60 protein-coding genes and 2 pseudogenes (1 of these 62 running past the window's edge) are annotated in these 56,863 nt (G+C 57.9%); 43 read left to right on the forward strand and 19 right to left on the reverse strand.

Features of this window, described 5'->3' with window-relative positions; genetic code table 11:
• Positions 1-164: 164 nt before the first annotated feature.
• The 6 genes and pseudogenes from rpmE (at position 165) to CAP31_RS00365 (ending at position 6,083) form a co-directional block, all read left to right on the forward strand.
• Positions 165-368: a 50S ribosomal protein L31 gene (rpmE, locus tag CAP31_RS00340; RefSeq protein WP_087445706.1), complete on the forward strand. Its 204-nt coding sequence runs from the start codon at positions 165-167 to the stop codon at positions 366-368.
• A gap of 100 nt (positions 369-468) precedes the next feature.
• Complete coding sequence (locus CAP31_RS00345; RefSeq protein WP_087445707.1) at positions 469-693, forward strand: hypothetical protein; 225 nt, start codon at positions 469-471, stop codon at positions 691-693.
• Positions 694-713: 20 nt separating this feature from the next.
• The gene (locus CAP31_RS00350; RefSeq protein WP_087445708.1) at positions 714-2,111 is read left to right on the forward strand and encodes a glycosyltransferase family 39 protein; all 1,398 of its coding nucleotides are present in this window, start codon (positions 714-716) and stop codon (positions 2,109-2,111) included.
• Positions 2,104-2,682 carry a molybdenum cofactor guanylyltransferase MobA gene (mobA, locus tag CAP31_RS00355; RefSeq protein WP_087445709.1) on the forward strand — a complete coding sequence of 193 codons (579 nt, stop codon included), beginning with the start codon at positions 2,104-2,106 and terminating at the stop codon, positions 2,680-2,682. The genes CAP31_RS00350 and mobA overlap by 8 nt, the downstream gene beginning before the upstream one ends.
• Positions 2,683-2,704: 22 nt before the next feature.
• Positions 2,705-5,049, forward strand: a pseudogene (locus CAP31_RS00360) (heavy metal translocating P-type ATPase).
• Positions 5,050-5,123: 74 nt separating this feature from the next.
• Complete coding sequence (locus CAP31_RS00365) at positions 5,124-6,083, forward strand: TonB-dependent receptor (RefSeq protein WP_087445710.1); 960 nt, start codon at positions 5,124-5,126, stop codon at positions 6,081-6,083.
• Between the two features lie 56 nt (positions 6,084-6,139).
• Here CAP31_RS00365 and CAP31_RS00370 read toward each other — a convergent pair whose 3' ends face one another.
• On the reverse strand, positions 6,140-8,446 hold the full coding sequence (locus tag CAP31_RS00370; protein WP_087445711.1) for an RND family transporter: 2,307 nt from the start codon (positions 8,444-8,446) through the stop codon (positions 6,140-6,142).
• A gap of 147 nt (positions 8,447-8,593) precedes the next feature.
• The gene (gene nhaR, locus CAP31_RS00375; RefSeq protein ID WP_087445712.1) at positions 8,594-9,505 is read right to left on the reverse strand and encodes a transcriptional activator NhaR; all 912 of its coding nucleotides are present in this window, start codon (positions 9,503-9,505) and stop codon (positions 8,594-8,596) included.
• A gap of 110 nt (positions 9,506-9,615) precedes the next feature.
• On the opposite strand from nhaR, the gene htpX (CAP31_RS00380) reads away from it, so the two are divergent.
• The 6 genes from htpX (CAP31_RS00380) to trxA all read left to right on the forward strand — a co-directional run bounded on the left by htpX (CAP31_RS00380) (position 9,616) and on the right by trxA (position 16,898).
• Positions 9,616-10,497 carry a protease HtpX gene (htpX, locus tag CAP31_RS00380; protein WP_087445713.1) on the forward strand — a complete coding sequence of 294 codons (882 nt, stop codon included), beginning with the start codon at positions 9,616-9,618 and terminating at the stop codon, positions 10,495-10,497.
• Positions 10,478-11,737, forward strand: coding sequence for a TolC family protein (locus tag CAP31_RS00385; RefSeq protein WP_087445714.1), 1,260 nt, complete (start codon positions 10,478-10,480; stop codon positions 11,735-11,737). Before htpX (CAP31_RS00380) ends, CAP31_RS00385 begins: the two co-directional genes overlap by 20 nt.
• Positions 11,734-12,909: an efflux RND transporter periplasmic adaptor subunit gene (locus CAP31_RS00390; RefSeq protein WP_087445715.1), complete on the forward strand. Its 1,176-nt coding sequence runs from the start codon at positions 11,734-11,736 to the stop codon at positions 12,907-12,909. The genes CAP31_RS00385 and CAP31_RS00390 overlap by 4 nt, the downstream gene beginning before the upstream one ends.
• 2 nt (positions 12,910-12,911) lie before the next feature.
• Positions 12,912-16,010, forward strand: a complete 3,099-nt coding sequence (locus tag CAP31_RS00395; protein WP_087445716.1) for an efflux RND transporter permease subunit — start codon at positions 12,912-12,914, stop codon at positions 16,008-16,010.
• Between the two features lie 85 nt (positions 16,011-16,095).
• A complete protein-coding gene (locus CAP31_RS00400) occupies positions 16,096-16,473 on the forward strand; it encodes a P-II family nitrogen regulator (RefSeq protein WP_087445717.1) in 378 nt (125 codons plus the stop codon).
• A 44-nt stretch (positions 16,474-16,517) separates the two neighbouring features.
• Complete coding sequence (trxA, locus tag CAP31_RS00405; RefSeq protein WP_087445718.1) at positions 16,518-16,898, forward strand: thioredoxin; 381 nt, start codon at positions 16,518-16,520, stop codon at positions 16,896-16,898.
• Between the two features lie 66 nt (positions 16,899-16,964).
• On the opposite strand, the gene CAP31_RS00410 is transcribed toward trxA, so the two are convergent.
• The 5 genes and pseudogenes from CAP31_RS00410 to lgt form a co-directional block, all read right to left on the reverse strand.
• Positions 16,965-18,116, reverse strand: coding sequence for an FAD-dependent oxidoreductase (locus tag CAP31_RS00410; protein ID WP_087445719.1), 1,152 nt, complete (start codon positions 18,114-18,116; stop codon positions 16,965-16,967).
• A gap of 107 nt (positions 18,117-18,223) precedes the next feature.
• Positions 18,224-18,388, reverse strand: coding sequence for a rubredoxin (locus CAP31_RS00415; RefSeq protein WP_087445720.1), 165 nt, complete (start codon positions 18,386-18,388; stop codon positions 18,224-18,226).
• Between the two features lie 25 nt (positions 18,389-18,413).
• Complete coding sequence (locus CAP31_RS00420) at positions 18,414-18,890, reverse strand: rubrerythrin family protein (protein WP_087445721.1); 477 nt, start codon at positions 18,888-18,890, stop codon at positions 18,414-18,416.
• A 153-nt stretch (positions 18,891-19,043) separates the two neighbouring features.
• Complete coding sequence (locus tag CAP31_RS00425; RefSeq protein ID WP_087445722.1) at positions 19,044-19,985, reverse strand: hydrogen peroxide-inducible genes activator; 942 nt, start codon at positions 19,983-19,985, stop codon at positions 19,044-19,046.
• Between the two features lie 21 nt (positions 19,986-20,006).
• Positions 20,007-20,800, reverse strand: a pseudogene (gene lgt / locus CAP31_RS00430) (prolipoprotein diacylglyceryl transferase).
• 57 nt (positions 20,801-20,857) lie between these two features.
• Between lgt and ilvD the strand changes: the two are divergent.
• The 12 genes from ilvD to CAP31_RS00490 all read left to right on the forward strand — a co-directional run bounded on the left by ilvD (position 20,858) and on the right by CAP31_RS00490 (position 31,413).
• Entirely contained in the window at positions 20,858-22,714 is a 1,857-nt protein-coding gene (ilvD, locus tag CAP31_RS00435) for a dihydroxy-acid dehydratase (RefSeq protein WP_087445723.1), read from the forward strand.
• Between the two features lie 9 nt (positions 22,715-22,723).
• Complete coding sequence (locus CAP31_RS00440; protein WP_369802418.1) at positions 22,724-23,356, forward strand: AAA family ATPase; 633 nt, start codon at positions 22,724-22,726, stop codon at positions 23,354-23,356.
• Between the two features lie 95 nt (positions 23,357-23,451).
• The gene (locus CAP31_RS00445; protein ID WP_087445725.1) at positions 23,452-23,772 is read left to right on the forward strand and encodes a c-type cytochrome; all 321 of its coding nucleotides are present in this window, start codon (positions 23,452-23,454) and stop codon (positions 23,770-23,772) included.
• Between the two features lie 133 nt (positions 23,773-23,905).
• Positions 23,906-25,072: a branched-chain amino acid ABC transporter substrate-binding protein gene (locus CAP31_RS00450; RefSeq protein ID WP_189836624.1), complete on the forward strand. Its 1,167-nt coding sequence runs from the start codon at positions 23,906-23,908 to the stop codon at positions 25,070-25,072.
• Between the two features lie 8 nt (positions 25,073-25,080).
• Entirely contained in the window at positions 25,081-26,010 is a 930-nt protein-coding gene (locus CAP31_RS00455; RefSeq protein WP_087445727.1) for a branched-chain amino acid ABC transporter permease, read from the forward strand.
• Positions 26,010-27,059, forward strand: coding sequence for an ABC transporter ATP-binding protein (locus CAP31_RS00460; protein WP_087445728.1), 1,050 nt, complete (start codon positions 26,010-26,012; stop codon positions 27,057-27,059). Before CAP31_RS00455 ends, CAP31_RS00460 begins: the two co-directional genes overlap by 1 nt.
• Positions 27,052-27,825, forward strand: coding sequence for an ABC transporter ATP-binding protein (locus CAP31_RS00465; protein ID WP_087445729.1), 774 nt, complete (start codon positions 27,052-27,054; stop codon positions 27,823-27,825). Before CAP31_RS00460 ends, CAP31_RS00465 begins: the two co-directional genes overlap by 8 nt.
• The gene (locus CAP31_RS00470) at positions 27,822-28,535 is read left to right on the forward strand and encodes an ABC transporter ATP-binding protein (RefSeq protein WP_087445730.1); all 714 of its coding nucleotides are present in this window, start codon (positions 27,822-27,824) and stop codon (positions 28,533-28,535) included. Before CAP31_RS00465 ends, CAP31_RS00470 begins: the two co-directional genes overlap by 4 nt.
• 121 nt (positions 28,536-28,656) lie before the next feature.
• The gene (locus CAP31_RS00475) at positions 28,657-28,803 is read left to right on the forward strand and encodes a DUF3096 domain-containing protein (protein ID WP_087445731.1); all 147 of its coding nucleotides are present in this window, start codon (positions 28,657-28,659) and stop codon (positions 28,801-28,803) included.
• Between the two features lie 45 nt (positions 28,804-28,848).
• Positions 28,849-29,502, forward strand: a complete 654-nt coding sequence (locus CAP31_RS00480) for an OmpA family protein (protein WP_087445732.1) — start codon at positions 28,849-28,851, stop codon at positions 29,500-29,502.
• A gap of 19 nt (positions 29,503-29,521) precedes the next feature.
• The gene (locus CAP31_RS00485; RefSeq protein ID WP_087445733.1) at positions 29,522-30,139 is read left to right on the forward strand and encodes a hemolysin III family protein; all 618 of its coding nucleotides are present in this window, start codon (positions 29,522-29,524) and stop codon (positions 30,137-30,139) included.
• Between the two features lie 98 nt (positions 30,140-30,237).
• Complete coding sequence (locus tag CAP31_RS00490) at positions 30,238-31,413, forward strand: hypothetical protein (protein ID WP_223247309.1); 1,176 nt, start codon at positions 30,238-30,240, stop codon at positions 31,411-31,413.
• Here the strand turns inward: CAP31_RS00490 and CAP31_RS00495 are convergent.
• From CAP31_RS00495 to CAP31_RS15255, 5 genes are all read right to left on the reverse strand, one after another.
• Positions 31,410-32,852 (reverse strand): deoxyribodipyrimidine photo-lyase, encoded by a 1,443-nt coding sequence (locus CAP31_RS00495; RefSeq protein WP_087445734.1) that lies wholly within the window; start codon positions 32,850-32,852, stop codon positions 31,410-31,412. The genes CAP31_RS00490 and CAP31_RS00495 overlap by 4 nt on opposite strands.
• Positions 32,845-33,447, reverse strand: a complete 603-nt coding sequence (locus CAP31_RS00500; protein WP_087445735.1) for a sulfite oxidase heme-binding subunit YedZ — start codon at positions 33,445-33,447, stop codon at positions 32,845-32,847. The genes CAP31_RS00495 and CAP31_RS00500 overlap by 8 nt, the downstream gene beginning before the upstream one ends.
• Positions 33,447-34,379, reverse strand: a complete 933-nt coding sequence (gene msrP / locus CAP31_RS00505; RefSeq protein WP_087445736.1) for a protein-methionine-sulfoxide reductase catalytic subunit MsrP — start codon at positions 34,377-34,379, stop codon at positions 33,447-33,449. The genes CAP31_RS00500 and msrP overlap by 1 nt, the downstream gene beginning before the upstream one ends.
• A 202-nt stretch (positions 34,380-34,581) precedes the next feature.
• Positions 34,582-35,814, reverse strand: a complete 1,233-nt coding sequence (gene lysA, locus CAP31_RS00510) for a diaminopimelate decarboxylase (protein WP_087445737.1) — start codon at positions 35,812-35,814, stop codon at positions 34,582-34,584.
• On the reverse strand, positions 35,811-35,945 hold the full coding sequence (locus tag CAP31_RS15255; RefSeq protein ID WP_124949766.1) for a lipoprotein: 135 nt from the start codon (positions 35,943-35,945) through the stop codon (positions 35,811-35,813). The genes lysA and CAP31_RS15255 overlap by 4 nt, the downstream gene beginning before the upstream one ends.
• 39 nt (positions 35,946-35,984) lie before the next feature.
• Here CAP31_RS15255 and cyaY point away from each other — a divergent pair, with 39 nt between their 5' ends.
• Together cyaY and CAP31_RS00520 are read left to right on the forward strand one after the other, a co-directional pair.
• On the forward strand, positions 35,985-36,302 hold the full coding sequence (cyaY, locus tag CAP31_RS00515; protein WP_087445738.1) for an iron donor protein CyaY: 318 nt from the start codon (positions 35,985-35,987) through the stop codon (positions 36,300-36,302).
• 69 nt (positions 36,303-36,371) lie between these two features.
• Complete coding sequence (locus CAP31_RS00520) at positions 36,372-36,902, forward strand: DUF6680 family protein (RefSeq protein ID WP_087445739.1); 531 nt, start codon at positions 36,372-36,374, stop codon at positions 36,900-36,902.
• A gap of 82 nt (positions 36,903-36,984) precedes the next feature.
• Here CAP31_RS00520 and CAP31_RS00525 read toward each other — a convergent pair whose 3' ends face one another.
• The 3 genes from CAP31_RS00525 to CAP31_RS00535 all read right to left on the reverse strand — a co-directional run bounded on the left by CAP31_RS00525 (position 36,985) and on the right by CAP31_RS00535 (position 38,588).
• Positions 36,985-37,335 (reverse strand): transcriptional regulator, encoded by a 351-nt coding sequence (locus CAP31_RS00525; protein ID WP_087445740.1) that lies wholly within the window; start codon positions 37,333-37,335, stop codon positions 36,985-36,987.
• A 77-nt stretch (positions 37,336-37,412) separates the two neighbouring features.
• Entirely contained in the window at positions 37,413-38,039 is a 627-nt protein-coding gene (locus CAP31_RS00530; RefSeq protein WP_223247310.1) for a DUF1109 domain-containing protein, read from the reverse strand.
• Between the two features lie 9 nt (positions 38,040-38,048).
• Entirely contained in the window at positions 38,049-38,588 is a 540-nt protein-coding gene (locus CAP31_RS00535; RefSeq protein WP_087448189.1) for a sigma-70 family RNA polymerase sigma factor, read from the reverse strand.
• A gap of 432 nt (positions 38,589-39,020) precedes the next feature.
• Here CAP31_RS00535 and msrA point away from each other — a divergent pair, with 432 nt between their 5' ends.
• The 9 genes from msrA (at position 39,021) to CAP31_RS00580 (ending at position 46,922) form a co-directional block, all read left to right on the forward strand.
• Positions 39,021-39,503 (forward strand): peptide-methionine (S)-S-oxide reductase MsrA, encoded by a 483-nt coding sequence (msrA, locus tag CAP31_RS00540; protein ID WP_255377119.1) that lies wholly within the window; start codon positions 39,021-39,023, stop codon positions 39,501-39,503.
• Positions 39,500-40,093, forward strand: a complete 594-nt coding sequence (locus tag CAP31_RS00545) for a cytochrome b/b6 domain-containing protein (protein WP_087445742.1) — start codon at positions 39,500-39,502, stop codon at positions 40,091-40,093. The genes msrA and CAP31_RS00545 overlap by 4 nt, the downstream gene beginning before the upstream one ends.
• Positions 40,094-40,103: 10 nt before the next feature.
• Positions 40,104-40,877, forward strand: a complete 774-nt coding sequence (locus CAP31_RS00550; RefSeq protein WP_087445743.1) for a molybdopterin-dependent oxidoreductase — start codon at positions 40,104-40,106, stop codon at positions 40,875-40,877.
• Positions 40,878-40,935: 58 nt separating this feature from the next.
• Positions 40,936-41,175 (forward strand): pentapeptide MXKDX repeat protein, encoded by a 240-nt coding sequence (locus CAP31_RS00555; protein ID WP_087445744.1) that lies wholly within the window; start codon positions 40,936-40,938, stop codon positions 41,173-41,175.
• Between the two features lie 99 nt (positions 41,176-41,274).
• Complete coding sequence (locus tag CAP31_RS00560) at positions 41,275-41,574, forward strand: hypothetical protein (RefSeq protein ID WP_087445745.1); 300 nt, start codon at positions 41,275-41,277, stop codon at positions 41,572-41,574.
• Positions 41,575-41,581: 7 nt separating this feature from the next.
• Positions 41,582-42,427, forward strand: coding sequence for a DUF692 domain-containing protein (locus CAP31_RS00565; protein ID WP_087445746.1), 846 nt, complete (start codon positions 41,582-41,584; stop codon positions 42,425-42,427).
• Positions 42,399-43,187 (forward strand): DUF2063 domain-containing protein, encoded by a 789-nt coding sequence (locus CAP31_RS00570; RefSeq protein WP_087445747.1) that lies wholly within the window; start codon positions 42,399-42,401, stop codon positions 43,185-43,187. Before CAP31_RS00565 ends, CAP31_RS00570 begins: the two co-directional genes overlap by 29 nt.
• Positions 43,188-43,317: 130 nt before the next feature.
• Positions 43,318-44,637, forward strand: a complete 1,320-nt coding sequence (locus CAP31_RS00575; RefSeq protein ID WP_189836625.1) for an EAL and HDOD domain-containing protein — start codon at positions 43,318-43,320, stop codon at positions 44,635-44,637.
• 185 nt (positions 44,638-44,822) lie between these two features.
• Complete coding sequence (locus CAP31_RS00580) at positions 44,823-46,922, forward strand: bifunctional diguanylate cyclase/phosphodiesterase (protein WP_087445749.1); 2,100 nt, start codon at positions 44,823-44,825, stop codon at positions 46,920-46,922.
• Here the strand turns inward: CAP31_RS00580 and CAP31_RS00585 are convergent.
• Positions 46,919-47,395: a hypothetical protein gene (locus CAP31_RS00585; protein WP_087445750.1), complete on the reverse strand. Its 477-nt coding sequence runs from the start codon at positions 47,393-47,395 to the stop codon at positions 46,919-46,921. The two genes, CAP31_RS00580 and CAP31_RS00585, sit on opposite strands and share 4 nt — an antisense overlap.
• Before the next feature lie 17 nt (positions 47,396-47,412).
• On the opposite strand from CAP31_RS00585, the gene CAP31_RS00590 reads away from it, so the two are divergent.
• The 6 genes from CAP31_RS00590 to CAP31_RS00615 are packed head-to-tail and all read left to right on the forward strand — an operon-like array spanning position 47,413 to position 52,584.
• A complete protein-coding gene (locus CAP31_RS00590; protein WP_087445751.1) occupies positions 47,413-48,555 on the forward strand; it encodes a homoserine O-acetyltransferase in 1,143 nt (380 codons plus the stop codon).
• Complete coding sequence (metW, locus tag CAP31_RS00595; protein ID WP_087445752.1) at positions 48,552-49,136, forward strand: methionine biosynthesis protein MetW; 585 nt, start codon at positions 48,552-48,554, stop codon at positions 49,134-49,136. The genes CAP31_RS00590 and metW overlap by 4 nt, the downstream gene beginning before the upstream one ends.
• Positions 49,137-49,148: 12 nt before the next feature.
• A complete protein-coding gene (locus tag CAP31_RS00600; RefSeq protein WP_087445753.1) occupies positions 49,149-50,264 on the forward strand; it encodes an ABC transporter permease in 1,116 nt (371 codons plus the stop codon).
• A 1-nt stretch (position 50,265) separates the two neighbouring features.
• The gene (locus CAP31_RS00605) at positions 50,266-51,030 is read left to right on the forward strand and encodes an ABC transporter ATP-binding protein (RefSeq protein ID WP_087445754.1); all 765 of its coding nucleotides are present in this window, start codon (positions 50,266-50,268) and stop codon (positions 51,028-51,030) included.
• Positions 51,020-51,958, forward strand: a complete 939-nt coding sequence (locus CAP31_RS00610; protein WP_087445755.1) for an MlaD family protein — start codon at positions 51,020-51,022, stop codon at positions 51,956-51,958. Before CAP31_RS00605 ends, CAP31_RS00610 begins: the two co-directional genes overlap by 11 nt.
• Before the next feature lie 2 nt (positions 51,959-51,960).
• Positions 51,961-52,584, forward strand: a complete 624-nt coding sequence (locus CAP31_RS00615) for an ABC-type transport auxiliary lipoprotein family protein (protein WP_157662614.1) — start codon at positions 51,961-51,963, stop codon at positions 52,582-52,584.
• Here CAP31_RS00615 and htpX (CAP31_RS00620) read toward each other — a convergent pair.
• From htpX (CAP31_RS00620) to def, 3 genes are all read right to left on the reverse strand, one after another.
• Positions 52,564-53,412, reverse strand: coding sequence for a zinc metalloprotease HtpX (gene htpX / locus CAP31_RS00620; RefSeq protein ID WP_087445757.1), 849 nt, complete (start codon positions 53,410-53,412; stop codon positions 52,564-52,566). The genes CAP31_RS00615 and htpX (CAP31_RS00620) overlap by 21 nt on opposite strands.
• 28 nt (positions 53,413-53,440) lie before the next feature.
• Complete coding sequence (gene fmt, locus CAP31_RS00625) at positions 53,441-54,382, reverse strand: methionyl-tRNA formyltransferase (RefSeq protein ID WP_087445758.1); 942 nt, start codon at positions 54,380-54,382, stop codon at positions 53,441-53,443.
• A gap of 79 nt (positions 54,383-54,461) precedes the next feature.
• Positions 54,462-54,965, reverse strand: coding sequence for a peptide deformylase (gene def, locus CAP31_RS00630; protein ID WP_087445759.1), 504 nt, complete (start codon positions 54,963-54,965; stop codon positions 54,462-54,464).
• Positions 54,966-55,075: 110 nt separating this feature from the next.
• Here def and CAP31_RS00635 point away from each other — a divergent pair, with 110 nt between their 5' ends.
• Both CAP31_RS00635 and dprA read left to right on the forward strand, forming a co-directional pair.
• A complete protein-coding gene (locus CAP31_RS00635) occupies positions 55,076-56,083 on the forward strand; it encodes a LysM peptidoglycan-binding domain-containing protein (RefSeq protein WP_087445760.1) in 1,008 nt (335 codons plus the stop codon).
• 15 nt (positions 56,084-56,098) lie between these two features.
• Positions 56,099-56,863: the 5' portion of a DNA-processing protein DprA gene (gene dprA, locus CAP31_RS00640; RefSeq protein WP_223247311.1), read on the forward strand. Its footprint extends 306 nt past the window's final position; only the first 765 of its 1,071 coding nucleotides appear in the window; its start codon is at positions 56,099-56,101; its stop codon lies beyond the right edge, outside the window.

Genomic DNA, 56,863 nt, shown 5'->3' on the forward strand with positions numbered 1-56,863 from the left:
AACATGATACGAAGCCCGGTATTATCCTGGTTAAGCATACGAACTGTCAAGATAACAATTATCGTCCCGCCAACAATATTGAGCCAACACCTTGCGCAGACAGATATTTTACTGGATAATAATGTCCTTTCTGCGTACACGCCGCAGCACCTTAGGAAAAAATCATGAAAACTGATATTCACCCAAAATATGAAGACATCAATGTCACTTGCAGCTGTGGCAATAAATTTGTCACCCGCTCAACCATGATCAAAGATCTGCACGTTGAAGTTTGCTCGGAATGCCACCCATTCTATACCGGCAAGCAGAAGATCGTTGATACCGCTGGTCGCGTTGAGAAATTCCGTCAGAAATACGGCATGAAATAATATTTCATCCGAATTGAGACAGCGAAAAGGCAGCCATGGCTGCCTTTTTTATTTTTTGGAGTAAAATCGGCTGTCACGTTTTAATTATACTAGGCGCTTCGTGTCCAATTTATTCGCAATTCGTCCCTATCGCTTCGTTCCCAGCCTGCTGACAGTGGTGCTGTGTCTGGCCTGGCTGCTGCCGGGCCTCATCGGGCATGAACCATGGAAAGGCGATGAAGCGGAAACCATGGGATTGATACACAGCGTATTATCCGGCGCACCGACTGCAATCCCTACCTTGGCCGGCGAACCCTGGCTGGGGCACCGCCATTATACAGCCTGATCGGGGCAGCATTTGCCGAGATGTTTTCTACCTGGCTGCCTGCGCACGATGGCGCACGCCTGGCTGGCGGCTTCTTTATCCTGATCACATTATTTTTTACCGGTTTTGCCGGGCGCGAATTATACGGCAGCGAGCATGGTCGTTTGACGGCGCTTGTGCTCATAGGCAGCGTCGGATTATGGGTGCGCGCGCATGAGTCCATTCCGCAGACAGCATTATTAGCTGGCGTAGCCATGGTAGGTTATGGTGCCGCCCTAGCGGTGCGGCGCGCTTATGTCGGCGGTGCGCTCGCCGGTACCGGACTCGGCATCAGCTTCATGAGCATAGGTGTCGCCGAAACGCTCGCATTGGGCATGACCTTGCTTGCGTTACCGATATTCAGCCCCTCCTGGCGACAAAGAAGCACGCTTAAAGCTGCGGCCATGACTGTGCTGTTTGCCGCGCCCTGGCTGCTGATCTGGCCGCTGGCGTTATATCAGTCGGCCCCGGGCTTGCTGGCCGATTGGTGGCACAGCCAGATACAGGCGCGTTTCGTATTCTGGTCAACACCCCCGGGCATGGGCACGCTGTATTACTTCAAATTCTTGCCCTGGTTCGCGTGGCCGGCATGGCCGCTGGCATTATGGACCGTATGGCGCGCACGACGCGGACAGCTGACCTCGCCCGGCATCGTATTGCCGATGGCAATGTGGCTGAGCCTGACTGCCGTGTTAAGTTTCACTACCGAATCCAGTCCCGACCAGGGCTTGCCACTATTGCTCCCGCTTGCCTGGCTGGCTGCGGGTAGTACCTACACCCTGCGCCGGGGAGCTGCCAACGCGCTGTACTGGTTTGCGATCATGACCTTCGCCGTAGTCGCAGCGACGGCATGGGTGTACTGGAGCGCGCTGGATCTGGGCATACCGACGAAACTAGCGCATCATCTGGACGATATCCAGCCTGGTTATCAAGGTGAATTTCATCCTTTCATGGTCAGCATGGCGGTATTGTATTGTGTGGGCTGGGCGCTATTGGTGCTGCGCCTGCAGCGCTCGCCGCAACGCCCGCTGATTGTATGGGCGGCCGGCATGACGCTGGCGTGGGGGCTGGCAGCCAGCCTGTTCGAGCGCCCCATGGACGAACGCATGAGTTACGAGGCCGTGATGAAATCGATGCGACCACATTTGCCGGCAACCGCCTGCATTGCCAGTCGCGGCGTATCGGATGGCGCGCGGGCGATGCTCGATTACTATCTGGGCGTACAGACTCTGCGTGAGGAAAACACGACCGCCACCACTTGCCCCTTCCTGCTGGTGGAAGACCATAGCGAAACCGCCACTTTGCCCAAGCTGCACGGCTGGCGCATCAAATGGAGCGGCAATCGCCCCGGCAACCGTACGGAACGCTATATCCTGTACCGCCGGCTAAAGCATGGTTAGCGGCGTCATTCTGGCTGGTGGCGAATCGCGCCGTATGGGCGGGCTCGACAAAGGCCTGCTCATGTTCGACGGCCAGCCGCTAATACAACACGTGATCCAGCGTATTGCCTCGCAAGTGAATGAATTGCTCATTAACGCCAATCGGCATCCGGCCGCTTATGCCGCATTCGGCTATCCGGTCGTGCGCGATGACGGCACCGATTTTCTGGGGCCGTTAGCGGGCATGCTGGCCGGATTAAAAGCAGCGCAGCATGAATGGGTGCTCACCGTACCGTGCGACACTCCATTCCTGCCCGCGGATCTTGTCAGCCGGCTGTCTCTGGCAGCGACTGCCGAGGTCGACATAGTAGTCGCCAGCGCAGCACGGATACACGCAACCGTCATGCTGTGCCGCCGCAGTCTGGCGCCGAATCTGGCCAACGCGCTGGCTCAGGATGAACGCAAAGTACAGCACTGGCAGGCATTGCAACGACGTGCATTCGTTGAATTTGCCGACGAATCGGCCTTTGCCAATCTCAACACGCCGCAACAACTGGCAGGAGCAGGACACGATGGACAGCACCCCGACTGAGCACAAACTCAAAATCGAAGGCATGACCTGCGCCTCGTGCGTAGCCCGTCTGGAAAAGGCGCTGCATAAGGTCGAAGGCGTCAAGGACGCCAGCGTCAATCTGGCGACCGAGTTTGCTACCCTGCACACCCGTCCCGAAGTCAAGGTCGAAACGCTGATCAATGCGGTAAAATTGGCCGGGTTCGATGTCGCGCAGCAACCGATCGATGTCGGCATCGAAGGCATGACCTGCGCCTCATGCGTGACGCGGGTGGAAAAAGCCCTGAGCAAAGTACCGGGGGTGAGTGCAGTCTCGGTGAATCTGGCCACGGAGCACGCTCATATCGAAACCGCATCTCCTGTCAGCATCGGCGACCTGCAAAAAGCGGTCGCTGCAGCCGGATATACCCTGACTCCGTTAACCGACATACCCGCCTCCGCAACAAACAAGCCAAAACGGCCGGACTGGCTGCCAGTCGCCCTCGCGACTGCATTCAGTTTGCCGTTGGCGATACCCATGCTAACGATGCTATTCGGTCTGGATATCAGCCTGCCCGGTTGGCTGCAATGGCTGCTGGCAACACCGGTGCAATTCTGGCTGGGGGCGCGTTTTTATCGTGCCGGCTGGAGCGCCGTAAAAGCGGGCACAGGGAATATGGACCTGCTGGTCGCACTGGGGACTTCCGCCGCCTACGGCCTGTCCCTGTATTTGCTGGTACATGGTAATACCCATCATTTGTATTTTGAAGCATCCACCGCCGTCATCACCCTGATATTGCTTGGCAAATGGCTGGAAACTCGCGCCAAACGCGAAACCACTGCCGCCATTCGCGCACTCGGCGCGCTGCGGCCTGATGTCGCCAGAATCAGGCGCAATGGTGAAGACAGCGAAGTAGCACTGGCGGAAGTCCGCATCGGTGATATCGTGATCGTGCGTCCGGGGGAGCGGATCGCCGTCGATGGCAGCGTGCGCGAAGGGCAAAGTCAGGTCGACGAATCCATGCTTACCGGAGAAAGCGTACCAGTGCACAAAACCGTCGGCGACCGCGTCATCGGTGGTGCGGTCAATTACGACGGCCTGCTCGTCGTCGAAACCACAGCCATCGGCAGCGAAACCATGCTCGCCCGCATCATCCATCTGGTGGAAAGCGCCCAGGCCGCCAAAGCCCCGATCCAGCACCTGGTGGACAAGGTCAGCGCGGTGTTCGTGCCCGTGGTGCTGGTCATTGCATTGATAACCTTATTGGGATGGGGGCTGGGGGCGGCGACTGGCAAGTCGCCATCCTCAATGCGGTCGCAGTGCTGGTGATCGCCTGTCCGTGCGCGCTCGGCCTTGCTACGCCCACCGCGATCATGGCGGGTACCGGCGTCGCCGCGCGCTTCGGCATACTGATCAAGGATGCCGAAGCGCTGGAAATCGCCCACAGCGTCAATTGCGTCGCCTTCGACAAGACCGGCACGCTTACCGCCGGCCATCCCGTTCTCCTTGCCAGCGTACCGCAACAAATATCCGAAGCAGCATTATTGCAGCTCGCCGCCGGCGTGCAGCAAGGCAGCGAGCACCCGCTGGCGCGCGCCGTGATGCAGGCCGCGACAGCACGAAACATTGCGCCTGCCGCCGTCAGCAACATCCAGGCCCGGCCCGGACTGGGTATCTCGGCACAGCAGGAAAATACGACCCTGTATCTGGGTAATAACGCCCTAATGCAAAGCCTGACGGTGTCTACGGCAGCGCTGTTACCCGCAGCCACGCCGTTTATGCAGCAGGGCCGCACCATCTCCTGGCTGGCTCAGGAGCAAAACGGCCGGCATGAGTTGCTCGGCATGCTGGTGTTCGGCGACGATATCAAACCCGCTGCGGCTGCCGCAATCGCCCAGTTGCGTAATCAGGGCGTGCGCACGGTGATGCTCACCGGCGACAATCCGACCAGTGCTGCCGCAGTGGCCGGAACACTCGGCATAGACGAGTATTACGCCGAAATCCTGCCCGCCGACAAAACCGCCAAGGTGCTCGAACTCAAACAGAACGGCGCGATCGTCGCCATGGTCGGCGACGGTATCAACGATGCGCCGGCACTGGCGGCGGCAGATGTCGGCATCGCCATGGCCACCGGCACCGATGTCGCGATGCATGCCGCCGGCGTCACGCTGATGCGCGGCGACCCGATGCTGGTTGCCGATGCCATCAGCATCTCGCGCCGCACCTATAACAAGATACGCCAGAACCTGTTCTGGGCGTTTATCTATAACCTCATCGGTATCCCGCTCGCCGCCGCTGGTTTGCTCAATCCGGTGATAGCAGGCGCTGCGATGGCGTTCAGCAGCGTGAGCGTCGTCAGCAATGCACTGCTGCTGAAACGTTGGCGTCCCAAACAAGCGGCCGATTGACTGCGGCGTTATGCCGCACGGCAACTGCGCAATGTTTGGGTAAAATTTCGCCACTTTCATAAAGAGGCGATACCATGACGGCAACACGTTTACTGATAGCAGCGACTTTACTGATTCCTGCGCAGGTACTGGCCTGCTCCAGCTGCGGCTGCACCCTGAGCCCGGTCTGGGAGAATCAGGGTATGTCCACGCAAGCGGGATTGCGAATGGATCTGCGCTACGATTACGTCAACCAGGATCAGCTGCGCCACGGCAGCGGCGTTGCCAGCAGTGCGGATATCGCCACTGCGCTGGCTAACGGCACAGCAGGGGAAACCGAGCAATACACTGAAAACCATTATTACACCCTGGGGGCCGATTACATGCTCAATCGCTACTGGGGAGTCAATCTCCAGCTGCCTTACATCGACCGCGACCACAGCACTCTCGGTGCCGGCGATACCGACGCCAGCTCTTCGCATACTCAAAGTCCGGGCGACATCAAGCTGATCGGGCGTTACCAGGGATTTTTCCCCGATGCCAAAACCGGCATGATGCTGGGATTGAAACTGGCTATAGGCAAACAGGATTACAATTTCAGCAGCGGGCCGATGGCGGGCATGCCGCTGGATCGCAGCCTGCAGCCGGGCAGCGGCAGCACCGACCTGATCGTGGGCGCCTATCATTTCGATACGCTCACGCCCGTAGTGGACTGGTTCGCACAAGGCCTGTACCAGAGTGCGATGAGCACGCAAAACGGCTATCGGCCCGGCGATGCGCTGAACCTGAATTTGGGCGTGCGCTATACGGCTTTCGGCAATATCATGCCGCAGCTGCAAATTAACGCGCAAACGCGCAACAGCGACAGCGGCATCAATGCCGACCCCACCAATACCGGCGGCAAGCTGGTTTATCTTAGTCCCGGCGTCACCGCCATCATCAGCGACAATGTAAAGATCTACAGCTTTATTCAGTTGCCGGTGTATCAATACGTAGAAGGCCTGCAACTGGCTCCGCGCTGGAATGCATCGTTCGGTATCAACTTCGGGTTATGACAAAAAACGGGCAGCGCATGAACTTCCACACGCTACCCGGTCGCTCCAGCGGGGCTTCAGATTTTCTGTTTACGGTCTACCAGCAAGATCAATCCCGGCAACATGAAGGCCTCGGTCAAAGCGGCAAAGGTAATGGTGATCGCGGTGACGAGTCCGGTATCGGAATTCATCGCGAAATGCGATGAAGCCAGCACCAGGAAGCCGCATACCAGCGTCAGCGTCGAAATCCACGTGGGTATGCCCGCCATGTCGAAGGCGTAGCGCAATGCATCTTCCGGAGTCTGACCCATCTCGCGCCGTGCGGTCAGGTATTTGCTGAGGAAGTGCATGGTGTCGTCGACCACGATGCCCAGCGAAATGATGCCGACCATGGCCACGCCCATATTGATCTGACCCACCGCCATACCCCACACGCCATAAGCGAGCAAGGCGGGGGTGATATTGGGGATCATGCTGACTATGCCCAATTTCAGCGAACGGATGGCAAGCATGATCAGTACCGAAATCTGCAATATCTGCACCACTTCGCCTTCCAGCATGCTCTTGCCATTCTCCTGCCCGACATGGGCGAACATCAGGCCCGCACCGGTACCGCCGCTGGATTTGATAATGCCATTACCATGCGTCTTGAGCCAGGCATTGGCGCGATCTTCCAGGGCGATCATCTGCGTCGAATGCACGGCATGCAGCGTAGCGGTAAGCTTGGTCGCCGATTTGTCGATGTTGATCTGGTTGGTGAGATCCAGACCGTAAGGCAGCGACAGTTCGTACATCAGCAGATACTGCGCCGCCAGATCGCGCGATTCCGGTAGTTTGTACTGCGCCGGGTCATCCGCATGCATGTTCTTGTTCAGCCGTTTCATGATATCGGTGAACGTATTGACGTGCAGCACTTCCGGCTGCTGGCGCAGCCAGTTGGAGAACTCGTCGGTCTTCTGCAGAAATGCGGGTTCGTTGATGCCGCCGGGCTTGCTCGCTTCGATGGAGAAATCCATCAGATACACGCCAGTGAGATGCTGCAATGTGAAATCGGTGGCCTGGCGGAATTCGGTGGTCTGATCGAAATACTCGTGGAACGAGTCGTCGAACTTGTTATGCGTCACAAACGAGCCTGCCACTGCGGTAAACAGCAGGCTGCCAAACAGCATTTTGTAACGGTGGTTGAGGAAAAACGTCTGATAGCGTTCCATCAGCTTGAATTTGCTTTCTTCCTGGGAATGCACCTTGCCGCCCGGCAATATCAGCATCAGCGCCGGCACCAGTCCCACCGTAATGAAAAACGCCACCATGATGCCGAAAGCCACGACATTGCCCAGCGTCTGAAACGGCGGCACATCCGACATGTTCATGGTCAGATAACCCAGTGCGGAAGTGACATTGGTAAATAGCATCGGTGCGAAATTGGACTGGATGCTCTCCTTCATCGCCTCCACCCGCGGCACGCCGTGGCGCACATTGTGACCATAATGCGACAGCATGTGTACGCCATCGGCAATCGCCATGATCAGGATGGTCAGCGGCGCGGTGGCGACGGGTGCGGACAGAATCACGTCAGTCCAGCCCGCCGCGCCCATCGCGGCGGCAATCGACAGCACGATGCTGAGGAAAATCAGGCCGGTGGCCTGGAAACTGCGCAACGACAGCAACAACAGCAACGCCAGTATCCCCATCATGTAAGGCACCAGATGTTTCATGTCGTTGCGGGTCGCTTCGAGGAAAGCGTAATTCATCATCACCACGCCGGTCATGTATACCTTCATGCCCGGATGCCTGGCTTCGAATTTGGCTTTCAGCGCATTCGCAAATTTGACCGCTGTCTGTATTTCCCTGACCTTGTTTTTACCCGGCATTTGCAACGTGATGTTAATGCCGGTCACTTCGCCATTTTCCGCAATCAGGCGCTTGGCCAGCAACGGGTCATGTACCGCAATATTACGGATTCTGGCCAGATCGGCATCACTAAGCGTTTGCGGATGCCTGACCAGATCATCCACGTGCAGAGTATCGCCGTCAGCCACCGAATTCTGATAGTTGCTGATCGAATCGACGCGTATCGAATACGGGGTTTGCCAGGCCGCATCGGTCAGCTCGATCAGCGCTGCCAGATTATTGCGGGTAAAGACGTTTTTATCCTTGGGCGCCAGCGTCAGCAGTATGTTGTCGCTTTTGGTATATGTTTTCTGCATAGACTCAAAGGCTTGCAACTGGGGATTGTCCGGCTTGAAGAAAATCCGGTAATCGCCGCTCATGGTAAGGCGATGTGCGCCCAATGCGGCCGCGATAATCAGTGCCAGCGTCAGCAGGGTGATCAGCCATTTATGGGTCACGACCCAATTGGCGTAATGGCGCGTAAAAGCATTCACCCTGCTTGTCTCCCCTGGATAACAATTCCGAATAAGTTATTGGCATTATCAGGGCATACAAATCACCCCATTTTAATTTACGGCTTCTGTCTTACAGTACCACCCGGGGGCTGACGGAATGCTGACGCCGGGATTGTCGTCCGCCCTTCACTTGCCTTCAACAAACATCGCCTGTCGCGCCGCCTGACTGATCGCCAATACCGCAGGATGCGTCAAACGACGCTCAGTCGAAATCGCATAAAACTGCTCGATCACAGCATTGGTTGTTCCCAGCAACACACTGCCGGTTTGCTGTTGCAACAGCTTTACAATCGCGGTCGGCACCGGATACATGCCCACACCCTCCTGACCGAAAGCGTTGAGCAAAGCACTGTCGTCAAATTCGCCGACTATATTGGGGCGAATATGCAGGCTGTCCAGCCAGCGCATCAGTTTCGGGCGTACGGCAGCATCTTCGCCCGGCAACAGCAACGGCGCATCCGCCAACACCCCTGGGAAATCGGTCGACTTGAAACTCGCCGCCAGCTCCGCACTGGCAAGAAAACTGATACCGCATTCCCCCAGAAGATGGCTGAAACCGCGCACATTGAGATTATTCGGCATGGCGCGATCGGCAATGACCAGATCCAGCTTGTGCACCGCGAGGTCGCCCAGCAGTGCCGCCAGCCGGCCTTCCCGGCACAGCATCTTGGGCTGTTCCGCCATGTGGATGGCGGGTTCCAGCAACTGATAGGCCATGGTTTTCGGCACCACATCGGCAATCCCCACCTTGAACTGCAACACGCGGCGCCCTGGATGCTGGCGTAGCGCATCCTGCATTTCCTCGCCAAGCACAAAAATTGCTTCTGCATAACCCAACGCCAGGCGTCCGGTATCTGTCAGTTCCAGTTTGCGGCCACTTTTGCGGAATAGCTGTACACCCAGTGATTCCTCCAGCAAGCCTAACTGGGCACTGATGGATTGCGGCGTCAGATGCAGCTGGTCAGCAGCTTTGCCGACCCCGCCGGCTTTGGCAACTACCCAGAAATAGTGCAAGTGCTTGTAATTTATCTGGCTCATGATAGTTAACTTTTTACGAACAATTATTCAATTATATTCGATTATTAATTCACAAGACATGCCTGTAAAATGGTATGTATCAAAACTCTCTCTTTAAAGGAGCAAGCATTATGGGTAAGCGGGTATTTTTATTTCTGTTGACCAACCTCGGTATCATTCTGGTGCTATCGGTAATGGCACAGGTGCTTGGGCTGAATCGCTATCTGGACGCGAACGGCCTGCATCTGGGCAGCCTGCTCGGTTTTGCCGCATTGATGGGCATGGGTGGCGCCTTCATCTCGCTCGCCATTTCCAAATGGAGCGCGCTGCGCATGGTCGGCGGTCAGGTCATCACCTCACCGCAGAATACTACTGAGGCCTGGCTGCTGGCAACGGTACAGCTGTACGCCAAGGAAGCGGGTATCGGCATGCCGCAAGTGGCGATTTATGACGCGCCCGATGTCAACGCCTTCGCCACCGGCATGAATCGCAACAAAGCGCTGGTTGCGGTCTCCACCGGGCTGTTGCAGCGCCTGAGCCGCGAAGAAGCCGAAGCCGTCATCGGCCATGAAATCGCCCACGTTGCCAATGGCGACATGGTAACCCTGGCGCTGATCCAGGGTGTAGTGAACACCTTCGTGATTTTTCTGGCACGCATCATCGGCTACGCGGTCGACAAGCTCATCTTTAAAAACGAGAACGAGCAGGGCACGGCCTATTTCGTAACCTATTTCATCGCCGAAATGGTGCTCGGCGTGCTCGCCTCCATCATCGTCATGTGGTTCTCCCGCCAGCGCGAGTTCCGTGCCGACGCCGGCGGCGCCAAGCTGGCCGGCCGCCACAACATGATTGCCGCGCTGGAAGCCCTGCGTCGCGCACATGAGCCGGTCGCTTTGCCGGAGAAAATGGCCGCCTTCGGTATTGCCGGCGGCAATGGCGTATCCGGATTGCGCCGTCTGTTCATGACCCACCCGCCATTGGAGGAACGCATACATGCATTACGCCAGGGATAAAATCCATACACTCGCAGCTTTGGCATTCGCTGCGCTACTGCCGCTCAATGCGGTTGCCGCGGAAACACCATCGTATAGCGTGGAGCAGCTGATTGCGCTGGGCATGGCCAACAATCAGACCATACAGGCCGCCGAATCGGGCGTTGCAGCGGCACAATCCGGCGTGGTCAGCGCACGCGCTTATCCCAATCCGGAACTGGAAACCACAGTAGGCCGCGTCCGTGCACGTCAGCCTGGGGCCATTGAAGGCAGCGCATTGACAGTGGGCCTGATACAGCGCCTGGATCTGCCCAATGTGCGTAACGCGCGCGAACGCGTCGCGCAATCCGGCGTCGCCCTGGCGAACAGCGAAAAAACCATAGTCGCCAGCGAAGTGCGCGCGCGCATCAAGCTCGCGTATTTCAGCGTGCTGCGGCGTCAGGAAGAATTCAAGGCAGCGCAGGAAAACAACGAACTGATCCAGCAGATTTTCAATCGCGTCAAAGTCAGGGTAAGCAGCGGCGAGGCACCGCGTTACGAGCTGATCAAGGCGGAAACCGAGCTGCTCAACGTGCAGCGTGCGCTGCAGGCCGCCGTATTGCGCGTTACCCAGGCCAAAGCCGCACTCAGCCGTGAAGTAGGCGGGGCATTGCCCGCCCAATTCGATGTTGCCGATTACAGCGTGCAGCGCCTGGTGCTCGCCGGCGTGGATCTGAAAGCTGCGATTGCCAAAAACAATCCTTATCTGGCCCTGTCACAAGCTGAACTGGAACGTGCCCAGCAGCAACTGGCGCTGGAACGCAGCTTGCGCACTCCTGAAGTCAGCGTGCGTGCCGACTGGGATCGCGAGCCGGATATCAATGCCGCCCGCATCGGGGTACAGGTCAGTCTGCCGTTATGGAATCGGCGCCAAGGTCCCATCGGCGTCGCAGCTGCGCAACTGGCGCAAGCGCGCAACAAATATGACGCGCTGGATTATAACCTCAAGCAGACGCTGATCACTGCACTGAACGAATACGAAATCGCCACCACCCAGGTCTCCGCGCTGGAAGAAGGCGTGATGCGTCAGGCTGAGGCCGCGCTGAAAGTCGCCGAAGCCGCTTATCGCTTCGGTGAGCGCGGCATCCTCGATTATCTGGACGCACAACGCGTATTCCGCACCACGCGTAACGACCTGATTGCCGCCCGCTTCGAACAAGGCGCCGCGCTGGTCGAACTGGAACGTTATACCGCATTGAATTTAGAGGGAGCAACACCATGAATACGTCATCATCCCTGGCCAGCATTTGCGCGCTGAGCCTGCTCGCCCTCAGCCTGAGCGGCTGTAGCGACGACAAAAAGCCTGCCGCCAGCGCGGTACCGGCAGCCACAGCGGTGGTCACCGACCCGACGCTGGTCACGCCACCGCCGGCAGTGGTCGCGCGCATTACCGTGAAAGCGCTTGCCAGCTATCCCATCGCGGATGTGCTGCGTGTCGCCGGGCAAGTGGATTTTGACGAACAGCGCATCGCCAGAATCGGCTCTACCGTCACCGGGCGCGTAGTCGAAGTGCGTCAGCATCTGGGTAATACCGTCAAGGCCGGCGATGTACTCGCAGTACTGAACAGCGCGGAACTCGGTCAGGCGCAACTGGCTTACCTCAAGGCGCGCTCGCAGGCCGCGCTGGAACAGCGCAATGTCGAGCGCGCGAAACTGCTATTAACTGCCGACGTGATCGGCACCGCTGAATTGCAGCGCCGTGAGAACGCACTGGAGATGGCGCAAGCGGAACATCGAGCGGCTGCCGACCAGTTAAAGGTATTGGGCATGAGTGAAGCCGGCTTGAAGCGCATCGCCCAAACCGGCAATATCGATTCGCTGAAGCCGCTCACCGCAACCACTGCCGGTATCGTGGTCGAACGCAGCGTCACGCAAGGGCAGGTCGTCACCCCGTCCGATCCGATGTTCACCATCGCCGATCTGTCGCATTTATGGGTCGTGGCTGAAGTGCCCGAGCAGCAAGCCGCAGGCGCCCGCATCGGCCAGGATGTCGCGATCGAAATCCCCGCATTAAACGGCGAACAGGTCGGCGGCCGTCTGGTCTATATCAGCGATACGGTCAATCCGCAGACGCGCACCGTTCTCGTGCGCACCTCCGTCGAAAACAAACAGCGCCGCCTCAAACCGGCCATGCTCGCCACCATGCTGATTGCCACCGAAGCCGTGCCGCGGCTGGCGCTGCCCGCAACGGCAGTCGTGCGTGAAAACAACCAGGATTACGTGTTCGTGCAGACCAAACCCGGCCAGTTCAAACTGACTGAAGTGCGGCTGGCACCGGAAGTCGGCGGCTTGCGCCCGGTATTGTCCGGGGTCAGGCTGGGCGACTCGGTGGTGATAGACGGCGCATTCCATCTCAATAACGAGCGCAATCGTCAAGCCCTCGAGGGAGCATAGCCGTGATTGAATCCCTGGTAAAAGGCGCGCTAGCGCAACGTCTGGTCATTGCCGTCATCGCCGTGGTCATCCTGCTGTTCGGGCTGGATGCGACCCGCAAACTCTCGGTCGACGCCTTCCCCGACGTCACCAACGTGCAGGTACAGATCGCCACCGAGGCCTCCGGACGTTCGCCGGAAGAAGTCGAACGCGGCATTACCGTGCCGCTGGAAGTGATTATGACCGGGCTGCCCGGCCTCACCGAAATGCGCTCGCTGAACAAGCCCGGCCTGTCGCTGATCACGCTGGTATTTACCGAGGATACCGACGTGTTCTTCGCCCGCCAGCTGGTGATGGAGCGTCTGCTCGAAGTGCAGCCGAAAATGCCGCAAGGCATCACCCCGGTACTGGGGCCGGTTTCCACTGGCCTCGGCGAGGTCTACCAGTACACGCTGGAGCGTCCGGATGACGGCAAGCGAGCGCTCACTACCGCCGAACTGACCGACCGCCGTATCGCGCAGGACTGGGTAGTACGCCCATTGTTGCGTTCAATCCCCGGTGTCGCCGAGATCAATTCGCAGGGCGGCTATGTCAAGGAATACCAGATTCTGGTCAACCCGGACCGGCTGCGCCACTACAGCCTGAGCATCGCCGACATTTATCAGGCAGTGGCACGCAATAACGCCAACGCCAGCGGCGGTATCCTGCCGCAACGCGCCGAACAATACCTGATCCGCGGCATCGGTCTGGTGAAAAACCTCGATGATATCCGCGCCATCGTGGTCAAGGAAACCGATGGCGTGCCGGTGTTCCTGCGCGACGTTGCCGAGGTCCGCATCGGCCATGAAGTGCGCTACGGCGCCGTGGTCAAGAACGGCACCACCGAAGCGGTCGGCGGCATCGTGATGATGGCGCGCGGCGGCAACGCCAAGGAGGTGGTATCGCGCATCAAGGCGCGCGTCGATGAAATCAACGCCAAAGGCATGCTGCCCGGCGGCATCAAGATCGTACCCTACTATGACCGTTCCGAACTGGTCGACGCCGCCTTGCATACCGTCACCAAAGTGCTGATCGAAGGCGTGATCCTGGTGGTCATCGTGCTGTTCCTGTTTCTGGGTGATGTGCGCTCGTCGCTGATCGTCGTCGCCACGCTGGTGCTCACGCCGTTGCTGACCTTCCTGGTAATGAATCAGCTCGGGCTGTCCGCCAACCTGATGTCGCTGGGCGGTCTTGCCATCGCGATCGGTCTGATGGTGGACGGCTCGGTGGTAATGGTGGAAAACGCGTTCGGCAAGCTCGGCCACGCCAAACCCGGCGACAGCAAGGTGCGCATCATCCTCAATGCGGCGCTGGAAGTCGCCACGCCGGTGATATTCGGCGTCGGCATCATCATCCTGGTGTTCCTGCCGCTGATGACGCTGGAGGGTATGGAAGGCAAGATGTTCGCGCCGCTGGCGTTCACCATATCGATCGCGCTGGCGATTTCGCTGGTACTGTCGCTGACGCTGACGCCGGTGCTGTCGTCCTACCTGCTCAAGGGCGGTGCCGAGCACGACACCCGTCTTATCGCGGCGATCAAGCGCCCCTATCTGCACCTGCTCAATACCGCACTGCTGCACAGGCGCAAGACCCTGACCATCAGCGTCGCCGCCTTTGTCGGCGCGATACTGCTGGTGCCGTTCCTCGGCAGCAGCTTCATTCCGGAGATGAAAGAGGGTTCCATCGTTCCCGGCATTAATCGCGTTCCCAACATCTCGCTGGAAGAATCCCTGCGCATGGAACAGGAAGGCATGCGTCTGATCATGCAGGTGCCCGGCGTGAAATCAGTGGTATCCGGCGTCGGCCGCGGCGAGAGCCCGGCTGATTCGCAGGGCCCCAACGAATCCACGCCTATCGTCAGCCTGAAGCCGCGCGACGAATGGCCCAAGGGCTGGACCCAGGACAATATCGCCGAAGCCATACGCAACAAACTGTCCGCGCTGCCCGGCGTGCAGATCGTCATGGCGCAACCGATTTCGGATCGCGTCGATGAATTACTGACCGGTGTACGTTCTGACATTGCAATTAAAGTCTTTGGCGATGATATGGATGAGCTCAAACGCAAAGCCGACGCAATTGCCAAAGTCGCGCGCACCGTCCCCGGTGCACAGGATATACGCGTTGATCGCGTCACTGGGCAGCAATATCTGGTGATCGATATCGACCGTCCCACCATCGCCCGCTACGGCCTCAACGTCTCGGACGTGCAGGACCTGATCGAAACCGCGATCGGCGGCAAAGTCGCCACCGAGATTTTCGAAGGCGAACGCCGCTTCCAGGCCACCGTGCGCTTGCCTGCGGCCTTCCGCGACAACATCGAAACCGTACGCAACATCCTGATCACTACGCCGTCGGGCGCCCAGGCCAATCTGAGCGACCTCGCCCGCATTAATCTGGTCGAAGGCCCGGCCCAGATCAGCCGCGAGATGGGCAAGCGCCGTATCGTCGTCGGCGTCAACGTGAAGGACCGCGATCTCGGCAGCTTTGTCGCCGAGCTGCAGCAGAAGGTGGATCAGCAGGTGAAACTGCCTGAAGGCTACTATCTGGAATGGGGCGGCCAGTTCCAGAACATGGAACGCGCGATGGGTCACCTGATGGTGATCATCCCGATCACTATCGCCGCCATCTTCTTCCTGCTGTTCCTGCTGTTCAGCTCGCTGCGCCTAGCCAGCCTGATCATCCTCGTGCTGCCATTCGCGTCGATAGGCGGGGTCATCGGCCTGTTCGTCAGCGGCGAATACCTGTCGGTGCCGGCATCGGTCGGCTTCATCGCACTGTGGGGCATGGCGGTATTAAACGGTGTAGTATTGGTGTCCTATATCCGCTCGCTGAGGGAGCAGGGAAAATCGGTAGGCGAAGCTGTCGCCGAGGGCGCCGCGATGCGTTTCCGCCCGGTGATGATGACGGCTACGGTCGCCATGCTCGGCCTGGTGCCGTTCCTGTTCTCCACCGGCCCGGGCTCGGAGATCCAGCGTCCGCTGGCCATCGTGGTGATCGGCGGCCTCATCACCTCCACGCTGCTGACGCTGGTGGTATTGCCGGCCCTGTATAAATGGTTCGATGAACCGCCGATCGAAGCCTGATCCGGGAAGCGGCAACAGCCGCTTCCCGGAATGATGACTTTATGCTGCCAACTATTTTTATACCGTTTCCAGGATAGGAAAAACGATGAAAGAAATCCGCGCCATTATTCGCCCAAAACGCCTGTCACAACTGCGTGAGGCGTTACGCGACATCTCCCATTTCCCCGGCGTGACCGTGTTTCGCGGCGAAGGCTTTACCGCGCCCGAATCCATCGACCGCCGCAGTCTGCGTGCCGAACTGACCGATTTCACCGACAAGATACTGGTGTCGGTGATCGCCCGCGACGAAATGGTGGATACCATCACCGAAGTCATCATGCGCGAGTGTCGCACCAGCCAGATCGGCGACGGTCTGATCTGGGTCATGCCCGTCATCAGCGTGCAGCGCATCCGCGACGGTCACTGGCTACAAGCCAATGAAACCGGCATAGAATGTGTGTCAACGCACAGTGACACGGTTTGAATCTCATGATAATGTAACAGGACTTTTAATCAGGAGCATGCATCATGGCCGTACTGGAACTCAATCAGGAAAACTTCGAATCCACCGTACTTGACAATGATTTCGTCATCGTCGATTTCTGGGCGCCATGGTGCGGCCCGTGCCGCGCATTCGCTCCGACCTTCGAAGCCGCAGCGGAAAAGCATACCGACATCACCTTCGCCAAGGTCAACACGGAAGTCGAACAAGGCATTGCCGCCAGTTTCCAGATCCGTTCCATCCCTACCCTGATGATCTTCCGTGAAAAAGTGATCATCTACTCGCAGCCCGGATCACTGCCTGCTGCCGGACTGGATGAATTGATCGCGAAAGTACGCGAACTGGACATGGCGCAAGTGCACAAGGAAATCGCCGAAGAGCAGGCTGCACAAGCAAACAAGGCCTGAAACAGCGCGCAAAAATGGCCGTACAGCTAACGCTGTACGGCCATTTGCATTTATCGGCTCAGCTGCTCACTGCATAGCCAATATCGGCGGCAATTGTTTGGCCAGGGTCTGGCGCTGCTGCGTCGCCTTGCCGGTCAGCGCAAAGCCCAGTAATTGACCGTTCGCATCCTGATAGAGCGCACAGATGCCGTCTTCCTGACAATCCACCGCCCAGGTAGCGCTGTCCGGCACACTTGGCGCCGCCACCGCGATTGGGCAAGCAGGCGTCTTCACCACCACCGGCATCGCGGGGTAGGCGACACTGGTCGGCGTACCCGATAACGTCACTGCCAACGCCCGCGCCTGCGCCATCAGTGGCAGCACGTACGGCAGCACATGGCCTTCCACTTCGGCACAATCGCCGATCGCATAAATACCCGGCACATTGGTTTGCAGCTGCCGATTGACGCGAATGCCGCGTCCGGCGTGGATACCCGCGTTCTGCGCAAGCTGGGTGCGCGGTCGCAAACCGATCGCCGACAGTACGGCATCAGTCTCTATGCTCGAGCCATCGTTCAGGCTGACTATCAAATTATCGCCGTGATGATCCACCGCGACCGCCATGCGCTGCAAATGCCAGGTTACGCCCAGCTTCGCCAGACCGTCACGCAATGCGGTTGCAGCCGCCTCGGGCAACAGGCGTTCCAGCGGATATGCCTGCGGATGCACGATATCCACCTGATAACCGGCAGTCGCCAGATCATTCGCGAACTCGCAGCCGATCAAACCGCCGCCGAGTATGGCGACACGTTTGGCATTCACGATCGCGGCACGGAAGCGTGCATAATCGCTCAAGTCGTTGACCGACAGCACCGCATCGGTCGCGTCACCCGCCAGTTGCGGGCGCACCGGGTCAGCGCCCAGCGCCAGCACCAGCTGGCTGTAAACCAGCGTTTGGTCTTGCAGCTGCACCTGTTTTGCAGTTGCATCGATCGCCAGCACTTGCCGGTGAGTCAGAATCTGCGCATCGAGTTGCTCGCGCATGCTTTCCACCCTGGCGTTGACCAGCTGATCCGGCGCTTTGTTTTGCGCCAATGCGGTGGACAGCATGGGCTTGCTATACGCATCCCCATCGTCGGCGGTAACGATGGTCAATGCGGTTTCCTTATCGAGTTTGCGGAACTCGCGCGCCAGTGTGTAAGCCGCCATGCCGCTGCCGATGATGATAATGGGATGCATATAACCTCTAAACTTTCAAAATACGATGGTGGACAGGAGCGGCATGATTTTTCAGTATTTCACCCTGCACGTCAATGCCGGATCCGTGCCCCCTGTCCAAACTGCATTCAGACTTCTATCATTTCGAAATCGGCCTTTGCCACGCCGCAATCCGGACAAGCCCAGTCGGCAGGGATGTCTTCCCAGCGCGTACCCGGCGCAATACCTTCTTCCGGCAAACCCGCCGCTTCGTCATAGATAAAACCGCATACGATACATTGCCATGCTTTCATTTCGTTCTCCTGGATAATGGTTTGATTACGCAGCCTGGACTTTAGCCAAGGTATCGCGGTAATGGTTAGCGTGCTTTTCTTCCACTTTCGCCAATGCGGCAAAACGCTTGGCAGCCTTTTCCAGCATCGCACGGAAGCGCGCCGCATGCTCTTTGGACTCGGCGATCTGTTCGTCCATTTCGGCTACGGCGGCATGGTTGCCTTCCTCAACGGCTGCATGACGGAAAGCGGGATACATTTCAGTGTACTCGTAGGTTTCGCCGGCGATCGCCATGTCCAGGCAACGTGCCGGGCTCATGGTGTCTTTCGGGTAGAGCAGATCCAGATGCCCGAACGCATGCATCACTTCCTGCGCAGCGGTTTCTTCAAAGACACGAGCGGTCGCTTCGTCGCCTGCCGCACGGCACATTTTTGCAAAGTACATGTATTTGATATGTGCCATCGACTCGCCGGCAAAAGCGGCTTCGATATTCTTGACAGTAACTGATTCGGTGTTGGCCATGATATTTCTCCTGTAGGTTAGTGGAGCTTGTGCTCACAGTTCATATCTTACGCAACCCATCATGATTGTTCAAATTGATTGTTTCAATTTATTTGATAGTTTTTTTCTATTGATCTGGTTTTAAAGATACACCGGCCGCCAACGACCTGCGGCTCAGATCAGGGGGAGGGAAGGCGCCCAGTGCACGCAGGGCAACGCGGATTGCAGTACCGCCTGCCGCAGCGCCTCTATCGCTTCCATGCGCGGATAGCTCTTGCGCCAGGCCAATGCCACCGGGCGATCCGGTGCAGGTCCGATAAAGGGGCGAAATGCGAGCAGGCCCTGCTCGATGGGCGTCTGGGTAATGGCAGTGCACGGCATCACGGTAATCCCCACCCCGGAAGCGACCATATAACGTATGGTTTCCAGACTGCTCGATTCCAGCGTCTTCTGGATGGTACCCGGCGATGCGGATGAGCGGTTAAGCGCCGGGCAGGCCTGCAATACCTGATCGCGGAAACAGTGCCCGGAACCCAGCAGCAGCATGTTTTCCTGCGCCAGCTCATTCACATCGATGCTGGTTTTTTTCCGCCACGGATGATCGGCAGGCAATGCCACCTGGAACGGCTCGTGATACAGTGTGAGCGTTTCCACCCCCGGTTCGTCGAACGGCAGCGAAATGACAATCACGTCCAGTTCGCCCTGGCGGAGTCTTTCAGCCAGCTTGCGGGTGAAGTTTTCTTCCACCTGCAACGGCATTTGCGGCGCCAGATGATGCAATGCGGGGATGAGATGCGGCAGCAGATACGGCGCGATGGTATAGATCGCACCGAGACGCAGCGTGCCGATGAGCGGATTCTTGCCCTGCTGCGCGATTTGCTTGAGGGTGTTGGTCTGCTCCAGGATGTGCGCGGCGTGTTCGACGATGCGCGCGCCGATCGGCGTGACGCTGACCTCGTTGTTGGCGCGCTCGAACAGCGCGACACCCAATTCGTCTTCCAGTTTCTTGATCGCCACACTGAGCGTCGGCTGCGATACGAAGCATGCCTCCGCCGCGCGTCCGAAATGATGCTCACGCGCCACGGCAACAATATAGCGAAGTTCGGTCAGCGTCATGATCGCATGCGTCCTGAATGGTTAATTGGCTTTATTCGCCACGCGGCGGTATGCCCAGACCATCATCGCCGCGCCGGCAACGATCATCGGCAACGACAGCCACTGCCCCATGCTCAGGCCCATCGCCAGCAGCCCGAGGAAATCGTCCGGTTCGCGCGAGAATTCCACCAGAAAACGGAATGTGCCATAGCCGACCAGGAACAGCCCGGACACCGCGCCCAGCGGACGCGGACGCGCCGAAAACAGCCACAACAGCGCAAACAAAGTCAGGCCTTCCAGACCGAATTCATATAACTGCGACGGATGGCGCGGCACCATGTCCACGTTCGGGAACACCATGCCCCACGGCAAATCCGTTGGCCGCCCCCATAATTCGCCGTTAATGAAATTACCGATACGCCCGGCACCCAGACCCAGCGGCACCAGCGGCGCGATGAAATCGGTAATGGCCAGCCAGGATTTGCGTTCTCGCCGTGCAAATAACCACATCGCGAAAGCCACCCCAGAAAGCCGCCATGGAATGACATGCCGCCTTGCCACACGTAAAAGATCTCTATCGGATGCGCCAGATAGTAGCTGAATTTATAAAACAGCACATAGCCCAAACGCCCGCCCAGTACCACCCCAAGCACACCGTAAAACAACACGTCATCCAGCTGTTTGATATTCCAGCCGGAGTCGGGATGCTGCTTGATACGCAGCCGCCCCAGCACCAGCAACATCATAAATGCGAGCAGATACATCAGTCCGTACCAGCGGATGGAGAGCGGGCCGATGGCGATAGCAACAGGATCAAATTGTGGATGAATAAGCATGGCTGTCCGGAATGGGATAAAATTAGCAATATTATCGCATTAGATTAAAGGTTACACATGCCCACTTATCGTTCCCGCACCACTACCCAGGGTCGCAACATGGCTGGAGCCCGCGCATTATGGCGCGCGACCGGCATGAAAGACGGCGATTTCGAGAAACCGATCATCGCCATCGCCAACTCGTTTACCCAGTTTGTACCGGGCCATGTGCATCTGAAGGACATGGGGCAGCTGGTGGCGCGCGAGATCGAAGCGGCGGGCGGCGTCGCCAAGGAATTCAATACCATCGCCGTCGATGACGGCATCGCGATGGGTCATGGCGGCATGCTGTACTCGCTGCCGTCGCGCGAGCTGATCGCCGACAGTGTCGAATACATGGTCAATGCCCACTGCGCCGATGCGCTGGTGTGCATTTCCAACTGCGACAAGATCACCCCGGGCATGCTGATGGCAGCAATGCGCCTGAACATCCCGGCGGTATTCGTCTCCGGCGGACCGATGGAGTCCGGCAAAACTACCATTCACGGCAAAGTGATGAAACTGGATCTGGTCGACGCCATGGTATCCGCCGCCGACACCAGGGAAACCGACGCCGAAGTCGAACAGATCGAGCGTTCCGCATGCCCCACCTGCGGCTCGTGTTCCGGCATGTTTACCGCCAACTCGATGAACTGCCTGACCGAGGCGCTAGGCCTGAGCCTGCCGGGCAACGGTTCCACGCTGGCGACCCACGCCGACCGCAAGCAACTGTTCCTGCAAGCCGGCCGCCTGATTGTCGATCTGGCCAAACGCCATTACGAGCACGACGACTACACTGTACTGCCGCGCAGCATCGCCTCGTTCGGTGCGTTCGAGAACGCCATCGCGCTGGATATCGCGATGGGCGGCTCCACCAATACCGTATTGCATCTGCTGGCATCGGCATTTGAAGGCGGCGTACCGTTCACCATGCAGGACATCGACCGCATGAGCCGGCGCGTGCCCAACTTGTGCAAGGTCGCTCCGGCCACCCAGCAGTTCCACATGGAAGACGTGCATCGTGCCGGTGGCGTCATGGCCATTCTCGGCGAGCTTGACCGCGCCGGGCTGCTGCACAGCGATCTGCCTACCGTGCACAGCAAGACCATGGGCGAGGCGCTGGTCAAATACGACATCATGCAAACCACCGACGAAGCGGTGAAAACCTTCTTCCGCGCCGGCCCCGGCGGCGTGCCGACTCAGGTCGCCTTCAGCCAGGACAAGCGCTGGCCCGGGCTGGACACCGACCGCAGTACCGGCTGCATCCGCGACCTGGCACACGCTTATAACAAGGAAGGCGGCCTTGCCGTATTGCATGGCAACATCGCCAAGGACGGCTGCATCGTCAAAACTGCTGGCGTGGACGAGAGCATTTTCAAATTCAGCGGCCCGGCGCGCATTTTCGAATCGCAGGATAGCGCAGTAGAAGCCATCCTCGGCGACAAGATCGCCGCCGGCGATATCGTGCTGATCCGTTACGAAGGTCCCAAAGGCGGCCCCGGCATGCAGGAAATGCTGTACCCGACTTCATATATCAAATCCAAAGGTCTGGGCAAAGCCTGCGCGCTGATCACCGACGGCCGTTTCTCCGGCGGCACCTCCGGACTCAGCATCGGCCATGTCTCGCCGGAAGCGGCGGAAGGCGGCGCCATCGGGCTGGTGGAAGAGGGCGACATCATCGAGATCGACATTCCCCAGCGCAGCATTCACCTGGCGGTAAGCGATGCGGAGCTTGCCCGCCGCCGCGTAGACATGGAAAACCGCGGCGACAAGGCCTGGCAGCCGGTCAATCGCAATCGTTCGGTATCCGTCGCGTTGCGCGCTTACGCCGCGATGACCACTTCGGCCGCAACTGGAGCGGTACGCGACGTCACTCAAGTCGAACGCAAGAAATAAAGGCGCAGAGTGAGCAAATCCGGCATGCGCGCGATTCTGGTCGCCAACCCCAAGGGCGGCAGCGGCAAAACCACGCTGGCGATCTCCCTCGCGGGCGCGCTGGCTGGTGCCGGACATAATGTGCGCTTGCTGGATCTGGACAAGCAGCAGTCGGCAAGTACATGGGTAAAACGCCGCGCGGCCGGGCTGCCGCCTGTCTGGCTATTCGATCAGACCCAGAGCACGGCAGGGAAAGAAGGCTGGCTGATCATCGATTCACCAGCCGGATTGCATGGCAAGAACCTGGAGCGTGCACTGAAACTGGTCGAGCGCGTCATCGTACCGATTGCACCGTCGGTGTTCGACATCGAGGCCAGCCGCTCGTTTCTGGACGTACTGCAGGCAGAAAAAGCCATCCGCAAGGAACGTGCCTTTATCGGCATGGTCGGCATGCGTGTTGCCCCGCGCACCCGTGCCGCCTCGACGCTGGAATCGTTTTTGCTCGAACACAAGCTGCCGGTACTCGCACATTTGCAGGAAACCCAGGCTTACATCAACGCAGCATTTGAAGGCAAAAGCGTGTTTGATTTGCCTCCGCGGCTGACGGAGCGCGAGCGCGAGCAATGGCAACCCTTGTTAAGCTGGCTTGCCGTCAGACAGTAGGTATGTACTGTGCGAAACTAGCGCATCTATCTGCTATCATCCGCTCAAATCTTATATACAATTCATTATCGTAAATTTAACTGAAGGGGTCACAAATGAAATTACTCTTAAACGCTGCAGTCTTTGCGTTAGCGATGGTTGCCGGTCAAGCCGGTGCAGTCGACAATACCGGCTTGTCCCTGGCGCAGAAGAACGCGTGCCTGACTTGCCATTCGGTCGACAAGAAAATCGTCGGCCCGGCTTACAAGGATGTGGCGGCAAAATACAAAGGCGACAAAACCGCTGAAGCGCACCTGATAGACAAGGTTAAAAAAGGCGGCGCCGGCGTATGGGGCCAGATTCCGATGCCGCCTAACCCGCAAGTCAAGGACGAAGACCTGCGTGTCATCGTGAAATGGATCCTGGCACTGAACTGATGGCGTTGCGCTAATCAACCCCAGGCCGACAGCGATGTCGGCCTAATTTTTTTATGGTCCGGATTCACGCCAGTAAGGCTTTGTGGTATAACAAAAGCGTTTGTAACATTACGTTATTCTACGGAGCCGTCCCTTGAACCCCACGCTACGCAACACCTTATTGACCGCGCTCGTCGGCGCTATTCTTGTTTCCGGTTGCAGCAAGCAAAACCAGACAACAGGCAGCGACAATATCATCAAGATCGGCTCTGCTTCACCCCTTACCGGACCGCAGGCACACCTCGGCAAGGACAACGAAAACGGCGCGCAACTGGCAGTTGACGAAATCAATGCCGCCGGGCTTGAACTCGATGGCAAGAAAGTCCGCATCGATCTGATTGCCGAAGATGACCAGGCCGACCCCAGAGCCGCCACCACCGTCGCACAGAAGCTGGTCGACGACGGCATCGTTGGCATCATCGGACACCTGAACTCCGGCGCCACGATCCCCGCCTCCAAAATCTATTTCGATGCCGGCATCCCGCAGATCTCGCCGTCGGCCACCGCGATCAGTTACACCGCTCAGGGCTATAACACCGCATACCGCGTGATGACCAACGACCGCCAGCAAGGGCAGGTGCTCGGCCAATACGCCGTCAACCAGCTCGGCGCCAAGCGCATTGCGGTGATCGATGACCGCACAGCCTACGGACAAGGTCTCGCCGACGAATTCGAAAAAGCGGTGAAAGCTGCCGGCGGAGAAGTGGTTGCACGCGAGTACACCACCGACAAATCCACCGATTTCATGGCGATCCTGACCTCGATCAAATCCCGCGACCCGCAGGTGGTGTTTTTTGGCGGCATGGACCCGCAAGCCGCACCGCTGGCCAAACAGCTGAAACAATTAGGCATCACCGCACAGTTACTAGGCGGTGACGGCATGCAGACCCCCGCTTTCATCAATCTGGCAAATAGCGATGCCGAAGGCGCCATCGCCTCCAATCCTGGACTGCCGCTGGACAGCATGCCCGGCGGCAAGGCCTTCAAGGAAAAATTCAACGCACGTTTCGGGGAAATCCAGAACTATGCGCCCTACGCCTACGATGCAGTCTACGTCATGGTGCAAGCCATGAAGCGCGCGAATTCGTCTGACCCGGAAAAATATCTGGCCGAACTCCCCAAAACCGATTACCAGGGCGTAACCGGGCGCATCCGTTTTGACAGCAAGGGCGATCTGACCGATGGCGCGGTGACCCTGTATCAGGTCAAATCGGGCAAATGGCAAACCTTGCAAACTATCCAGAACACTAATACCAAGTAGGCGGTTTGATGGATATTTTCGTCCAGCAGCTCATCAATGGCCTGGTGCTGGGCAGCGTGTATGCGCTGGTCGCGCTCGGCTACACCATGGTCTATGGCATCCTCGAACTGATCAACTTCGCCCACGGTGAAGTCACCATGTTCGGCGCGATGATCGCATTGGCAGTGATTTCTGCATTGACCGGGGGAGGAGTGGATTTACCCGGCGTAGTGGTCGCATTGCTGGGGCTGCTCGCCGCCATACCCGCGTGCATGGCGCTGGGTTACACCATAGAACGCGTGGCATACCGGCCGCTGCGCCATGCGCCGCGACTGGCGCCCCTGATTACCGCCATCGGCGTATCCATCGTGCTGCAGAACGTAGCCATGCTGATCTGGGGACGTCAGTACATCTCCTTCCCGCCCATCCTGCCGCAAGGCCATCATAACCTGTGGGGCGCACGCATCACTGACGTGCAGATCGCGATTCTGCTGACTTCGGTCGTGCTGATGATCGCATTGACGCTGCTGGTGCAACGCACCCGGCTCGGCCGTGCCATGCGCGCCACCGCGCAATCGCCGCAACTGGCCGGACTGATGGGCGTGAATGCCAATACCGTGATCTCGATCACCTTCATTATCGGTTCCGGCCTGGCAGCCATAGCCGGCGTTATGGTAAGCGCTTACTATGGGCTGGCGCACTATTACATGGGCTTTCTGCTCGGCCTTAAAGCCTTCTCCGCGGCCGTGCTCGGCGGCATCGGCAACCTTGCCGGGGCGATGCTGGGCGGCCTGCTGCTGGGCGTGATCGAAAGCCTGGGCGCAGGCTACATCGGCGACGTCACCGGCGGCTTCCTCGGCAGCAATTACCAGGACGTATTCGCGTTTTTCGTGCTGATACTGGTGCTGATCGTGCGGCCTTCCGGCTTGCTCGGCGAACGCGTAGGTGAGCGGGCCTGATGAAAACACGCAGCAAGCAGGTCTGGCTCACTTTTGTCGTGCTCGCAGTCGGCCTCGCACTGCTGCCGTTACTGGTGGAAGCGGGGTTGGGCCGCTCCTGGGTGCGCGTCATGGATCTGGTGCTGCTCTACATCATGCTGGCAGTCGGGCTGAATATCGTGGTCGGCTATGCCGGATTGCTGGATCTTGGCTATATCGCATTTTACGCGGTCGGTGCCTATTGCTACGCGCTGCTGGCGTCGCCGCAATTCGGCCTGCATTTGCCGTTCTGGGCGTTATTACCCATAGGCGCCGCAGCGGCGGGACTGTTCGGCGTATTGCTGGGCGCGCCGACCTTGCGCCTGCGCGGAGATTATCTGGCGATCGTCACGCTCGGATTCGGCGAAATCATCCGCATCTTCCTCAATAATCTCAATGCCCCGGTCAATATCACCAACGGTCCGCAGGGCGTCAATCTCATTGACCCCATCCGCATCGCCGGTTTTTCTTTCGGCAAAACCCACCATATCCTCGGCATCACCTTCTCCTCCCCGCAACTCTACTACTACCTGTTCCTGCTGCTCACGCTCGGCATCATTTTCATCGCGCTGCGCCTGCAGGATTCACGCATCGGCCGTGCCTGGGCAGCAATACGCGAAGATGAACTGGCGGCTCAGGCCACCGGCATCAACGTGCGCAATGTCAAGCTGCTTGCGTTTGCGATAGGTGCGACCTTCGGCGGTGTTGCCGGCGGCCTGTTCGCGGGGTTCCAGGGCTTCATCAGCCCGGAAAGCTTCAACCTGATGGAATCGGTGATGATCCTGTGCATGATCGTGCTCGGCGGCATGGGCAATATTCCCGGCGTGGTGCTGGGTGCGATTCTGCTCACCGTGTTGCCGGAAGCCTTGCGCTATGTCGGCGACTGGCAACGCGCGACACTCGGTCATGTCATCGTCGATCCCACCGATTTGCGCATGCTGCTGTTCGGCATGGCACTGATTCTGATGATGCTGTTCCGTCCCGCCGGTCTGCTGCCGTCGAACCGCCACAAGCGTGAATACCATGACTAATCCCGACATCATCCGTGTCGAAGGCATCAGCAAGCACTTCGGCGGCATCCGCGCGCTGCATGAGGTGTCACTATCGGTACGCCGGGGCGAAATACTCGGTCTGATCGGCCCCAACGGCGCCGGAAAAACCACGCTGTTCAACATTCTCACCGGGCTATACACCCCCAGCAGCGGGAAATTATGGTGCGGCACCCGGTCGATGCTGGGAATGAAACCGCATCAGGTATTGCAACTCGGCATCGCCCGCACTTTCCAGAATATCCGTCTGTTCGCCGACATGAACGCGCTGGAAAACGTCATGGTCGGCCGTTATGCGCGCACCCATGCCGGCGTCATCGGCGCGATACTGCGCAATCGCGGCACACGTCTGGAAGAGGCCGCCATCCGCCAGCGTGCCCATGAACTATTGGCGCTGGTCGGTATCACCCGGCACAGCAACACGCTGGCAAAAAACCTGTCCTACGGCGACCAGCGCCGTCTGGAAATCGCTCGCGCACTGGCCACCGACCCGCAAGTGCTGGCACTCGACGAGCCGGCGGCAGGCATGAACCCGACCGAGCGCGACACCCTGAAACAGCTCATACGCACCCTGCGCGACGAGCTCGGCCTGACCCTGCTGGTCATCGAGCATGACGTCAAACTGATGATGAGCCTGTGCGACCGCGTCGCGGTACTGGATTTCGGCGAAAAAATCGCGGAAGACGTACCCGCCCGGATTCGCATCAATCCGCGCGTCATCAGCGCCTATCTGGGAACCGAGGCATGAGCGCATTGCTGAACGTGCACGATCTGCGCGTCGCCTACGGGCAGATCCATGCCGTACAGGGCATCAGCCTGAATGTAGCGGAAGGCGAGCGTGTGTGCCTGATCGGTGCCAACGGCGCCGGCAAGACCACCTTGCTCAAGGCCATTGCCGGCATGCTTCCCAGTGCGGGCGGCAGCGTACATTTCGCCGGGCAAGCCATCACCCACAAGCCCTCGCATCAGATCGTACCGCTTGGTATCGCGCTGGTGCCGGAAGGGCGCGGCATATTCTCCCGCCTCAGCGTCGCCGAGAATCTGGAAATGGGCGCCTATATCCGCCGCGATAGCGCCGCCGTCAAACAGGAAATCGACACCATCTACCAGCGTTACCCGCGTCTGGGCGAACGCCGCGCACAACCGGCGGGGCAGCTCTCCGGCGGCGAACAGCAACTGCTCGCCATCAACCGCGCCTTGCTATCGCGCCCGCGCCTGCTGCTGCTCGACGAACCCAGCATGGGCCTGGCGCCGTTGATGGTCAATGCGATCTTCGCCACGTTGCAGGATGCGCACCGGCAGGGCGTCGCATTGCTGCTCGTCGAACAGAATGCCCGTCTGGCGCTGGCGCACAGCGACCGCGGCTACATACTCGAAACCGGCAAGATCAGCCGGCATGACAGCGCCACCCAGCTCGCCGCCAATACTGACATCAAGAAAGCCTATTTCGGAGAATAAGCCGCACTCTCGCTAAAAAAGTGTAGTATGGGTTTTTACCGTAGCGAAACACGCTGAACGCAAATCCGGATTCCGCGTCCAATCTGTAATTGATTTCTCTTTTTCAGAACAGGAAAGCACCATGAATCTATACCTCAGCATAGGCCCCCTCGCAGCACTCATCGCCGGCATCCTTATTCTGCTGATGCCGCGGCTGCTGAACTTCATCGTCGCAATTTATCTAATCATTATCGGCTTGGTCGGCCTGTTTGGCGCTGGCCATGTATAACCTATAACCAGCCCTCAACGGCCACCCTACTCAAGGAGATCCACTATGCGTAAATTAATGATAAGCACGCTCGCCGCCACGCTCGCACTCAGCGGCTGCGCCAACATGTCGGAAACCGATCGCGGCACCGCCACCGGTGCGGGCATCGGTGCCGGACTCGGCGCCATCATCGGCGCGACGACGGCGGGTGGTGGCGGCGGTCGTGCTGCAACCGGCGCGGTGCTGGGCGGCATGGCGGGTGCAGTCGCAGGAAACATCTGGTCGAAGAAGATGGAAAAACAGAAACAGGAGATGGAACAGGCTACCCAGGGAACCGGCGTGCAGGTCAGTCAGACCGCGGATAACCGCCTGAAACTGGAGATCCCCAGCGATATCTCGTTCGACACCAATCGCGCCGATATCCGCCCCAATTTCCGCCCGATCCTGGATAAATTCGCCACCAGCCTGGCCGAGAACCCGGCCACCATGGTCACCATCGTCGGCCATACCGACAATACCGGCAATGACGCCATCAATGACCCGCTGTCTCGCGAACGTGCGGCACGTACCCGCGATTACCTGACCACCCGCGGCATCGCCCCGGCGCGCTTCACCATAGACGGACGCGGTTCGCATGAGCCGATCGCATCCAACGATACCAGCGCAGGCCGCGCCAAAAACCGGCGAGTGGAGATTTTCGTAGCCGAACCGCAACGATAATCCGTTGTAAAACATCAGCATGTATCATGGCGAGCGTTTCAACGCCATCAGCCACCTGATCGGCGCCGTACTGGCGCTGGCAGGCGGCGTGCTGTTGATAGTGCTGGCGGCCTTGCACGGCAATGCACGCACAATAATAGGCGTCTCGATTTACAGCATCGCACTGGTGCTGCTGTACACCGTTTCCACGCTTTATCACAGCCTGCGCGGACGGGCCAAGGACATCCTGCGCAAACTCGACTACCAGGCCATCTACCTGCTGATCGCGGGCAGCTACACGCCGTTTTGTCTGGTAACGCTGCACGGCGTATGGGGCTGGTCGCTGCTTGGCATCGTGTGGACGCTGGCAATAATAGGCATGTGGCAGGAACTCCATCCCAAAAACGAAGCAAGAGTGCTGTCTGTAGTGATCTACGTGCTGATGGGCTGGGTGGTGTTGATCGCCATTACGCCGCTGCTGCATGCCCTGGGCAAGGCCGGTTTCATCTGGCTGGCGGCTGGCGGCGTTCTGTACACCGGCGGCATCGTCTTTTATGCCTATGATTACAAATTCAAGCACTGGCACGGCATCTGGCATCTGTTCGTGGTTGCTGGCAGCGCGACACACTATTTCGCCATATTGTTTTACGTAGTGTGAGGAGTTCTCCAAATCACTAGCCAGTAATTGCTCCGGTAGAAATGGACCAGCCAAATGTAAGTTCAATGTAAGCAACTGCATGATATTTTGGAGAATTCATGCCGCTTACGGAGACACTCTTGCGTGCAACAGCCCCCCTTCACTCATTTCCACCCGACTGCGGCGGCATACTCATCCACGGCCCGACACGTGAAGACGTCGAAACCGCGAAAGAACGTTTTCTGCTGCAACTGGAAGAACTCAAGCTCCATCGTTTCGTCCATACGACCCACGAAGTAAAGGCCGGCTGCCACAGCATCCGTTTTCAGCTCGACGCCTGGATCGCAAACGAGTGGGCAGCCGATTGCGACACTACGCAGCTTTGTACTCAACTTCAACTCGACACCAACAATAACGCCAACGATCTCGCGCGGGAAATCCTGCTGGCCATGCTGCTGGGTCCGGTCGCTTTCGAATTCCCTAGCCATGAGGAACTGCAATCGGCAGTCCGCATCCGCCAGAACATCGTCACCGCCGGGCGCAGCACCGCGATGGCGTTCGACACGGTAGTAGCGGAACGCCCCACCGAATACTGGACCTACAGCGAAGAAAACGGTTTCACCGTATTGCCGGGGAAGCCGCTCATCACTGCGCTGCAAAAGGCCACGCAACCCGGCGCTTCCGGCAGGCTGTATTCGTTCTCCTGTTATCGAGCGACCGAATACGTCATCCTGCTCGGCATCGCGCAGGAACTGACGACCAGCAACCCAACGCTGTTCCATCAATTGCAGCGACAATGGGAACAGCAAGCCATCATGTCCGGCAGGTTCCATGAAACGTTCCTGCGCGAATACGGCTCCATGGCCGCACCACTGCCGCCCAAATACTACGTCCCCGGTGATCGCCTGTGGTTCCGCAACCCCGACGCCCATTCCTCCGACGTCATGGGTTACGAAGGTTCATGGGTGTTCTACCTCGGCAACGGCCTGTTCTCCAATTTCTGGAAGCCGGACCAGCCCTACACGCTGACAGCGAAATGCCTGGAACTGTTCCACTGGCGTCACGCTACCTACCGCGATCCGTCCGGCGAACTGCAGATCGACGAATCGATAGTGGAAGCACGCGTACGCGAATCGATGAACGACCCCGATGAAGTCGAACGCATCCTCGCTGAGATGCTGCGGTTGCGCGAGCCGCAAGGAATCTATGTCGATGGCGGCTGCATCGACACCTCGCGCGAATATCCGCGCTGGGTGTGTCCGCACACCGCTGATTTGCAACTGCCCGGAATCTAATCCGGCATCGGCAGAGGCCCGTGCCCGGCTGACCCGGCATAAGTCTTGAAGAATGCCAGCGTCAGCACGCGCGCCGCAGCATGGTCGACAATCGGCACGGGGTAATCGCGTCCTATCTGCACCCCATACTCCTGCTGTTGCGCCGGGGTCAGCAGCCACGGGGCATGAATATATCTGCCAGGCACGGCAGCAAGCTCAGGCAGGTAGCGCTTGATGAATTTTCCGGCGCTGTCGAATTTCTGCGACTGGGTGACGGGATTGAAAATCCGGAACCAGGGCTGCGCATCGCAGCCGGTAGAAGCACACCACTGCCAGCCGCCGTTGTTGGCCGCCAGATCGAAATCAATCAGATGCTCGGCGAAATATGCCTCGCCCCGGCGCCAGTCGACATGCAGATCCTTCACCAGAAACGACGCAGCGACCATGCGCAGGCGATTGTGCATGTAACCGGTCTGATTGAGCTGGCGCATCGCGGCATCGATAACAGGATAACCGGTGCGCGCCTGACACCATGCCTCGAAATGCCCGGGCGGATTCGGCCAAACGATGTCGTCGAAATCGGCTTTGCAGGCATGGCCATGTGCCAGCGCCGGGTGTTGCCATAATGTCTGCTGATAGAATTCGCGCCAGATCAGCTCCGACAGCCAGGTCTGCGCCCCCGCACCGCCATGGTGGTAGGCATAATTCACCAGCTGGCGGATGGAGATGGTGCCGAAGCGCAAATGCACCGACAGGTACGACGGCCCCTTAAGCGCGGGGAAATCGCGGATCTCGTGGTAGCGATCGATACGCTCCATGAAATCCTGCCAGGTGTGTGCCGCCCCTTCACTGCCTGGCAGGATCGCCAGCTGCTGCAGATTGGTATGCTCGAATCCCAGCTCTGCCAGCGTCGGCATGGCTTGCGCGGGCAGACTGAGGTAATTCGCCTCGGCCGGATAAGGTTGCAGGTACAACGGCGTCAGTTTCTTCAGCCAGGCGTTTTTATAGGGAGTGAAGACGCCGAACGGCTTGCCGGCCTGCGTCAATAGCTCGTCGCATTCAAACACGACCTGATCCTTATAGCTGTACAAGTGCCGTCCGACTGCGGTCAATTGTTCGGCGACCAGCGCATCGCGCTGTGAGGCTTGCGGCTCGTAATCCCGATTGCAGAATACCGCTTCGGCAGCGTATTCGGCAGCCAATTGCGGGATCAGCTCGGCTGCCCGGCCATGACGCACGACCAAGCTGCTGCCGCGCGCTTCCAGCTCCTGTTTTAACGCGCTGACGCACTCCCGGATGAATTCCACCCGTCGGTCCTGGCGCGGCAAGCCTTGCAGGATATCGCTGTCAAAGATGAACACCGCCACGACTTGCCTGGCAGCGCGGGCGGCGTGGTACAGCGCGGCATGATCGTGCAGGCGCAAGTCACGGCGCAGCCAGAGCAGGGCGGTGTCATGCATGGGCTTTACGCAACCGGTGCACGACGCGCCAGCCCAGCAGCACGGTCAGCACTCCTGCATAGATCAGCGGCTCGGTCAGATCCTTCTTCACCAGCCAGGCATAATGCAACACCCCCAGAATGGCGATCACATACACCAGCCGATGCAGCATCTGCCAGCGTTTGGCGCCCAGCCGCCGGATCATGCCGTTGCTCGAAGTCAGCGCCAGCGGGATCAGCAGCACGAAAGCGGTAAAACCCACGGTAATGAAGGGACGCTTGTACACGTCCTTGAGCATCGCAGCGACATCGAAGAACTGATCCAGCCAGATGTAAGTGATGAAATGCAGGCAGGCGTAGAAGAATGAAAACAGGCCGAGCATGCGCCGCACCCGGATCAGGCTGTACCAGCCGGTCAGCTGCCGCAGTGGCGTCACCGTCAGCGTCAGCATCAAACCGACCAGCGTCCAGGTGCCGGTGGAATGGGTGATGAATTCGACCGGATTGGTGCCCAGACCATCGCTAAAACCCAGAAAAATCAGGCGCAGCAGCGGATAGCATCCCAGCAGGAATATCCCGATCCTGAACCAGCGTATCTGCTTGGCTGAAGCGGGCATTAATAGTATTTCCGCAAATCCATGCCGCGATAGAGCTGCGCTACCTGATCGCCATAACCGTTAAAGGGCAGGGTATCGCGCTTGAAAAATTCGCCGATGCGGCGCTCCTTGGCCTGACTCCAGCGCGGATGATTGACTGCGGGATTCACGTTCGAGTAGAAGCCGTATTCGCTCGGTGCGGCGCGTCCCCAGGCAGTCTGCGGCTGCCGGTCGGTAAAACGGATGCGTACGATGGCTTTGGCGCTCTTGAAGCCGTATTTCCACGGCACCACCAGACGTATCGGCGCACCGTTCTGGTTCGGCAGCGTCTGCCCATACAGGCCAACGGCAAGCAGGGTCAGCGGATGCATCGCTTCGTCCAGGCGCAGACCTTCGATATACGGCCAGTCCAGCACCGCGCGGCGCTGTCCGGTCATCTGCGCGGGATCGTGCAATGTGGTGAACTCGACATATTTGGCATTGCCGGTCGGCTCCACCTGACGAATCAGGCTGGCGAGCGGAAAACCTACCCACGGAATCACCATCGACCAGCCTTCCACACAGCGCAGCCGATAGATGCGCTCTTCCAGCGGGAAGGCCTTCATCAGCGCATCGATATCCCATACCTTGGAGTATTTGACCTCGCCATCGATGCTGACCGTCCATGGCCGGGTTTTCAGATTTTGAGAATTTTCGGCAGGGTCGGATTTGTCGGTGCCGAATTCGTAATAATTGTTGTAGGTAGTGACGTCCTTGTACGGCGTCAGCTTCTCCGTCGTGCTGTAGCGATTGTTCACCACCGCCGCCAGCCGCATGCTGGCCTCACTCACTCCCGGCAGCAACGCCCCGGCCGCGATGGCCGCGCCCGCCTGCATGAATTGACGGCGGCGCCGGTACACGGCTTCCGGAGTGATTTCAGACGAAGGCGTATCATGGGAGGAACGGATAAGCATGACGCATGCTCCTGATTATTGACTGATGTTATGGGTTGTCCACGAACCACACGAAAAGCACGAAAACAACGGCCAATTCTATTCAGGCATGGTCTGAATGACGACCAGGGCTCAGACAGCTGGAGCGCTGCCCGATTTCGCATTTTGCATTGTTCGTGTCTTTAGTGGACAAGGCATCTTGCCCAAGGTTCATCCTGGTGCATCAGCCCAGCACGCGCTCCAGCGCAAACAGTGCCGGTATCGCTTCGCGTTCCCGCACCAGCGTTACCTTGCCTTCATGCACCATCACTTCGGCGGCACGCGGACGGGTGTTGTAGTTCGAGCTCATCGACATGCCGTAGGCGCCGGCGGATTTGATCGCCAGCAGATCGCCCTCGGCCAGCGCCAAAGCCCGTTCGTGGCCGAGAAAATCGCCGCTTTCGCACACCGGGCCGACAATTTCATACACCGCGGTTGCGTCATCACGCGGATTCACCGGCACGATGGCATGATAAGCATCATATAAAGCCGGGCGCATCAGGTCGTTCATCGCCGCATCGACGATGGCGAAATTCTTCTCGGTGCCCTGTTTCAGGTATTCCACCCGCGTCAGCAGCACGCCGGCATTGCCCACCAGCGCCCGGCCCGGCTCCACCAGTATGGTCTGCTTGTGGCCTTCGAGTTTCTGCAGCAGCGCACCGAGATAATCCTGCACCAGCGGCGGGGTTTCATCCTGATAGCAGATCCCCAGACCGCCGCCCAAATCCAGATGGTGCAACTCGATACCTTCCAGCGCAAGCTGGTCCACCAGCGTTAGCACGCGGTCCAGCGCATCGGCGAACGGACGTGTCTCGGTCAGCTGCGAGCCGATATGACAGTCAATGCCGGTGACGTTCAGGTGCGGCAACGCCGCGGCCAGCCGGTACAGCCGCAATGCGTCTTCGTGCGCCACGCCGAATTTGTTGCCTTTCAGCCCGGTGGAGATATACGGATGGGTCTTCGCATCGACATCCGGATTGACGCGCAGACTGACCGGCGCGATCCGGCCCATCTCGCCCGCGACTTCGTTGAGCCGGTACAGCTCGCTCTCCGATTCCACGTTAAAGCACAAAATGCCATGCGCCAGCGCCAGCCGCATTTCGTCGCTGGTCTTGCCCACACCGGAAAACACCACCTTGCCCGCATCACCGCCCGCTGCCAGCACACGCTGCAGTTCGCCGCCGGAAACGATATCGAAACCCGCGCCGAGACGGGCAAAGGTGTTCAGTATCGCCAGCGAAGGGTTGGCCTTCACCGCATAACACACCAGATGCTTGCGCGCCTGCAAGGCCTGATCGAAGGCATTGAATGCCGTCACCAGCGTGGCATGATCGTAGACGTAACAGGGCGTGCCATAAGTTTCCGCAATATGGTTCAAATCTGCGGCATTAAAGGGAGATAAATCAGTCACATTCATGGTTGAGTCGCTTGCGTTTGAGTCGGTTTTTGAGGAAGATACAGTGCGCCTTTGGTGCCGCAGCCTGTCAGCGACAACAGCGCGGCGCACAAAATGGCCTGAATAATGTAAGTAAAAGCACGGCGTTGCATATCAATGTCTTTAATTAACGAACATGAGCGCAGTCTATCATGACAGAAACCGAATTTAACCAGCTTACCGACGAAACCTTCCGCCGAATCGAAACCGCCCTTGAAAACGCCGACGGCGATGTGGACTTCGAACTCGCCGCCGGCAACGTCCTCGAAATCGACTGCGGCCCCGGCGGCAAGATCATCGTCAACCGCCAGGCCGCCATGCATGAAATGTGGGTTGCCGCCAAATCGGGCGGCTTCCATTATCAATGGACAGACGACGCCTGGCGCAATTCGCGGGACGGGACCGAGTTGTTGAGCAGTTTGGCGCGGATGATAGAACAGCAGGGTGGGGGGCGGGTTGAGTTTGGATGAATGCGGCTTTGATTTATTTACATAGACACCGAACAGGCACCTAAATAACATTAGCTTTATCGAGGAAATATGAGCCTTACAGACATCCTAATGATCACTGCTACGGCACTCAGCCCTCTCATCGCAGTTCAAGTAACGCGATATTTAGATGACCGGAACGAAGAGCGTGGAAGAAAACTCCAAATCTTCAAAATTTTGATGGCTACGCGAGCATACACGCTCGCGCCATCCCACGTGGAAGCTCTCAATAGAATTGATCTTGAATTCTCATCCAAGCGCAGGCAAGAAAAAGCCGTTTTAGATATATGGCAGCAATACCTTGATCACCTAGGAAACAAAACCATGCAACCCGATGCATGGGCTGATAAACGTGTTGATTTGTTGGTTGACCTACTTCATGCAATGGGGCATGCGCTCGATTATGACTTCAACAAAACTCAAATCAAAAATGGCACATATGCGCCTGTCGCTCATGGACGAATCGAAGAAGAGCAAGAGAAAATACGTCAGTTCGCCATAGAATTGCTTGAAGGCAAACGCGTTCTACCAATGTATGTAACTAATTTTCCCAATCAAAATACACCCGACCAAAGCCCGTAGCCCGTAGCCCGTAGGATGGGTAGAGCAAAGCGAAACCCATCAATTGCCTAATTGTAGCAATGCAGAACCGCCAATGTTTTTCCTAAGCCGCTAAAATCTCGAATTCTGTAGCCTTGGCAACCGGACGCACATGCTTATTTTCCCTGTTGAGCTCCACAAAGCCATAACTCGCCAAGGTTTTCAGGGTTCTCGATAAATTGCTGGGTTTTCTCCCGGTCATTTCGGCCAGCACCTTCATGGATTCAGGTTTCGTTTCCTGAATCACATGCAACAGCGCACGGTTTTCATCACTCAAAACCTCAGCAACTGATTTGATGGAAGTAAACCATATCTTTGGTTCACTGCGTTTGGGTTTATATTCACCGCGCGCGATAGCCAAAACCCGTTCACGAATTTTTTCTTGCGACATAATGCCTATCGTTACCGCTTTCATTACTTTCATCCTTTTCTATGTGCCTCAAAAGCTCGTAGGATGGGTAGAGCAAAGCGAAACCCATCAATTCCCAACCCTCACCACCGCAACAGCACCTTCCCCAGCCACACTCCCAGCAACGCCACCACGATCATAGGCACATAATGCCACTCGATCACGTGCATGATGGAATTGGTCTGTTCCGACAACCTGAGCGTAATGGCACCAATGCTGAACGCTGCAAGCATGACCACGACGCCGGCAGAACGGCGATGGGTACTGGCGAGCCGGCGCATGCTGTAGAACATCCAGGCGGCGGGCAGCAGGGCGAGCACGGCGATGGTGAGTGAGCACTCGAAGCTGTGTACGGGCGGCGGGGCGGGGGGATTATCGGCCTGCCAGGCGAGGAAGATCACGCCGATGAACAGCACAAACATGACGATAGGTGCCAGCACCAGACGGCTGTGCTGGTACATGTCCGGGAACGCGAGCAGGGTGGCGCTCAGCGCGGTGGTAGCGACGATGCCGATCAGCAGCAATATCTCTGCGGCAAACAGGCCATTATGCAATGCCGCCAGCAAGTCCGGGCGCACACCGAGAATTACCAGCGACAGCGCAATATACACCGCCGCGACGCCCATCCATTTCAGCCACAGGCGCAACGGGCTGGGTGCCGATTGTACCTGCCCGGCATCCTGCACCAGGCTGGCTATGTGTTTTTCCATTGCGTTCATTTATCTGGTCAACTTCGCTCTCAAAATTTTATAGGCGCGAAAAGCTGCGACCTTTACTGCGGATTCCTGCATGCCTGTCTTTACCGCGACTTCCTTCGCGGTATAGCCGTCCTGATGCATCAGCTCCAGAATTATCGCCTGTTTCTCCGGCAACTGATTCACCTCTCCGCTTATTGATTCGTAGGTAAAATCGAAATTGGTTACATGTTCGGGCAAACTATTCTCGACTTCGGATAAGTCGGTCGCGTCCCTGAGCCGGTCGGCATAGTAGGTGCGCAAATAATCCTGCAGGCGAAAATTGGCGATGGCGAATACCCACGGCTTGTATGGGCGCTTGCCGTCGTAGGTGTGACGGGCTTTATGGATGGAGACGAGGATTTCCTGCAACAGGTCGTCGACATCGCTGGCGGTATTGAGGCGCTTTGCCAGATAGGGCCGGATGAAGCGCGAAGTTTCCCGCAACAGGTCGGCATAGGCGTGTTTGTCGCCTGCCAGCGCCTGCTGCATCAACATTTCCAGAGAAACGGTTTTTTCTGTCACGCCAGCCTCGACCAATTAAGCCGATTTCATTCTACCCGAATCTGCCTGCGCATTGCATTAACCGGAAAATGCGGGAAGTCCATTAAAGACACCAGCGACACCAAAATATTCAATGCAAATGCCGAGCCGTTACCCGAAAACAAAAATTTATTCGGGCTGTAACTTTTTTCCAGCGTGCCGCGAATCAATGAGTAACCGCGGTTGTGTTTACCGCACGTGAGGAAAGGACACAGCCATGCATACCCATATTCGTGCAAGCCTGCTGAGAAAACTCGGCAGGCTTGCAATAACCGCAATACTGGCAAGTGGCCCGGCCATGGCCGATGGCCAGACTCGCAGCCTGCCTGATCCGCTCAAGAATATTGCAGGCGCGACCTTGTCGAATCCGCAAACTGTCGTTCTGGCAGGCGGCTGTTTCTGGGTGTCGAAGGTGTGTTCAGACATGTCAAAGGTGTCGTCAGCGCCACCTCGGGCTATGCTGGCGGTCAGGCTGACACTGCCAGCTACTTTCAGGTCAGCCGGGGGAATACCGGTCATGCCGAATCGGTGAAAGTGGTATATGACCCCAAACAGATTTCCTACGGGCAATTGCTCAAGATTTTTTTCTCGGTAGTGCTCGACCCTACCGAGCTGAATTATCAGGGTCCGGATCACGGCACGCAATACCGTTCGGTGATTTTTGCGACCAATGATGCCCAGCGCCGAGTCGCGCTCGACTATATCAATCAGCTGCAAACCATGAAGCTGTACCCGGCGCCGATTGTGACTCAGGTCACCATGCTGCCTGCTTTCTATCCCGCCGAGACTTACCACCAGAACTATCTGGCGTTGCACCCGGATCAGCCCTATATCATGTACAACGATTTGCCCAAGCTGACCCATCTGCGCGAGCAGTTCCCGAAAGTCTATCAATGAGCCGCGCGGATATTGTTCACCCCTTGTGGCTGCGCATGACCCATTGGCTCAATGCGCTGGCGGTGGTGCTGATGGTAATGAGCGGCTGGAAAATCTACAACGCGTCGCCCATTTTCGCCTTCCGCTTTCCCGATGACATTACGCTTGGCGGCTGGCTGGGCGGCGCCTTGCTCTGGCATTTCTTTGCGATGTGGCTGCTGGTGGGCAATGGCATCATTTATCTGGCTACGAATCTGGCAACCGGCAGGCTCCGGCGCAAGTTCTTTCCAATCTCACCCAGAGCCGTGCTGGCTGATGTATTAGCGGCAGTGAAAGGCCGGCTCGCTCATACCGACCTGCGCCAGTACAACCAGCCGCAGAAACTCGCCTATCTGTTTATCGTTGTCGACGTAGCGCTGCTGGTACTGTCCGGGCTGGTGATATGGAAATCGGTGCAATTCCCGCTGCTGCGCGAGCTGATGGGCGGCTACGACAACGCACGCATCGTACATTTCTCGGCGATGTCGGCACTGGTGGCCGTGGTGACGGTGCATCTGGTCATGGTGGCATTGATACCGCGCACCTTGTTGTTAATGATCCGCGGCCGCTAAGGGAGAAGCCATGTTCAAACCGAAAAAGATCCGGTTACTCGACGAACCCGCCGTGGTTAAAGCCGCGCTGCAGGCTTTGCCGCAACCGTCGCGCCGCCTGTTCCTGCAACGGGGGCTGACGCTGGGCGGTCTGTCATTGCTGACCGGCTGCACACTGAGCGATGAAGGCTCCGTCGAGCAGGCATTGATGCGGGTGTCACAATTCAACGACAAGGTACAGGCCTGGCTATTCGACCCCAACAAGCTGGCGCCCGCTTACCCGGAATCGACGATTACCCGGCCGTTCCCGTTCAATGCCTATTACGGTATCGGAGATGTACCTGAGATAGACGGCAGTAGCTACCAGCTCGAACTCAGCGGCATGATCGCCGACCGGCGACCATGGACGCTGGCGCAACTGCACCAGCTGCCGCAAACCAGCCAGGTGACGCGCCATATCTGCGTGGAAGGCTGGAGCGCGATAGGCAAATGGGGCGGTGTGCCGTTCGCGACTTTCCTCAAGCGCATCGGCGCCGACCTGTCAGCCAAATATGTTGGCTTCAAATGCGCCGACGATTATTACACCAGCATCGACATGCCGACGGCGCTGCATGCGCAGACGCAGCTCACTCTGACTTACGACGGGCAGACACTGCCGGCGCAGTACGGCTACCCGATGAAATTGCGTATCCCCACCAAGCTGGGCTACAAGAATCCGAAACATATCCAAGCGATTTACGTGACTAACGTCTATCCCAGCGGCTATTGGGAAGACCAGGGTTACAACTGGTTCGGCGGCAGCTGAGCGTTCAGCGGCCCTGATATGCGGCAATATCGCCGCTTTTACTATGGAGAGAACTGATATGCGTAAATTATTTGCCACCCTGATTGCCGGCGGACTGTTATTGGCAGGTGCCCAGACTTTTGCCGACGACATGATGAAAAACGACAGCATGGACAAACCGGCCATGGCCAAAGACGAAATGAAGAAGGATAGCATGGCGCATGATGGTATGAAGGCGAAAAAATCTCATGCCAAAAAAGCCATGGACAAGGACGGGATGAAAAAGGACGATATGAGTAAAGACTCTATGGCAAAATAAAGAACGCGCCCGCCATCGACATTCCATAAAATATCGGTTGCGGGCTAAACTAGCCGGTTTATCCCGCTCCCACACACCCGCTTCAAATTTGGAAAAAACATGAACACAAAATCCACCCTCGCCCTCACGCTTGGCTCCGCTTTCATTGCAACGGCGGGCATGAACCCGGCCGCACAGGCCGCACAGAATCCTTTCGTGATGCAAACGCTGGACAAAGGCTACATGACGGCTGAAGCCGATACCGTCAAAAGCGGTAAGGCCGCGGAAATGAACTGCGGCGCGAGCATGAATATGGGCGGCAGCAAAAAAGCCATAGAGCAGAAGACGCCCAAAGCCGTCAGCGCCAAACCCGCTGTCGATAAAAAATCGGCCGAAGCCAAATGCGGTGCGGCCAAGTAATACGCTGATGTCCATTCCGCCCCTGCATGGGGCGGGGTTGGGCTTGCGGCGCGAGTTGTTGCCTGCGCTACGCTCGCATGTTCCTGATGCCATCGATTTTTTCGAGATCGCGCCGGAGAACTGGATGGATCTCGGCGGCAAGATGGGGCGCGATTTGCGCATGCTTACCGAGCGCCATGCGTTCGCATGCCACGGCTTGTCGCTGTCGCTGGGCGGGCCGATACCGCTGGACGAGGCGTTCTTGCTCCGCGTCAAAGGCTTTCTGCACGAGCATGGTATCGCGCTGTATACCGAACATCTGGCTTATTGCAGCGATGACGGTCATCTGTACGATTTGCTGCCGATCCCGTTTACCGCAGAAGCCGTGAGCTATGTGGCAAGGCGCATACGCCGCACGCAGGACATTCTGGAGCGCCGCATCGCGATAGAGAACGCGTCGTATTATGTGGCGGCGCCGATGGCCGACATGGACGAGCTGGGCTTTGTCTGCGCGGTAGCCGCCGAGGCCGACTGCGACCTGCATCTGGATGTGAATAACGTGTTTGTGAACAGTGTGAATCATGGTTTCGACCCGGCAGATTTCATCCGCCGGTTGCCCGCCGAGCGTGTAGTGTATATGCACACGGCGGGACATTACCGGCAAGCGCCCGATCTGCTCATCGACACTCACGGCGCGGCGGTCATCGAACCGGTCTGGGACTTGCTCGATATCGCCTATCAGCATTGCGGCCCGGTGCCGACCTTGCTGGAACGTGACTTCAATATCCCGCCGCTGATCGAGCTGGTCGGCGAAGTCGAACGCATCGCTACCCGCCAGCGCCATCATGACCATGCCCGCCGCCAAACTGCCTGAGCTTGCCGGCTGGCAACGCTATCAGCTCGACCTCGCGCGCCATATCCGCGACCCCGGGCAGCAACGCGGGCCACGCGGCGTCGACCGGCAGCGCCTGCAAATCTACCGCACTCTGGTATTTGACAAAATCGAAACCGCAGTAAGCGCTTGCTTTCCGGTATTGTCCGGCATCCTCGGCAAACGCAAATGGCGCAGGCTGGTACGGGAATTCCTTGCCGTGCACCGTTGCGCCACACCGTATTTACGCCAGATTCCCGACGAGTTTTTGCAGTTCCTGCAACGGGAATGGCAAACCGGCGCCGCTTATCCCGATTTCATGCTGGAGCTGGCGCATTACGAATGGATAGAGCTGGCGCTCTCGACCTCAACGGTTGACCAGGCTATGCCGGACTATGACCGGGACGGCGATTTGCTGGATGGCGTGCCGCTGCTGAATCCGGTGGCGGCGAATCTGACCTGCCGCTATCCGGTGCACCGGCTCAGCCGCAGATACCAGCCCGCGGCGGCTCCGGCGCAGCCGACGCATTTACTGGTATTCCGGAACGCAGCCGATGACATCCGTTTCAGTCTGCTCAACGCCGTCAGCGCCCGCCTGATCGAGCTGATCACGCCAGGCCGGCTCAGCGGCCGGGCGGTCCTGCAGCAACTCACCGCCGAGATCAGCCATCCGGCTCCGGATGCCCTGCTTGAATTCGGTCACGATCTGCTGCTGCAATTGCGAACACAGGGCTGCATTCTCGGTACCGTCGCGGCTGCCTGAGCGCTGCATTCCCTATCCGCCACCCGCAAGGTATGATGACCAAAACGCGAGGGGGCATATGTTTGATCACTATTTCAAATTTTTAAAACCAAAAAAACCGGAACCGACCGTCGTTACATCATCCGGGTCCGTGCAGCCAGCCGCACCGACGATCGAGCAGGTCATTCCGCTAATCAAGCCCAAATCAGGCATTGAATTGCTACAGCCGTTGAGCATCGACACGCAACATGTCGCGCAGGACCAGGTCGTCACCGATACGCTGGATATCGCGACACACGGCGCGCGCAACACCGGCAGTGAAATGCTCAAACGTTTTCTGGGACGGCAGCCTGTCCTCGACGCGACGCAACATATCATCGGCTATGAATTCAGCCTCAGAAACAGCATCGACACGCCGATCACGCCAACATTGCAGCAAATGCGCGACGAGATGCTGATCGCCAGCATGACCGACCTGAATCTGCAGTCGGTACCGGGCCACAAGCTGGCCTTTATCGGCATGGCGCCCGCGATGCTGGCCAGCGACTGGCTGGCGATGCTGCCCGCGCACAACATCGTGCTGGCCATTGATGGCACGCTGATTAGCGATATCGATGTGACACTGCAACACTGCCAGGCGCGTATCGCCGAGGGCTTCGTTATCGCCATCGACAATCCGGCCAACGCCGCTGATCTGGTATCGCTGTTAGCGCTGGCCAAATTCATACGCTTCGATGTTCACCAGTTCAATGCCATTGCATTGAGCAAGCATGTGATCGCGGCACTGCGTCATAGCCAGGCGACGCTGATTGCGCTGCAAGTCGAATCCGAAGACGATTTCGAAGCATGTCGTGCGCTGGCGTTCAACTGCTTTCAGGGCTACTACTTTACCCGGCGCCAGCCCGATGCGCCGCATCGTATCGACAGCAACCGCGCCCACGTGATCGAACTGCTCAATATGGTCATCAACCGCGCGGAAATTCCGGCACTGGAAACCGTACTCAAGCGCGATGCGATGCTGTCGTACAAGCTGCTCGCTTTCGTCAATTCGCCGGTCAACAGCCTGACCCGCAAGCTCGATTCGATCTCCCAGGTACTGATTCTGCTCGGTCATAACCAGTTCTACCGCTGGCTCACCTTGCTGCTGTTCAATAGCGGGCAACCGGATGCGCGCAGCCAGACCCTGCTGCAGAACGCACTGATCCGCGCGCGGCTGACCGAAATGCTGGGTACGGACCGGCCGGCTGCCGCCGATCGCGACGGCCTGTTTATTGTCGGCATATTCTCGCTGCTGGACGCGCTACTCAATCTGCCGATGGAACAGGCTGTCGCGCAACTCAACCTGTCCGACAAGCTGACGCAGGCTTTACTGCATGGACAGGGCATTTATGCACCCTATCTGCAACTGGCTATCGCCTGCGAAAACGGCAATCAGGCCGAAATCGGGCGCTTGCCGCCAATGCCAGGCTAAGTGTCGATGCGGTCAATCTGGCCCATGTAAAAGCCCTGATGTGGGCGGAAGAATTCGCCATTTAACTCAAAAAACAATACAATACTGGCAACTGCCAGATATTAAAAATTCCGTTTCATAAGCTGGAATCACAACCGGGTTAACCGAGACTGATTGCAACGCATCATCATTGACAAAGCCAAAAAATGACCCGTTCCTCATGCCATAGCAGGGATGATCTAACCAGCACAGACGGCATCAATGTCTGGCAAGCGCTGTTCGATTCAGTGACTGACCCCATTTTCGTCCATGATGCCGACATGCGCATCGTCCGCGCCAACCTTGCCTATGCACAATATGCCGGCATGCCGATCGGTGAGCTGCTGGGCAGGCCCTACTGGGAGGTGTTCCCGAAAAATGACGGGCCGATCACATCCTTCGTTCATGCCAGCGGGACGGGCGAGCAGAAAAATGGAGAATTCACGCTGAAAAGCGGCGAAACATTTACCTCGAGCGCCTTTCCGATAAAGGACGGCAGTGGGCAGATATGCTACTCGCTGCACATCATGAAGGACATTTCCAGTCATAAACGTTCGGAGATTGCATCGCAGCTGGGCGCCCAGGTGTTTCTGCACAGCACTGAAGGCATGATGGTCACCGATGCCAACAATACCATCCTCGCAATCAACCCCGCATTCACCCGGATCACCGGCTACAACGAGAGCGATATCATCGGCAAAACTCCGCGCATTCTGCATTCCGGACAACAGGATAAGGCTTTTTATCAGGCGATGTGGCGCGCCTTGACCAACGAAGGGCACTGGCGCGGCGAGATCCGTAACCGGCGCAAGGACGGCGAAATCTATACCGAGTCGCTAGTCATCAATACCATTTATAACCCGGACGGTACGGTAAGCCGGCGTATCGCGCTGTTTTCCAACATCACTGAAAAGAAGAAACTGGAAGAGCAGATCTGGCACCAGGCCAATTTCGACAGCCTGACCGGGCTGCCCAATCGCCGGCTATTCCATGACCGATTGACACAAGGCATCAAAAGAACACATCGGGAACATGCAAAACTGGCTCTCATCTTCCTTGATCTCGACCATTTCAAGGAAGTCAACGATGCGCTCGGCCATGACATGGGCGATACGCTGCTAAGCGAGGCCGCGCGGCGCATCACCTCGTGCGTACGCGAATCGGATACGGTCGCGCGCATGGGGGGAGACGAATTCACCATCATCCTGCCGTTACTGAACCATACCGGCGGTATCGACTACATTACCGAAAACATCCTCAAGCAACTGGCGGAACCGTTCGCCTTGGGCGCTGAACAGGCCTTTGTCACTGCAAGCATCGGCATCGCCCTGTACCCGGACGATGCCTCTGACATCGAATCGCTGATCAGCAAGGCTGATCAGGCGATGTACGCCGCCAAGAACCTGGGGCGCAACCGATCCTGTTATTTCACCAGCGCGTTGCAGGAAACCGCACAGAACCGCATGCGGCTGACCAGCGACTTGCGTGCAGCCCTGGCCGGAAGCCAGTTCCTCGTTTACTATCAACCCATCATCGAACTGGCGACCGGCAACGTCCACAAGGCCGAAGCGCTGATCCGCTGGCAGCACCCGGTACGGGGAGTCATTGCGCCGGATGAGTTTATTCCGCTGGCGGAAGAGACCGGCATGATCGTAACCATCGGCGACTGGGTATTCAAACAGGCTGCGTGCCAAGTCAAGCGTTTACGCGCACTGCACCATGCCGATTTCCAGATCAGCGTGAACGAGTCACTGGCACAGTTCCGCAGTGACGCCAGCCTTTTCAAAACCTGGTTCAGCCATTTTCACGAACTGGAGCTGGCCGAACCGGCGATCGTCATCGAGATCACCGAGAACCTGCTGATGGATAACAGCTCGGTCATCACCGACAAGCTGCTCGCGTTCCGCGATGCAGGCATTCAGGTCGCGCTGGATGATTTCGGTACCGGCTATTCAACGCTGTCCTATCTGAAAAAATTCCATATCGATTATCTCAAGATCGACCGCATGTTCGTCAATAATCTGGAGCAGAATGCCGATAATGTAGCGCTATGCGAGGCGATTATCGTGATGGCGCATAAACTCAGACTGAAAGTGATCGCGGAAGGCGTCGAAACCGAGGCGCAACGCAAGATACTGGCAGACGCAGGATGCGACTATGCTCAAGGCTATCTGTTCTCCAAACCGGTTCCCGCAGCCGAGCTGGAGGCATTCCTGCACATAGCGCCGGACCTTGATCTCGACCGTTCCGGAAACGCGCTGGCTTAATACACGTCCGGTTCGCTAAATATCGCATCGAAATCGACGACGTTATCCGCTACCGACATACCGCGTTCGGGAAGAAAGCCTTTGCCCGAAACCCGCAATTGCAGATGGCAGCGCCCGGGGAACTCCCCCAGTATCCAGTAAATCTCGGACGGATGCACCGGCATGCCGTTACGAACCAGATGCCGCACCAGCAGGCGCTCGCCATCGACCTTGACCAGCAAAGGCAGCGGCAGCCTGTGCGGCAGCAAATGCTGATGCACCACCCACTCGATAGGAGTAGGGCGGCGACCTGGCACCCGCCTTGCATCAATACGGAAATGCGCACCGCCACCGGCTTCCTTCATCAGTTCGCTGACCCAGCCTATGCTCAGGCCATCGTGGACGATAATGGTTTTGCCGGCAAATCGTGCTAAAAAGCGTTCGCGTAATACTGTGGGATTGGGACGGAATACCGCTATAATCTTATCTATCATGCTCAAAGTTAATATCCATGCAGCCAGTTTCAACTAACAACTCATCTGTCGGGGTGGTATCACCGCAAATCGCGCATTTCGATACAGCCCTCACACTGAAGAGCGGGGCGGTACTGCCGAGCTACGACCTCGTCTACGAGACCTACGGCACCCTCAATTCCGACCAAAGCAATGCTATTCTGGTATGTCACGCGCTGTCTGGCAACCACCACGTCGCCGGCCTGCATGCGCCCGAGGATAAAAAACCGGGCTGGTGGGACAACATGATCGGCCCCGGCAAACCGGTCGACACCAACCGCTTTTTTGTCATCGGCGTCAATAATCTGGGCGGCTGTCACGGTTCCACCGGCCCCGCATCGATCAATCCGACTACCGGACAGGCTTTTGGTTCAAGCTTTCCGCTGGTCACCGTGGAAGACTGGGTCGAATCGCAGGCCCTCCTGGCCGACCGCCTCGGCATCCGCCAATTTGCTGCGATCATGGGCGGCTCGCTCGGGGGTATGCAGGTATTGCACTGGAGCATCAGCTATCCGGAACGGGTGCGCAATTGCCTGGTGATCGCCTCGGCACCCAAGCTGACCGCACAGAATATCGCGTTCAATGACGTCGCGCGGCAGGCGATCCTGACCGACCCGGATTTTCACGGCGGCGATTTTTACGCGCATCATACTCACCCTCGCCGCGGTCTGCGGCTGGCGCGCATGCTGGGTCACATAACCTATCTGTCCGACGATGTGATGGGCAGCAAGTTCGGCCGTATTCTGCGCGGCAGCAGCTTCAACTACGGCTACGACGTCGAATTCGAGATCGAATCCTATCTGCGCTATCAGGGCGATAAATTTGCCGATTCGTTTGATGCCAACACCTATTTGCTGATGACCAAGGCGCTCGACTATTTCGACCCCACCCATCATCATCCGGAAGCGAGCCTGTCGGCTGCGCTCAAGCCTGCACTGGCGGATTTTCTGGTCATTTCGTTCACCACCGACTGGCGTTTCGCGCCGGAACGCTCGCGCGAGATCGTCAAGGCGTTGCTGGATAACGAGCGCAATGTGAGTTATGCGGAAATCGTCTCGGGCCACGGCCACGACGCGTTTCTGATGCCCGACGCGCACTATCATGCGCTGGTCCGCGCTTATATGGAAAGGGTGGCAACATGACCCGTCACGATTTTCAAATCATCTCCGACTGGATCCAGCCCAACGCCAGAGTGCTGGACCTGGGTTGCGGCGACGGCAATCTGTTGAAATACCTGCAAAACGCTCGCCAGGTGCGGGGCTACGGCGTCGAGCTGGCAGACAAGAATGTGCTGGCTTGCGTGCAGAACGGCGTCAATGTGATTCAGCGCGATCTGGAAGCGGGGCTGGCCGAATTCGCCTCGGATACCTTCGACTATGTCGTGCTGTCGCAGACATTGCAGGCCATGCACCATACCGAGGCCATCATGCGCGAGATGCTGCGGGTCGCCCGCGAAGGCATCGTCACTTTTCCCAATTTCGGCTACTGGAAAAACCGCGTGCAGGTGCTGCGCGGCAATATGCCGGTGTCGCCTGACATTCCGTACCAATGGTATAACACCCCCAACGTGCACCTGTGCACCATGCATGACTTTGAGGCGCTGTGCGACAAACTCAACATCCATATCCGCGAACGCATCGTGATGACGGGAGGGAAGCGGGTCAGCTTTTTACGCAATCTCACCGGCAGCCTTGCCTTTTACCGGTTTGAGCGTAACGGCTAGAACGAGCCTGACATGACTACGCCAGCCATCCGCCCCGAGTCGATCGACAACAAGCTGTATTTGCATGCTACCGGGGACTGGCGTTTGGCGCAGCTCGGGCCTGAACCACCCCAGTTCGCATCCGCACCCAGCGCAAAGGACAATTATCTGGATGGCGCCGGCATCACCAGCCTGGACACCAGCGGCGCGCTGACGCTGTTAAAGCTGCTCAATGAGCGCAATATCCCGCTCGACACGATCACGCTGAGCAATTTCTCCACGGCGCATCAAGCCATATTCGACCTGGTACGCCAGAATTTCACTGCCAGCCAGCAGCGCCAGCCGGCCCCCCGTCATCGTTTACTGGTGCAAGCAGGGCGCACGGCCAGTTCAGTGGGACTGCATCTGGCCGGCATGGTTAATTTCATCGGCATCATCTCGATCGAAGCGGCCAGTCTGCTGCGTCAGCCACAACGTTTCCGCGGCAAAGAGCTGGCCAATCAGATCGAAGCCATTTTCGTGTATGCGCTGCCATTGGCTTTTACCATGATGTTTTTGCTCGGTCTGGTGTTCGCTTATCTGCTGGGTATCCAGGCCAGGCAATACGGCGCCAATATCTTCGTGGTGGACGGATCTGCGCTCGCCATTTGCCGGGAACTGGCTCCGGTCATCGTCGCGATACTGGTGGCCGGCCGTTCCGGGGCGGCGATTACTGCACAGATCGGCACGATGAAAGTCTATGAAGAAATCGATGCGATCAGGGTACTGGGCCTATCGCCTTATACGGTGCTGGTGCTGCCGCGCCTACTGGCATTGCTGATTGCGTTGCCATTGCTGGTATTCGTCGGCGACATCGCCGGCCTGCTCGGCAGCATGCTCATTTCGGACCAGCAATTGAGCGTCACTCCGATCACGTTTATCAACCGCCTGGAACAGGTGCTGGAAACCAAAACCGTGGTCATCGGCCTGCTCAAGGCGCCGGTATTCGCAGCCTTTATCGGCGTCATTGCCTGCTATATGGGCTTCACCGTAGCGCGCGATGCCCGCAGCATAGGGCTGAATACGACATCGACCGTGGTGCAGAGCATCGTGGCGGTGATTCTGCTCGACGCGGTTTTCGCCATCACGCTGGTGAAACTGGGGATTTGACATGGCGGATACGCTCATCAAAGTCGATCAGGTCGTCACCCGCTTCGGTAGTAATACCGTGCATGATGGCGTCAGCCTGGAAGTCCCGCGCGGGGAGGTGGTCGCCATCATCGGCGGCAGCGGGACCGGGAAATCCGTCTTGCTGAAGGAAATCATCGGCTTGTTACGCCCACAAAGCGGCAACATCCATTTATTCGGCGAAGACATGCTCACGGCCAGCGAAGCCCAGTTGCAGCAGCTGCGTCAGCGCTTCGGCATGCTGTTTCAGGACGGCGCGCTGTTTTCCTCGCTCAACGTCGAGCAAAATGCCGCCACGCCATTGCTGGAGCACACCCGCCTGCCCAAGGCGGTATGCTTGCAGCTTGCCCGGCTGAAACTGGCCATGGTCGGCTTGCCTGCTTCCGCCGCGACCAAAATGCCCAGCGAACTTTCCGGCGGCATGCGCAAGCGTGCAGCGCTGGCGCGCGCATTGGCGCTCGACCCTGAATTATTATGCCTGGATGAACCGACTTCCGGGCTGGATCCGATCTCGGCACGCGATTTTGATCACCTGATCCGCACGCTGGCCGACAATCTGGGCTTGACCATATTATTGATTACCCACGATTTGAATACATTACTATCCATCGTCGATCGGGCCATCGTGTTGTCGGGGGGCAAGGTATTGGGCTCGGGCACCGTTGATGAAATTCGGCAGATAAACGATCCCTGGCTGCATGAGTATTTTTCCTCGTGCACCACTCTGGAGATAGCTCATGGAAACTGAAGCACGCTATGCATTCGTCGGCAGCATGGTATTACTGTTCACGCTGCTGCTCATCGCCAGCCTGGTGTGGGTAATGGGCGGGGCGGACAGGATATCCTACCGGCACTATACGATTTATTTCCACCATCAGTCCATGGATGGCCTCGACGTCAACAGTGCCGTCAAGTTGCGCGGCGTGAAAGCGGGCGTCGTTACCGACTATACCTTTGTCGCAGGGAACAAGGAAGCAGTGCGGGTCAACATCAAGCTCGATGAAGCCACTCCGATTCACACCAATAGCCGAGCCTACATCAAACGTAACATCGTGACCGGTCTCGCCACCGTGGAAATCAGCAATCCGGATGCCACCAGCCCGCGGCTGACCGAGATACCCGATGGGGAAAAATACCCCGTCATCGCCGAAGGCAGCTCGGATCTGGACAAGGTCACTACCGACCTCTCGCAGATGGCGCAAAACGGTGCACAACTGCTGAACAAGATAAATACTTTACTGTCCGATGACAACCGGACCGCGATCACTGTCACCTTGCATAATCTGCAGACGCTTTCAACCCAATTAGTAAATAACAAACAAGAATTTGAGCGCGCCATACAGAGTTTCCAGAATGCGGCCGATGCGGTGCGGTCGAGTGCAGCCAATTTCAATCAGACCACTTCGCATCTGGATAACAACATACAGCTGCTCAGCGACAATGCCAACGGCACACTGACCCAGGCCACTGCGACATTAAGCGATATGCGGCAGCAATCGGTGATCATCTCGCGGCAATTGCAGATACTGACGAATACGGCCAATTATCAGATCAACCAGATAAGCCGCGATATCCACGACAGTACCAATACCATTACCACCGCCGGTCAACGTCTGGCCAATCCGCGCGAGCTGATTTTTGGCGCAGGCAAAACAGAATCCGCACCCGGAGAATGAACATGAGAATATGGTTAATTATGCTTTTGGGCGCGCTGCTCGGCGGCTGCGTCAATCTTGGCGATTCCAAGGGCGCGTCCAGCGTGATTTATGTATTGGCGGATACCCCTGCGGCTACGCCCCGTTCCGGTCCGGCGCTACCTTATACCCTGTTGATCGAGCCCACCCATACCAGCGCTTATGACAATAATATCTCGCTGGTCTACAGCCGCACACCCGATACGCGCGGACATTATAAATACGCCCGCTGGAGCGAGCGTCCCAGCGTCAGGTTGAGCGAGCTGCTGTTTAATCGGCTGTCCGGCGCCAATCTGTATGCCACTGTGGCCGACAGCAACAGCGATATCATCGCTGACCGCCGGCTGGCTACGGAATTAATATCGTTTTATCACGATGCCTCGACGGATCCGGGGCATGTCCATGTGGCGCTGCGCGCCGAACTGTTCGACACCTTGCATCGTCGCCTCATCGCCCGTCGCCTGTTCGAGGAAGACATCCCCGCCAAGAGCTATAACGCAGCAGGCGCGGCGGCGGCATTCAATCTCGCCACTCAGGCACTGCTCGACAACATCGACGCCTGGCTGAGTACGGCAGATACCCAGCCTTCAGCCGCGCATAGCCAGTAGTTTCGCTACCCGCTCTTCGGTGGTGGGGTGAGTGCGGAACAGGTTCTTCACACCATCTGCCGTGAGCGGATTGATTATCATCATTTGTGCTGTTTCCGGATGCATCTCGGCGGTCTGCATCGGGATGCCATGCGCGTAAGTTTCGATTTTGCGCAACGCGTCGGCTAGCGCCACCGGATCGCCGGAAATGGCAGCACCGCCGGCATCCGCGCCGAATTCACGCGAGCGGGAAATCGCCATCTGGATAACCATGGCGGCCAGCGGCGCGACGATCATGATGAGAATGGCAACGACAGGATGTACGTTGCGTTCGCTATCGCTATTGCCGCCGCCAAACAGCATGCCGAACTGCGCGATGGCGGAGATCGCTCCCGCAACCGTAGCCGACATGGTGGAAATCAGGATGTCGCGATGCTTGACGTGAGCCAGTTCATGCGCCATCACGCCGCGCAATTCACGCGGACTCAGCATGCGGATAATCCCGGTGGTGGCCGCTACCGCCGCATGTTCCGGATTGCGCCCGGTGGCGAAGGCGTTGGGCTGGGCTTCATCGATGATATAGACCTTGGGCATGGGCAGGCCGGCGCGCTGCGCGAGTTCCGCGATCATCGCGTAAAACTCCGGGGCGCTGTTCGCGTCGACTTCCTGCGCGTTATACATCTTCAACACCATCTTGTCGGAGAACCAGTACGCGTAAACATTCATCGCACCGGCAAACAGCAGTGCGATCATCATGCCGTTTTTACCTCCCAGCAGCATGCCGACCGTGGCGAACAGCACCACTATCCCTGCCATCAGGATGGTCGTCTTGAACCAGTTTTCCAACATGGCTTAATCTCCAAAAATCATTTAAGTATCAGTTAGATGGGGTGTCTGCGCAAAAATTCAATCCCGCCGCCAGCGGATGGCCGGCCAGCAACTGGGCGGCAGTCTGACGCTTTCCACCAGCCATTTGCAGCTCGGTAATGCACAGCGCGTCCCGTCCGCAGGCAACGACTATGCCGTCGTCGCTGGCGGCCAAAACCTCGCCGGGTTGCCCACTGCCCACTTGCACGTGCGCTTGCCAGATTTTCAGCGGCTGGCCCAGCCACAGGACAAATGCGCCGGGCGCAGGATTAAAAGCGCGGATATTGCGCTCCAGTTGCGGCGCGTCCAGCATGAAATCGAGCCGCGCTTCGGCCTTGCTGATCTTGGCGGCGTAAGTCACGCCGGCCTCGGGCTGCGGCTGGGGCGCAAGCGTGCCCGCACTTGCGGCAGCCAGTGCTGCAACCGCCATCTCGCCGCCCAATACCGCCAGCTTGTCATGCAGGCTGCCGGTCGTGTCATTCGCGGCGACAGGGATAGCTTGCCGCAACAACATCGCGCCGGTATCCAAACCGGCATCCATTTGCATGATGGTGATGCCGGTTTCGCTATCGCCCGACTGTATCGCGCGATGTATCGGCGCTGCGCCGCGCCAGCGCGGCAGCAGCGAAGCATGGATATTGAGGCAACCGTGGCGCGGCATGTCCAATACCGTCTGCGGCAGGATCAGCCCGTACGCTGCTACCACCATGACATCCGCCGTCAGCGCCCGCAACTCATCCTGAATTGCAGCGGTCCTAAGACTGTCGGGTTGCAGAACCGGCACCCCCAGGCGCAACGCTTCCTGCTTGACGGCGCTCGGCATCAGCTTCATGCCACGTCCGGAGGGGCGGTCCGGCTGAGTCAATACGGCCGCAACAGTATGTCCGGCAGCATGCAGGGCGGTGAGGGCGACGCGGGCAAATTCGGGCGTGCCGGCAAAGATGATGCGCATGGGTTCTACCCTGAAAATGACGTTGAAATTTGTTAGCTGCAAATACCGGGAGCGACCGACTAATCGGCCCGCATGAATGCTACATGGTTTCCAGCACGCGTTTTTTGAGCTTGTTCTTGATCCGGCTCTGCTTCAGTGTCGACAGATACTGCACGAACACTTTGCCTATCAGATGGTCCATTTCGTGCTGCACGCATACCGCCATCAGGCCTTCGGCTTCCAGCGTAAAGGGCTTGCCGTCGGCATCCAGCGCCTGCACAGTGACCTTTTCGGCACGGGTGACCTTGTCGTAAATGCCGGGCACGGAAAGGCAGCCTTCCTCATGGATCGCAATGCCATCGGCGCTGACGATGCTCGGATTGATGAAGACCCGCAAATCGTTGCGTTCTTCCGAAATGTCGATCACCAGCACCTGCAAATGCACATCCACCTGCGTTGCCGCCAGACCGATGCCGGGTGCGGCATACATGGTCTCAGCCATGTCGGCCACCAGTTTGCGTATGCGGTCATCCATCTTGACTACCGGTTTGGCAACCGTGTACAAACGCGGGTCGGGATATCGAAGTATTGTCAATTTGGCCATTTAACTTGCCTACACAAGTGATTACATGCAGAATTTAAATAAAATATCAGATATTATACGGTGGTTGTTACAATAGAAGCTAAATCATAAATCGGTACGAGGGGGGCTTAATGCATAAATTCACTATCTCTTTATTATTGGCTAGTTTGATAAGCTTATCAAGCTACGCTGATGAATTGCGTTTGCAAGACAATGCACCCACTCGTTACACCGTCGTCAAGGGCGATACTCTCTGGGATATTTCCGGCAGATTCCTCAAGGACCCATGGAAATGGCCACAAATCTGGCGCATGAACAAAGCGGAAATCAAGAACCCTCACTGGATTTATCCCGGCGATGTGGTGGTACTGGACAGAAGTGGCGCCCATCCCAGACTTTCGCTGATCAAATCCGCTAGCGGCCACACAGTCAAACTCTCCCCCAGAATCCGTGGCACCGCGATTGACGATACCGGTATCCCGCCCATCCCGGCTTCAGCCATCAATGCCTTTATCAGCCAGCCTTTTGTCATGGAAAAAGGCGCGCTGGACAAAGCACCGCGGGTACTGAGCGCGGAAGAAGACCGCATGGAACTGGGTGCAGGCGATCACGCCTACGCCACCAACGACAACACCAATACGACCAACTGGAAGATACTGCGCCCCGGCAAAGCGCTGATCGACCCTGACAGCAAGGAAGTGCTGGGCTATGAAGTCGAATATCTGGGCGAAGCCCGCACCGTCGTTCCCGGCGATCCGCAACGCGTCCTGATTACCGCTGCATCCCAGGAAATTGAGGCCAATGACCGGCTCAAATCCGCCGATGAGAATTACTCGTTCCGCTATGTTCCCCATGCGCCAAGCCAGCCTGTCAACGGCAAGGTTATTTCCGCTTATGGCGGCCTGGCTGAAGCCGGGCAATATGCGACCGTCGTCATCAACAAGGGCGCACGTGACGGCATGGAAGAAGGCGACGTACTCGCGGTTTACCGCAACGGCGGCAAAGCCGACGGCATTACGCTGCCTGACTCGCGCTCCGGTTTAATCATGGTCTATCGCGTATTCGATAAAGTCTCGTACGCGCTGGTGATGCAGACCACTCGTCCGGTTAACCTGCTGGATTTCGTACGCAACCCATGATCCCAGAAACCGCAATTGCATCCCGATGAACGCAACGCTTGGCTCGGACTCGCTCTCACTCCCGGGCTAAGCGCCAAACAATACCGGGCGTTGCTTGCCGCGCTCGGCGGCCCCGAACAAATCTACGCAGCCAGCGTCAGCACGCTCAAGCTGCATATACCTGCCGCTGTAGCCCAGCTCATCGCGCAAGGCCTTGATACAGACCGTATCGCGCCTACCCTGGGTTGGCTTGACCAGGCCGACAACCATCTGGTTACGCTAGCCGATGCCGATTATCCGCAACGCCTGCTCGAAATCACTGATCCGCCGCCGCTGCTCTATGTCAAAGGGCATCGCACCCTATTGAACAACCCCGGGCTGGCCATCGTCGGCAGCCGCAACACCACCCCCCAGGGCGCGCTCAATGCCGAAAATTTTGCACACAGTCTGGCCGATGCCGGACTGACCATCGTCAGCGGTCTGGCGCTGGGCGCGGATACCGCAGCCCATCAGGGCGGACTCAAAGGCGCCGCAAGCACGATCGCGGTCGTCGGCACCGGACTTGATATCGTCTATCCGGCCCGCAACAAGGCGCTCGCGCACCGCATCGTGGAACAGGGCGTAATCATTTCCGAATTTTCGCTCGGCACGCCGTCGATTGCATCCAACTTCCCGCGACGCAATCGCATTATCAGCGGCATGAGCCTGGGCTGTCTGGTGGTTGAGGCTGCATTGCAAAGCGGCTCGCTGATTACCGCGCGACTGGCCGTGGAATACGGACGGGAAGTGTTCGCTATTCCC

It is taken from the genome of Sulfuriferula sp. AH1, assembly GCF_002162035.1.
Classification (GTDB): Bacteria; Pseudomonadota; Gammaproteobacteria; order Burkholderiales; family Sulfuriferulaceae; genus Sulfuriferula.

Coding starts and splice junctions, on each gene's coding strand:
- htpX (WP_087445757.1), bottom strand. CDS start 53,412: ATGTTGGAAAACTGGTTCAAGACGACCATCCTGATGGCAGGGATAGTG.
- CAP31_RS00365 (WP_087445710.1), top strand. CDS start 5,124: ATGACGGCAACACGTTTACTGATAGCAGCGACTTTACTGATTCCTGCG.
- CAP31_RS00600 (WP_087445753.1), top strand. CDS start 49,149: ATGACTACGCCAGCCATCCGCCCCGAGTCGATCGACAACAAGCTGTAT.
- CAP31_RS00550 (WP_087445743.1), top strand. CDS start 40,104: ATGTTCAAACCGAAAAAGATCCGGTTACTCGACGAACCCGCCGTGGTT.
- CAP31_RS00385 (WP_087445714.1), top strand. CDS start 10,478: ATGCATTACGCCAGGGATAAAATCCATACACTCGCAGCTTTGGCATTC.
- CAP31_RS00415 (WP_087445720.1), bottom strand. CDS start 18,388: ATGAAAGCATGGCAATGTATCGTATGCGGTTTTATCTATGACGAAGCG.
- CAP31_RS00465 (WP_087445729.1), top strand. CDS start 27,052: ATGACTAATCCCGACATCATCCGTGTCGAAGGCATCAGCAAGCACTTC.
- CAP31_RS00570 (WP_087445747.1), top strand. CDS start 42,399: ATGACCATGCCCGCCGCCAAACTGCCTGAGCTTGCCGGCTGGCAACGC.
- CAP31_RS00470 (WP_087445730.1), top strand. CDS start 27,822: ATGAGCGCATTGCTGAACGTGCACGATCTGCGCGTCGCCTACGGGCAG.
- CAP31_RS00585 (WP_087445750.1), bottom strand. CDS start 47,395: ATGATAGATAAGATTATAGCGGTATTCCGTCCCAATCCCACAGTATTA.
- CAP31_RS00425 (WP_087445722.1), bottom strand. CDS start 19,985: ATGACGCTGACCGAACTTCGCTATATTGTTGCCGTGGCGCGTGAGCAT.
- rpmE (WP_087445706.1), top strand. CDS start 165: ATGAAAACTGATATTCACCCAAAATATGAAGACATCAATGTCACTTGC.
- htpX (WP_087445713.1), top strand. CDS start 9,616: ATGGGTAAGCGGGTATTTTTATTTCTGTTGACCAACCTCGGTATCATT.
- CAP31_RS00530 (WP_223247310.1), bottom strand. CDS start 38,039: ATGGAAAAACACATAGCCAGCCTGGTGCAGGATGCCGGGCAGGTACAA.
- CAP31_RS00605 (WP_087445754.1), top strand. CDS start 50,266: ATGGCGGATACGCTCATCAAAGTCGATCAGGTCGTCACCCGCTTCGGT.
- CAP31_RS00520 (WP_087445739.1), top strand. CDS start 36,372: ATGAGCCTTACAGACATCCTAATGATCACTGCTACGGCACTCAGCCCT.
- cyaY (WP_087445738.1), top strand. CDS start 35,985: ATGACAGAAACCGAATTTAACCAGCTTACCGACGAAACCTTCCGCCGA.
- CAP31_RS00455 (WP_087445727.1), top strand. CDS start 25,081: ATGGATATTTTCGTCCAGCAGCTCATCAATGGCCTGGTGCTGGGCAGC.
- msrP (WP_087445736.1), bottom strand. CDS start 34,379: ATGCTTATCCGTTCCTCCCATGATACGCCTTCGTCTGAAATCACTCCG.
- CAP31_RS00610 (WP_087445755.1), top strand. CDS start 51,020: ATGGAAACTGAAGCACGCTATGCATTCGTCGGCAGCATGGTATTACTG.
- ilvD (WP_087445723.1), top strand. CDS start 20,858: ATGCCCACTTATCGTTCCCGCACCACTACCCAGGGTCGCAACATGGCT.
- CAP31_RS00475 (WP_087445731.1), top strand. CDS start 28,657: ATGAATCTATACCTCAGCATAGGCCCCCTCGCAGCACTCATCGCCGGC.
- trxA (WP_087445718.1), top strand. CDS start 16,518: ATGGCCGTACTGGAACTCAATCAGGAAAACTTCGAATCCACCGTACTT.
- metW (WP_087445752.1), top strand. CDS start 48,552: ATGACCCGTCACGATTTTCAAATCATCTCCGACTGGATCCAGCCCAAC.
- mobA (WP_087445709.1), top strand. CDS start 2,104: ATGGTTAGCGGCGTCATTCTGGCTGGTGGCGAATCGCGCCGTATGGGC.
- CAP31_RS00490 (WP_223247309.1), top strand. CDS start 30,238: ATGCCGCTTACGGAGACACTCTTGCGTGCAACAGCCCCCCTTCACTCA.
- lysA (WP_087445737.1), bottom strand. CDS start 35,814: ATGAATGTGACTGATTTATCTCCCTTTAATGCCGCAGATTTGAACCAT.
- CAP31_RS15255 (WP_124949766.1), bottom strand. CDS start 35,945: ATGCAACGCCGTGCTTTTACTTACATTATTCAGGCCATTTTGTGCGCC.
- CAP31_RS00560 (WP_087445745.1), top strand. CDS start 41,275: ATGAACACAAAATCCACCCTCGCCCTCACGCTTGGCTCCGCTTTCATT.
- fmt (WP_087445758.1), bottom strand. CDS start 54,382: ATGCGCATCATCTTTGCCGGCACGCCCGAATTTGCCCGCGTCGCCCTC.
- def (WP_087445759.1), bottom strand. CDS start 54,965: ATGGCCAAATTGACAATACTTCGATATCCCGACCCGCGTTTGTACACG.
- nhaR (WP_087445712.1), bottom strand. CDS start 9,505: ATGAGCCAGATAAATTACAAGCACTTGCACTATTTCTGGGTAGTTGCC.
- CAP31_RS00565 (WP_087445746.1), top strand. CDS start 41,582: ATGTCCATTCCGCCCCTGCATGGGGCGGGGTTGGGCTTGCGGCGCGAG.
- CAP31_RS00545 (WP_087445742.1), top strand. CDS start 39,500: ATGAGCCGCGCGGATATTGTTCACCCCTTGTGGCTGCGCATGACCCAT.
- CAP31_RS00400 (WP_087445717.1), top strand. CDS start 16,096: ATGAAAGAAATCCGCGCCATTATTCGCCCAAAACGCCTGTCACAACTG.
- CAP31_RS00615 (WP_157662614.1), top strand. CDS start 51,961: ATGAGAATATGGTTAATTATGCTTTTGGGCGCGCTGCTCGGCGGCTGC.
- CAP31_RS00420 (WP_087445721.1), bottom strand. CDS start 18,890: ATGGCCAACACCGAATCAGTTACTGTCAAGAATATCGAAGCCGCTTTT.
- CAP31_RS00485 (WP_087445733.1), top strand. CDS start 29,522: ATGTATCATGGCGAGCGTTTCAACGCCATCAGCCACCTGATCGGCGCC.
- CAP31_RS00555 (WP_087445744.1), top strand. CDS start 40,936: ATGCGTAAATTATTTGCCACCCTGATTGCCGGCGGACTGTTATTGGCA.
- CAP31_RS00480 (WP_087445732.1), top strand. CDS start 28,849: ATGCGTAAATTAATGATAAGCACGCTCGCCGCCACGCTCGCACTCAGC.
- CAP31_RS00590 (WP_087445751.1), top strand. CDS start 47,413: ATGCAGCCAGTTTCAACTAACAACTCATCTGTCGGGGTGGTATCACCG.
- CAP31_RS00635 (WP_087445760.1), top strand. CDS start 55,076: ATGCATAAATTCACTATCTCTTTATTATTGGCTAGTTTGATAAGCTTA.
- CAP31_RS00525 (WP_087445740.1), bottom strand. CDS start 37,335: ATGAAAGCGGTAACGATAGGCATTATGTCGCAAGAAAAAATTCGTGAA.
- CAP31_RS00390 (WP_087445715.1), top strand. CDS start 11,734: ATGAATACGTCATCATCCCTGGCCAGCATTTGCGCGCTGAGCCTGCTC.
- CAP31_RS00500 (WP_087445735.1), bottom strand. CDS start 33,447: ATGCCCGCTTCAGCCAAGCAGATACGCTGGTTCAGGATCGGGATATTC.
- CAP31_RS00580 (WP_087445749.1), top strand. CDS start 44,823: ATGACCCGTTCCTCATGCCATAGCAGGGATGATCTAACCAGCACAGAC.
- CAP31_RS00410 (WP_087445719.1), bottom strand. CDS start 18,116: ATGCATCCCATTATCATCATCGGCAGCGGCATGGCGGCTTACACACTG.
- CAP31_RS00350 (WP_087445708.1), top strand. CDS start 714: ATGTTTTCTACCTGGCTGCCTGCGCACGATGGCGCACGCCTGGCTGGC.
- CAP31_RS00445 (WP_087445725.1), top strand. CDS start 23,452: ATGAAATTACTCTTAAACGCTGCAGTCTTTGCGTTAGCGATGGTTGCC.
- CAP31_RS00495 (WP_087445734.1), bottom strand. CDS start 32,852: ATGCATGACACCGCCCTGCTCTGGCTGCGCCGTGACTTGCGCCTGCAC.
- CAP31_RS00460 (WP_087445728.1), top strand. CDS start 26,010: ATGAAAACACGCAGCAAGCAGGTCTGGCTCACTTTTGTCGTGCTCGCA.